This window comes from Undibacterium sp. TC9W (assembly GCF_049339865.1).
GTDB lineage: Bacteria > Pseudomonadota > Gammaproteobacteria > Burkholderiales > Burkholderiaceae_D > Undibacterium.
This window is the reverse complement of the sequence record NZ_JBMPPJ010000005.1, coordinates 1-57671: the sequence shown is the minus strand read 5'-3', so window position 1 is coordinate 57671 and position 57671 is coordinate 1. Positions and strand designations below refer to the sequence as shown.

Here is a 57671-nt window from a genome sequence, read left to right as displayed (position 1 = left end):
GGTTCTGGCCCATTCCCGTCTGAATTGCCAACTGATGCCGGCGTAGGTAAGCACCTGGCCAGCGTTGGCCATGAATTTGGTACGGTGACTGGCCGTGCCCGTCGTTGCGGCTGGTTCGATGCAGCTCTGTTGAAGCGTTCCGTGCAAATTAATGGCGTGTCTGGCATGTGCTTGACCAAGCTGGACGTGCTGGATGGTCTGGAAACATTGAAGCTGTGTACTGGTTACAAAATCGATGGCAAAGTCGTTGATATCTTCCCAGTTGGCGCTGAAGAAGCGGCACGCTGCGAAGCCATTTATGAGGAAATGCCGGGTTGGTCTGAAACGACAGTTGGCGCGCAAAGCATGGATGCTCTGCCAGTCAATGCCCGCAATTACATCATGCGTATTCAGGAGCTGGTTGGTGTTCCTGTCGATATGGTCTCTACCGGACCAGATCGCGAAGAAACCATCGTGTTAAGGCACCCGTTTATTTAAGAAGGAAAAATAAAAATATGAATATGCCTGCATCTACAGACAAGGACTTATGGGTTTCCTGGGAAGCCTATCATCGTTCCATCGAGCAGCTTGCATTGAAAGTGCATGAGTCTGGCTGGAAGTTTGATCAAGTCCTGTGTCTCGCCCGTGGTGGCTTGCGTCCTGGTGATATTTTCTCCAGGATATTTGACGTGCCTCTGGCAATTCTATCTACCAGTTCTTATCGTGAAGAGTCAGGCACAGTGCAGGGCACTCTGGATATAGGAAAGTATATTTCCATGACCAAGGGTGCGTTGCAGGGTAAAGTTTTGGTCGTCGATGATCTGGTCGATTCCGGCGTTACCCTGGAAAAAGTGCTCGTGCATTTGCGCGAGAATTTCCCGGCTGTAACAGAAGTAAAATCAGCCGTGATCTGGTACAAGGCATGTTCATCAGTGGCGCCGGATTATTATCTGGACTATCTGGCGAACAATCCATGGATACATCAGCCTTTTGAAGAGTATGACAGTATCAGGCCTCATCAGTTGAATGCCTGGTTGAAAAAGGGCGCAGCTTAATTGGCAGTCATGAAAACGGAAGCAATTTGCTTCCGTTTTTTTTGATGGCGACACTATGCGATTATCTGGTGCTTTATTTTGATGTGTGTCTTGTGCTCCACGGATGGATGGGGGCTTGTTTGCTCCCGCCAGACTTCGTTTGATTTGAATAATGTAGATATGACTCAGCTTGCGCTAATGACAAAAACAAATGAGGCAAAAGAGGTAAATATGGAATTGAAAAAGCCCGCTGATTTTCATCAGCGGGCTCTCAAATTTGTGGTGCCCACGGAGGGACTCGAACCCCCACATCCGAAGACACATGGACCTGAACCATGCGCGTCTACCAATTCCGCCACGTGGGCAACGGAAGGCGTAATTATAGAGTATTTGACTGGCCTTGGGGAAATATTTCGGAGGAATTTTTGCATTATGATGCAGGAAGGTAGAAAATCGTCGGCAGCTTGGGTGGGAAATGCAGGGCTGATGGATTTCTTGCTTATACTTGCAAAACTGAATGTGTGGAATGTGCCGAATGTAAAATTCGAAGTGGAATTGAAAAAGCCCGCTGATTTTCATCAGCGGGCTCTCAAATTTTGGTGCCCACGGAGGGACTCGAACCCCCACACCCGAAGGCACATGGACCTGAACCATGCGCGTCTACCAATTCCGCCACGTGGGCAACGGAGAACAACATTATAGATTAATTGAAGCATTTGTCAAGGTGAGTCACCTTGCGGATACAAGAATTGTTAGGCGAAAGAGGTTTGCTACAGTAAACTATGGCCTGATAAGATTTTGGCGTGACCCAAATTAACTTTTTTAAGAAAAAATACAAAATTTGAACAAGCATTTATACCCCATCCCCAGTCGCGAAGAGATACTGGGTGTTCTACGTACTAACACGGCAAAAATGACTGCGACTGCAATAGCAGATGCATTGTCAGTAAAACCTGAGGAGTTAGATGGCATGACACGACGATTAAACGCGATGGAAAGAGATGGGCAAGTCAAAGTAGATAAAGGTGGAAATTATTCCATCGCCAATCAAGACAATTTCATCAGCGGCAAAGTCAGCAGTCATCGCGAAGGCTATGGTTTTCTGATCCCGGATGATGGCAGTGAAGACCTGTTTTTGCCTGAGCGCGAAATGCAAAAAGTCTTGCATGGTGACCGCGTCATGGCGCGTGTTGTTGGCACAGACAGGCGTGGCCGCCTTGAAGGGGGCATACTTGAGATACTCGACAGAGCCAATACTCATGTTATAGGCCGCCTCCTCAATGAAAATGGCGTCTGGATAGTCGCGCCTGAAGACAAGCGCTTCAGTCAGGATATTTTATTGACTGGCGCACCAGGCAAAGCCAAGGCTGGTCAGGTCGTCAGCGTCGAGTTGACTGAGCAACCGACCCGTTACGCACAGCCAGTTGGCAAGATCGTTGAAATACTGGGTGATGTCGATGATCCTGGTATGGAAATCGAAATTGCCGTCCGCAAATTTGGTGTACCACATGAGTTTTCTGAAGCGGTAAAAAAAGCCGCTGCCAAATTGCCGTCAGAAGTCAGGGACAGTGATCTCACAGACCGCGTGGATCTGCGTGACATTCCATTGGTGACTATCGATGGCGAAGACGCTCGCGATTTTGATGATGCAGTGTACTGTGAGCCAGTCAAGATAGGCCGCAGCAAAGGTCACAGGCTGATCGTCGCCATAGCCGATGTGAGTCACTACGTCAATCCAAATGATGTGCTTGATGAAGAGGCGCTGTTGCGCAGTACGTCGGTGTATTTCCCGCGCAGGGTTATACCGATGTTGCCAGAGCGCCTGTCGAATGGCCTGTGCTCGCTTAATCCTGATGTCGATCGTTTGACGCTGGTGTGCGATATGGTGATTACGCAAGACGGTGAAGTCACGGCTTACCAGTTTTATCCGGCGGTCATCCATTCTGCCGCGCGCTTTACCTACACTGAAGTGGCAGCTATACTTGGTAATACCAAAGGTCCGGAAGCAGCCAAACGCTTGACCCTGGTACCGCATCTCTTGCATCTGTATGAAGTCTTCCAGTCTTTATTGAAAGCCCGTCAGGTGCGTGGTGCTATCGACTTTGAAACGACTGAGACCTATATCGTTTGCAATCCATCTGGCAAGATAGAAAAGATATTGCCACGCACGCGTAATGATGCGCACAAGCTGATTGAAGAATGCATGCTGGCAGCCAATGTCTGCGCCGCGAATTTGCTGGAAACTTACAAACATCCAGGCACTTATCGTATCCATGCCGGGCCGACCAAAGAGAAACTGACCCAGGTCAGAAATTTCCTGAAGCAAGTTGGTCTGTTCCTTGGTGGTGGCGACAAGCCGGCAGCATCGGACTATGCCGAGTTGATGAAAAAAGTCAAAGGCAGGCCAGACGCAACGCTTTTGCAAACCATGTTGCTGCGCTCCATGCAGCAAGCGGTTTACAGCCCGGACAATATCGGCCATTTTGGTTTGTCTTATGATGCTTATGCCCATTTCACCAGCCCGATACGCCGTTACCCTGACTTGTTGACGCACAGGGCGATCAAGGCGATTTTGCAGGGTCGTAAATATGAACCCAAGGGTATAGACCTGACGCTGTTGAATACTTCTGTATCGAATGCCACCAGAAAACAGCAAATTGCTGACAAGGCAGCCGGCAAGAAGAAGGAAGAAAAAGAACAGACTATCTGGGATGCGTTAGGTGTCCACTGTTCTGCCAATGAACGCCGTGCTGATGAAGCTTCACGTGACGTCGAAGCCTGGCTCAAGTGCTATTTCATACGCAACAAGGTTGGTGAAGAATTCACCGGCATGATCACCGGGGTGACACAGTTTGGTATCTTTGTTCAGCTGGATGAAATTTTTATCGAAGGTCTGGTACATGTCACTGAACTGGGTGCTGATTACTTTCAGTATGACGAGGCGCGCCATGAGTTGCGCGGCGAACGTACCGGCAAACGCTATCAGTTGACAGACAAAGTCACGGTGCAAGTCAGCCGGGTTGATCTGGATGCGCGCAAGATAGACTTGGCCATAGTCCAGCCTGTATCACCACGCTCAGCTGGGCTGGTGGATACACGAGGCACAGCAACGAATGAAAAAAATCGCAAAGGCGCTGCCAGTGCCAAGAAAGCCTTGCTGGTACCTGAAGAAAAAGCCGTGGCAAATTATGGCAGAGGCGGTAAAGCTGCTCCAGCCAAAAAAGTAAAAGAAGAAAGTTTTTCTGGTGGGCGTCGCCAGAAATCTTCACCTGTTGCTGCAAGTGCAAAGAAAAAAGCACCAGCCGCCGCCGGTAAGTCAGCGAAGAAAAGACGTTAGTACCTCAAAGTACCTCAAAGAAATGCATGTAAAGAAAAGAATGAAATGAAAAGTAAAATGATTTTTGGTTTCCATGCGGTGACCTCCCGGATCCGCCATGAAGCCTCTTCCGTCGAAGAAATCTATGTAGATTCTTCTCGCGTTGATGGTCGTATGAAAGACCTCTTGCAAGCAGCAAAATCTGCTGGTGTGCGCATCATCCCGGCAGATGATCAGCGCCTCAGCAATATCGTCGGTACACGCCGCCATCAAGGCGTAGTAGCGAAGGCCAGTGAATTGTCACTGGCACGTAACCTCGATGAATTGCTTGACGCGATTGATGGGCCACCATTGTTGCTGGTGCTGGATGGCATCACGGACCCACATAACCTGGGTGCCTGCCTGCGCGTGGCTGACGGCGCGGGTGCGCATGCAGTTATCGCTCCCAAGGACAGGGCGGTGGGCTTGAATGCCACTGCAGCCAAGGTTGCCAGCGGCGCTGCTGAAACAGTGCCGTACATTACCGTCACTAATCTGGCACGCACCCTGCGTGAATTGAAAGACCGTGATATCTGGCTGGTTGGTACCTCAGATGAAGTCGAAAAAAATATCTACGATGTCGATTTCAAGGTTGGTTGCGCCATCGTCATGGGTTCTGAAGGTGAGGGCATGCGCCGCCTGACGCGCGAAACCTGCGATATGCTGGTCAGTGTCCCCATGTTCGGTTCTGTAGAAAGCCTGAATGTCTCCGTGGCTTCAGGTGTTTGTCTGTACGAAGCCCGCCGTCAGCGTCTGTAAGCCATAGTTTCTGTAAACCTGTACGTCTGGTGCCCATTGATTTAGGTAGCGGACGCAGCTTTTTCAGAAATACGCTACTATCTTATTCCCCTCCGTCATAACCATATAAATTCCATGTTTGACCGCCTGAGAGAAGATATAGCCAGTATTATCAAGAAAGATCCTGCCGCTCGTAATGCCTGGGAGGTGATCACTTGTTATCCTGGCTTTCAGGCCATACTCATGCATGGCTGGGCACAATGGTGCTGGAAGCGTGGCCTGAAATGGCTGGGTCGTTTCATCTCTCATATTGCTCGTGTATTGACAGGTATAGAAATCCACCCTGGTGCGACCATAGGCCGCAGGGTATTCATTGACCATGGTTTTGGTGTGGTCATTGGTGAAACGGCAGAAATCGGTGATGACTGTACTATTTATCAGGGTGTGACTCTGGGCGGTACATCCTTGTCGCGTGGCGCAAAACGTCATCCTACGCTGGAGGCAGGCGTTATCGTCGGTGCCGGTGCCAAAGTGCTGGGTGGTTTTACTATTGGAGCAGGTGCCAAGATAGGGTCTAACTCCGTAGTGCTCAAACCTGTGCCTGCTGGTGGTACTGCTGTGGGTAACCCTGCTCATGTCATCAAAAGAGAAGTCGCCTCGGCAGATTCAGAAACTGCACATTTGTTCACCGCTTATGGCGTGACTCAAAACAGTGACGACCCGATTTCCAAAGTCTTGCACAAGTTGATTGATCATGCTGCTGCACAGCAAGAGCAGATAGAAAAATTGTCCGCTGCCTTGGCGCAATCTGGTATTGCCTGTGATGCCCGCTCTGAAGTGGGCAAACTGATACCGGAACAGATTAATAGCCTGGTTGACTGATTCCTGATCCAGTAGGGAAATGGTGGATAATTTTAGGTTGCAGCGTGATAAGCTAATTGATTGATATGAAGCCTAATCTCTGGCAATAACTCGCTGGCCGTCAAGCCTATAGGCCCAGTTCCATTTTTTACCAGTTCATCGGCTGCATGACCGTGCACCCAGGTAGCCATTCTTGCTGTATCCACGCTATTGCCAAGCTGTGCCAGTAAGGCACCTGCCAAACCTGCCAGTACATCACCAGTGCCACCACTGGCCAGGGCAGGGTTGCCAGTCGTATTGGTAAACAGCTTGCCATCAGGGCCGCAAATAATACTGCCGGAGCCCTTGAGTATCACTACTGCATTGAATCGGCTTGCCAGCTCTTGTGAGGCAGACAGGCGATTATTCTGTATCTCAGCGACGCTCCTGTTCAGCAATCTCGCTGCTTCCAGTGGATGTGGCGTGAGGATGCATGGAGTATTTCTATCGCGTAATAAGGCCTGCAATTTGCTGTCTGCAGCAATCAGGTTCAAGGCGTCTGCATCAATGACCAGTGCTTGCGCGCTTTGAATGGCACTGCTGAGTAAGGTATGTGCAGCATTTGACGTGCCCAGCCCTGGGCCTACGACCACAGTTGCCTCTTCCAGACTGATGTCCCCAGCATGGCGGAACATGATTTCTGGGTGCAGACTATCGTAAGCGGGTGCTTCTGCCAGTATGCTGCAGTAAATCCTCCCGGCACCTGCATACTGTGCAGCCCTGGACGCAAGGATGGCAGCACCGGCCATGCTCCTTGCACCGCCAAGTACGACGACATCACCAAAACTGCCTTTGTGACTGTTTTGTTTGCGAGGCTTTAGAATTTGCAGCAGGGACGTACGTTCATTCAGATAGCTACGGCATGCAGGAAAAAAATCTTCAGAAATATTGAGTTGATTGACAATGACATGACCCGCATAGTCTTTGCCTGATCCTGTATGCAAGCCAGGTTTGTTGGCAATAAAAGTAATAGTATGGCTGGCCTGAATAAGCACGCTGTCTTGACTCACTGGCTGCCCGGTATCGGCATTCAAACCACTGGGGACATCAATCGCTAGTACCGGGATAGTCTTTTCAGACGCGAGTTGGTTGATGAAGTTGATCAGCCTTGCAATGTCAGCTTCCGGTGCCCGTTTCAGACCTATGCCGAATAAACCGTCAATAATCAGCCCCCAGTTTTGTGACGGCGTATCGTGTAATGTGCGAACCTCAGCAAACTCCAGTCCCAAGCCCCGCGCTCTTTGCAGCGCAGCCTGCGCATCTGGAGAGTATTTCTCAAATGCTCCGCACATGAGACAAACAACTCTAAAGCCCTGTCTGGATAAGTGATATCCGGCCTCATAAGCATCTCCCCCGTTATTGCCCGGTCCTGCCAGTATCAATATGGGATATTGCTTGTTCACGCAAATTTTTTCTGCCAGTTCTGCCGTCACCAGCCCGGCTTTTTGCATGAGCGTGATCTCGCCCTGGCCCTCGCCCTGATGTGCGAGTGCACGGGCCTCGATTTCACGTATCTGTTCTACGTTATATAGTCTGGCGTCGCCGGTAAATACCCCGCATGACATGATTTACCTCTTTATCGGGAGCGGCGTACTCTGGCCTAAGGACTGTATCATTTCCAGGCCGCTCTGGAACAGGTTTTGCAGTGGCAGGAGCAGATAAGGCATGATCAGGGCGACCATCAAAAAACCTACACCTATGGTGATAGGAAAGCCTATACCAAACAAATTCAATTGAGGCGCAGCGCGCGTCAATATGCCGAGGGCGACGTTGGTCACCAGCAGGGCAGCAACAATGGGTAGCGAGAGATGCATGCCCACGCTAAAAATTTGCTCCCCCCAGATTGCCAGCTTTTGATAATTGAGACCAGATTGATAGGTGGTTGCAATAGGCATGGTATGAAAGCTCTCAACCAACGCCGCCAGCATGGAGAGATGCACATTCAGCGTCAGCATTAACAAAGTCGATGTCAACACCAGAAATTGCGCAATCGCTGACGATCGTCCCTGGGTCTGTGGATCAAAAAAGGTCGCAAAGCCCAGCCCCATGGTCAAGCCAGAAACCTCACCAGCCATCTCTATGGCAGAAAAGACGATGCGCATGACAAAGCCCATTGCAAATCCTATGATGAGCTGCTGCGCGAGTACCAAAATACCATTCAGTGAAACTGGATCAAGATTAGAAATGGCTGGCAGGGTAGGGGCGACGATCAGCGATAAAACCACACCCAGCGAGATCTTGATTTGAACCGGGACAGTGTTATTGCCAAACGGCGGGGCAACCGCAATCAACCCCAGTATCCTGGTCAGAGGCCAGATAAAGGAATTAATCAGTGCAATCAGTTCATTGCTGGAAAAAGAGATCATGGAATTGCGATGGTACGCAAATCAGGCTGCCATGGTGGCGATGCTGGAAAACATTTGGCGCATGTAATCCATCAGGATGGAAAGCATCCAGGGTCCTGAAATAATGAGCGTGACAAAGATACCTATCAGCTTGGGAATAAAAGACAGGGTGGTTTCATTGATTTGCGTGGCTGCCTGGAAAATACTGACGATCAGACCTATGCCCAGCGCCACCAGTAGCAAGGGGGCAGACACCATTAAGGTGACTTCCATAGCCTGGCGGCCTAATGTCATTACGCTATCGGGTGTCATGGTGAACCTCAGTAAAAACTTTGTGCGAGTGAACCTATCAACAACTGCCAGCCATCAACAAGCACAAAGAGCATGAGCTTGAAAGGTAGCGATACGATGGCAGGTGAAACCATCATCATACCCATGGACATCAGCACACTGGCAACCACCATGTCGATGATGAGGAAGGGGATGAAGATGGCAAAACTGATTTGAAAAGCAGTTTTCAGTTCACTGGTAATAAAGGCGGGGATTAAAATTCGCAAAGGCACGTCTTCCGGCCCTTGCAGCTCGGGAGTATTGGATAATTTCACATACAGGGCAAGGTCAGTCTGCCTGGTTTGCTTCATCATGAATTGTTTCAGCGGGGTTGCTCCCTTATCCAGGGCAACCTGCATGGTGATCTTGTTTTCAGTAAATGGCTGATAAGCTTCAGCATAGATTTTGTCAAACACCGGTCCCATGACGAACAGAGTCAGGAACAAGGATAAGCCCACCATCACCTGATTCGGTGGCGCAGACTGGGTACCCAGCGCTTGCCTGAGTAAAGACAAGACGATGATGATGCGGGTAAAACTGGTCATCATCAGCAAGGCCGCCGGCAAAAAGCTGAGTGCCGTCAGGAATAGCAGCGTCTGTATGCTGAGTGAATAGTTTTGCCCGCCACCAGGTGCGGGCGTGCTGGTGATTGCTTGCAGGCCACCATTGACCTGTGCCACGGCGGCTTCTGGCAGAGCAAGTCCGCACAGCAAAAGTGCCAGCCAGATGAGCGGCAGATGAGCGCGCAAAGTTTTCATGCGATGTAATTACCTGTTCTCAGACTGCTCTGCAGATCGTTCGGTAGTCCGTTTTTCCAGTGTGCGCCTGAGCCATGCAGAAAAAGGATCATTGGCAGTTGTTTGCGCTGACTGATTCAGCAGTTCTTCCTGTTTGGGCATGCTGGCTAGCGTGTTGATATTGCTGGCAGTGACGCCAAGGACCAGCCATTGATCTGCAATCTCGACTACCATTACCCGTTCGCGGTTACCAACATTGATGCCACCAATGATCTTGACGGGGATCTTATTTCCCACGCTCATCATGGGCCCCAGGCGACGCATCAGCCAGGCGGCCATGACAACCAGGCCCAGTACCAGGAGTAATGCTGTGGCAATTTGTATAACGCCGCCACCAGTTGAAACAGGCGCATTCTCGGCAGCGAATACAGTATTGCTCAGGCTTGCCAATGCTGCCAGTGTTACCGCCGCAAAATAAACTGAAGTAGTCCTCATTTGTTGAGCTTGCGTATGCGTTCTGCAGGCGTCACGATATCGGTCAGGCGAATACCAAACTTATCGTTGACTACAACTACCTCACCCTGGGCAATCAGGCAGCCATTGACCAGCACATCCATAGGCTCACCCGCCAGACCATCAAGCTCTACGACAGAACCCTGCGCCAGTTGCAGCAGGTTTTTGATGGCAATCTTGGTTCTGCCCAACTCTACCGTCAGTTGAACCGGGATATCCAGAATAAAGTCGATGTCATTATGGGTTTCAGGTGCGTTACTGCTCTTGCCGCTGAACTCTTTAAAAATGGCAGCACTGGCCGGTGGTGCTTCAGCCTTTTCGGCTGCCGCAGCTTCTGCTCTTTCCTGCTCTGCAATTGCAGCGCCCCAATCATCTTCACTGATGGGTGAATCGCCGTTGTCATCCATGATTTTCTCCTTGTGCTACTTCCTGTACGCTGGAGCTGATCAACTTCTCCACACGCAAGGCATATTGCCCGTTAAACACGCCGTATTTACACTCCATGACTGGAGTGCCATCGACTTTTGCTGAAATAATTTCTGGTACTGAAAGCGGAATGATATCGCCTTCCTTCATATTCAGTATATCGCCCAGAGTGACGCGCGTGGTGCCCAGATCTGCAACTATTTCAACTTCTGCTATCTGTATCTGTTGCGTCATCAGACGTACCCAGCGTTTATCCACCTCCAGGGTTTCGCCTTGCAGGCTACTGGTCAGAATGTCGCGTATGGGCTCTATGGTGGAATATGGCATGCATAAATGCATTTCACCACTGACTGGCCCCAGTTCTATTGTGAAGGTGGTGGATACCACAACTTCATTCGGAGTCGCAATATTGGCAAACTGGGTATTCATTTCTGAGCGTATATATTCAAATTCTATGGGATAGACAGGTTCCCAGGATTTGGAATAGGTTTCAAAAATGATTTCCAGGATGCGGTGAATGATACGTTGCTCAGTCTGGGTAAAATCGCGGCCTTCAACACGGGTGTGGAAGCGGCCATCACCACCAAACAGATTATCCACCAACAAAAACACCAGACCAGGATCAAGCACGATCAGGGAAGTGCCTCGCAAGGGCTTCATGTGCACCAGATTCAGGTTCGTCGGCACCACCAGGTTACGGATGAATTCACTGTACTTTGATACCCTGACGGTACCGACGGAGACCTCTGCACTGCGGCGCAGAAAATTGAACAAACCTATGCGCAACAAGCGGGCAAAACGTTCATTGATAATTTCCAGCGTTGGCATACGGCCGCGGACGATACGCTCTTGCGTGGCAAGATTGTAGGGCCGGACACCTGAGGTATCCTCCAGGGATTGCGAGTCGTCCTGATCTCCCGTGACGCCCTTCAAAAGGGCATCAACTTCTTCCTGGGAGAGAAAATTATCTGACATGATTTTATTGGACTACAAAAGACGTAAAGAAAACACCACTGACTTTTTGTGGCTCTCCCTTGGCGGTAAAAGGCTGGGCAACTTTTTCGATAATGTCATTAACCAGTTTTTCCTTGCCTTCGGACGATAAAATTTCAGACGCATCCTTGCTTGACAGCAGGAGCAATAAGCGGCTGCGCACTTGTGGCATATTTTCCTTGATCAGATTGACCTGTTCTTCATCCTGCACTTGCAGTGTCATGCTGATTTGCAGGTATTTGTCGCCATCGCTTGATTGCAGATTGACTGTAAATGGTTCGAGAGCAAGAAATACCGGGGCTTTGGCTGGTTCTGCCTTATGTTCTTTTTCTTTGTTGGCCGGGGCTTTTTTAGTCAGAAAAAAAGCTGCGCCGCCACCTGCTGCGACCAGTAAGACGACAACCGCGGCGATGATGATCAGGAGCTTTTTTTTCGACTTTCCTGCTGGAGCATCACTTGCTTCCGCTGCTTTGGCTGGTGCTTTCGCCATGGTTTTCCTCTCTGTAGGCAATAAATGCCATGATTTTTACGTATTATGCTTGATGGCAGGCATTTAAGATCCGAGAAAAGAGGGCGTATTTCAGCTTATCTCTGATGTTTGCAAATGAGTGAACTCACTTCATTGCCTGGATCAGCCTGCTCATGACCATTCTACATGTATGTACAAGTTTTTTTCCAGAGAGTAGAAGCTGATCTTGCTGCGTATGAGCAATACTTTTGTGTCAGAGAGTGAAATAAGGGCTGCAACAATGGGCCGGTGTGCAAATCCGGCGACACATTGCAAGGTGTCAGCTCAAGAAATGGTAGTCATGCCAAAAGACTCAGGCAAAGGTATCCACCAAGCCGTTATTTGTCTGTATCCTGGCCGGCGCTGTGCTTGTTGCACTGATCGTATTGTCTGGTAAGTCAACGCCAGTTCTTGTTGAGCCCAGACTGCGTGGCTGTTGTTGTGCGAAATTTTGTCCCTGGCCTGCAGCCTGTGAATTAACAGAGAAACCTGTCAACTGTACACCCGCATCGCTGAGCATTTGTTTTAAGCGCGGCAAGGCCGCTTCCAGTGCTTCCCTGACTTCTGGCTGGGCGGAAGAGAAACTGGCGCTGGCTTGTTCATTACTGACCTTCAGCACGACCTGCAAGGGGCCGAGGTCCGGCGGGTTCAATGTCAGCTCTGCCGATTGCAAGCCTTCACCCACCATCCAGACAACTTTTTGGCCTACTGCTTTATCCCAGCCATTGCTGCCTACACGTGGTGCAATTTGCTCTGCCGCCAGCACTGCGGCATTGAATTGCGTACTACTGACCGCATTGGCTGCCATCGCAGGTGGTGCCATGACTTGCTGGCTGTCTTTGGCAGTTGCACCCGTTTTGACTTCAGATATACGTTCTGCCATTGCATCTTTTGCCTGCGCAATATCAGTGGCAAACGATTTTGGTGTGTCCGCCGCACTTACTACATTGCGGGCATCCCCGGTCTTGTCGTTGGTGGCTTTAGCCAAACTCAGTTCGCTGATCTTGGTATCACTAACAGTTGTTTCGGAAGGCGTGTCTGCGCTGACTGTAGTTGCCCCTTTGCTTGTTTGTGCATCTTTCAGTGCGGGAGAGGTGAGTTCAGCCGCGCGGTTAATGGCATCCGTCAATTTGCCAGCCTCTTTATCAAGAGGTGAAGCTACCGCATTTTGACCATTCTCTGCGAGTCTGGCTGTAGTTTTGCCATCAGCCTTGCTGGCAATCATTTGCGCGGCAATTGCTGCCACATCAGCTTTGCCGACAGGGTCTTCAGGCTTGATTTGTTCCTTGCCCGTTGACTTGCCATCAAGCTGGGTAGCAGCCAAATCCCGATTTTCTGCGCCTGACTTTGTCAGGTTAGCGACCGTATTACTGTCGATCAGATCGCTTGCTGTTGCCGCTGAGTCTGCGCTGGCTATGGCTGCAAGACTATCTTTCTTACCGGTATCAACATCGCTGGCAACGGGCTTTTTGGCTATATCTGCAGCTACAGGTGCAGGGTTGAGGTTGCCTACCAAGGCCAGAATTTGTTCGCTGATGCTGAGTTCATCTTCTTTTTTGACATCAGTCTCGTCTTCTTTGCTGACTGAGCCATCAGTACTTGCCGCGTCTGTTTTTACTGCACCGGCATTGGCAGGTACATTATCGTCATTCTTCGCCAGCTTATTGCCAGCATTGGCCTGGTTATTGGCGTTGCCGTTGTTGTTAACGTTATTGTTGGTGTTGTTATTTGTCGCATTATTGTTGTTCTTGTTGGCCTGGGGAGGCTTGTTAGCGCTGTTGGCACTGGCAAGGCGCGGCGCTTCCATCTCTGGCCTTTTTGATCCTGAGATTTCTTTATTCAGCATTTGATTGAAGCTGTTTTCGGTATTTCCAGACGAGTTGTTTCTGCTCGTTTTAGTGGCCGCAGCAGTTTTGTCTGTCGCTGTCAGTAGTGGATTAGCTTGCATTTGCGGTACCTGTAGATAAATTAGCGCTTATAAAAGAGGGCGCGCGCGGCCATTTCATCGGTTTGCTTCTGATCTCTTTTCGCTTCTTTCTTTTGTTGCACCGTTTGTGCCCGGTTTTGCAAAGTGTCATAAGAAAGGCGTTTTTTTTCGCTTGCCTGCCATTCTGTTTTTGCCATGACGATGCGATGCTCTGCATCCATGACAACTTTCTTTTGTCCTTCTATTGCGGAGTCTAGCTTGGCCAGGAAGGATAAAAAATTCGTATATTGCGACACTGTCAAGCCTTTTGCTGCACCATCCTGCAATCTTTGTGCGTAATCATCGCGGTATTGCTGCAGCAAACTCAGTTTTTTCTCAGTATCTTCATGCGCGCGAATGGCCTTACCCAGAAGTTTGGCGGCATCGTCAACTTCTCTTTCTGTAATTTCTATCAGTGTGCTAATTGGTGATTTCAACGCCATGGTGATTTAAGTATAGTCGCTGGCAGGATTTTCTATCCGTTGAATAGAGCCTGAAGTTGGCTCAAGCTTTCTGGAATGCTGCATTTTTCGGTGATATCTTGTTGTAAAAAGGCAACTATTCGTCCATTCAGGCGAATTGCCTCATCCAGTAAAGGGTCAGAGCCTGGAGAATATGCGCCGACGCTGATCAAATCCCGGCTACGTTCATAGCGTGAATACAATTGTTTCAGCCTTCTGGCCAGAGCCTGATGTTCAGGCGTGGTAATGCCATGCATGGCACGGCTGATCGATTGCTCAATATCAATGGCAGGGTAGTGCCCGCTCTCCGCCAGGGTGCGGTTCAGAACGATATGGCCATCCAGGATAGCCCTGGCAGAATCGGCAATAGGATCTTGCTGGTCATCACCCTCGGTCAGGACCGTGTAAAAGGCAGTAATTGAGCCACCGCCAGATTTGCCGTTACCGGCACGTTCTACCAACACGGGCAATTTGGCAAATACAGACGGTGGGTAACCTTTGGTTGCCGGCGGTTCACCGATTGCCAGGGCAATTTCCCTTTGGGCCATCGCATAACGGGTCAGGGAATCCATGATCAGCAGTACGCTGCGTCCCTGATCGCGGAAATACTCGGCAATGGTGGTTGCATAGGCCGCTCCTTGCAGACGCATGAGGGGAGGAGCATCAGCAGGTGCTGCCACCACGACAGAGCGGGCCAGGCCTTCAGTGCCGAGAATTTGCTCAATAAATTCTTTAACTTCACGTCCCCGCTCACCTATCAGGCCGACGACGATAATGTCGGCGGCAGTATAGCGCGCCATCATGCCCAGCAAGACACTCTTACCGACGCCTGAGCCGGCAAACAGGCCCAGCCTTTGTCCCTTGCCCACGCTCAGCATGCTGTTGATGGCCCGCACACCCACGTCCAGAGTATCGACGATAGGCGCGCGTTCAAGCGGGTTATAGATGCGTGCGCCCAATGGGGCGGATTCATGGGTGCCGAGCGGCCCCAGGGTATCGAGAGGGCGGCCATTACCGTCCAGGACGCGACCCAGTAACTCATAGCCTACTGGCAGATGCCGACTTCTGTCACTGGGACGGCGGCGTGGGTGATTGGCAATTTCATGTGCTTCGGGCTCTGCCGGGAAAACCGGCGAACCAGGCGTCACGCCGTCAAGATCACTGTGCGGCATTAAAAACAGCCTGTCGCCATCAAAGCCGACCACCTCGGCTTCTATTTTTGCACCACTTTGCAGATGAATGCTGCAGGCACTGCCGACTGGCAGGCGCAAGCCTACTGCCTCCATCACCAGGCCAGTGACGCGGGTAACTCTGCCTGACATGGACGTTGTCTGCACATGAGAAACCTGCTCACGACCGAGATTGAGCTTGGATTTCCAGTCGTTGATGAAGGTATCAGACATGTGCTTCAGCCTTCTTTATGATCACTGATTTGCATGCTGTCAAGCAGTTTTTGCCAGCGGCTTGGGTAACTGGCATCGACGAGATTATGCTGGGTTTCCAGTTTGCAGCCACCGCGTGCCATACTGGGATCGACGATGATGCGCCAGCCACCTTCACTCAGTGTTTCACCGAGCTGGTTTTTAACCATGGCTGCGTCTTCAGGGTTCAATAAAATATGGGCTGGTTGTTGTACATTCGCCAGTTGTGCAATAGCATCTTCAACGATAGGTAATATGACGGTCGGGTCGCTATCAAGTTTGGCTTTGAGCATGGTTTTTGCCATGTCCAGCGCAAGATACATTAATTCACTGCCCATTTGCTGGGATGCTGAATGCAATTGCTCGGAGAATGCCTGTGCCAAAAGTTGCAAAGAGTGGATTTCAGTTTGCACTTGCTCCATCGTTTCAGCATACGCGGTTTCCTGGCCATCTTTAAGGCCACGCTCATACGCTTCTTTGTAACCCGCCGCAAAACCTTCCTGCTTCGCTGCTTCCTTTGCTCTGTCGGCTTCCAGCCGGCTTTGGGCAGCCAGATTTGCATTGGCTACCCTGACTTCTTCTACGTGGGCTGGCCGGTTGTCCCCAAAAGATGCCATTTCCCAGCGCTGGAATGCTGTCATGTCAGCTTTGCGGGGCGTATTATTAGACATAGGCATCTTCACCTTTTGCACCTAACATGATCTGGCCTTCGTCGGCCAGGCGCCTGACAATCAGCAGGATTTGTTTTTGTTGCGCTTCCACTTCAGACAGGCGTACCGGACCTTTGGATTCCAGATCCTCGCGCATCATTTCTGCAGCGCGCTGCGACATATTCTTGAAGATTTTTTCGCGCATATCCTGATTTGCACCTTTCAGGGCGACAATCAGCGAATCAGACTGTACTTCGCGCAACAGCAACTGTATGCCCTTGTCATCAATCTCAAGGATGTTATCAAAGACAAACATCTCGTCCATGATTTTTTCTGCCATGTCGCCATCGTATTTGCGCAGGTTATCCATGACTGAAGCTTCATTCTCGCCACTCATGAAGTTCAGAATTTCTGCAGCAGCACGCACACCACCGATGGATTTTTTCTTCAGGCTTTCGTTACCTGTCAGCAGCTTGGTCAGCACATCATTCAGTTCACGCAGGGCGGTAGGCTGGATACCATCAAGCGTCGCGATACGCAGCACGATGTCATTGCGCAGGCGTTCAGTAAACTGGTTCAGGATTTCGCAAGCCTGATCACTTTCCAGATGAACCAGGATGGTGGCGATAATCTGTGGATGCTCATTCTTGATCAGCTCTGCAACGGAGGGCGAATCCATCCATTTCAGGCTTTCTATCCCACTGGCATCTTTGCCACCAAGGATACGGTTCAATAAAGACGCGGCCTTGTCGTCTCCCAGGGCTTTGGTCAGGACATTGCGGATATATTCATCCGAATCCAGACCCACCGATGAACTGAGGTCGGCCGCTGATTTAAATTCTTCCAGAACCTTGGCGATGGCCTCATGCGGGATGGCACCGATGGCAGCCATGGCTGCACCGATTTTTTGTACTTCGCGCGGGCCAAGATATTTCATGACCTCGGCAGCACCATCTTCACCCAGTGCCAACATCAGGGTGGCGGCTTTTTGGACTCCATCTTCACTCATTGCTGACCCATGCCTTTACTACGTTAGCTACAATACGGGGATCGTCTTTTGCCAGTTGTTTTGCCATTTCCAGATTCATTTCATAGCTGGAACCATGTCTGGTATTTTGTAATTCTGCTTCTTTTGACAAATTCACAATGGCAGCTTCTTCTTCCTCTTTTTCTGCTTCTTCCTGAGCGCGTTTCTCTGCTTCGATGGCTTCCAGGGTTTCTTTGTCTTTACCCATCATCTTGAGTAACATGGGTTTCAGAAAGCCAAAAAACAAATATGCAAGGACGATGGCAACGCCTATGTATTTTGCGATTTCCTTAGCCATTTGCAATACATCGGGTTGCTTCCACAGTGGTAAATCTACTATAGGCTCTTTTTCAGGGCTGGCAAAGGGGCTATTGACCACATTCAAGGTATCGCCACGGTCTTTGTTGAAGCCCATGGCTTCTCTGGTCAGATCAGTAATCTGGGTTTTTTCTATATCAGTCAGAGGGCGTGTCGTGGTTTTGCCATTTTTATCTGTTTCTGTTTTGTAATTGATGACTACCGCGACAGACAGACGCTTCACGCCGCCCATAGGTTGCTGCGTATAGCGTATGGTCTTATCGACTTCAAAGTTCATCGTGGAGTCTTTTTGCATCAGGCCAGCGCTGGATGCCGCACTCTGCGTATTGGCTGCACCGCTAGCGACGATAGGTGCTGTTGCCGGAACAGGTGGCTGATTGCTCAATGCCCCGGGGATGCCAGACGGATTGCCAGCTTTATTGTACGACTCGCTGGTTTGCTGGCTGCGTATGGCAGAAGCTTCTGGCGGTGAATTGGGTTTGTACGTTTCAGCAGCCTGTTCTGAGCGTGAGAAGTCGATGTCTGCAGTTGCTTCAGCGCGTACATTATTGGCACCAACGATAGGTGAAATAATCGACTCTATGCGTTTGATAATGTTTTGCTGATATTCCTGTACGTATTTAAGTTGCGAGGGATCAAGACTGTTGTTCGCCATCTGCTTGGTCGGATCTGACAGCAGATTGCCATTTTGATCGACGATAGTGACATTCTTGGCAGATAACTCAGGCACGCTGCTGGCAACCAGATGAATGATGGCACTGACTTGCTGTTGATCCAGCACACGGCTGGGATAAAGATTCAATAAGACCGAGGCAGTCGGTTTTTGCTGGTCGCGGATGAACACCTGTGATTTGGGGATGGCCAGATGTACACGCGCAGTCTGGACTGCGGAGACCGCCTGGATGGAGCGCGCCAGTTCGCCTTCCAGTGCGCGTTGAAAATTCACTTGTTCCAGAAACTGCGAGATGCCCAGCTTCTGGTTTTCCATCAATTCAAAACCGACATTGCCGCCCTTGGGCAGGCCCTGTGAGGCCAGTTTCAGGCGTGCATCATGCACCTGGTTGGCAGGAACGAGAATGGCATTGCCGCCTTCAGAATATTTGTAAGGAATGTTTAACTGTTGCAACGAGGCAACAATGGCCCCGCCATCCCTGTCATTAAAGTTGGAAAACAAGACTTTGTAATCAGGTTGCTGGCTCCATAGCCACACACCCACCATGATGGCAATCGTAATTGCAGCGCCGACTGACAGCATGATGTTGCGCATGGCTGGCGTCTGCGGCAAGCCAAATATGCCCGGCAGGGCCGGTCCAGGCGGGGCAATTGCTATATTTTCTGCGGTTGCCATAGTTCACCTTGTGCTAAGTAATGTGTCAGTGGATTGCATGCTTGCTGTTCCAGATATGGTTTTTTCCTTGATAGCGATTTTCCACTTAATTACCAAAATCAAACGCAGGAAAAACGATGCCTTTACAGTTCTTTTCCAAGCTCCCGTTTGCCATCTGGCTGTTAATGTAGCAAATGTGAAAGTCCACAAAATAGGTGATCAAATGAAAATGGGGGGCATAGACGCAAGCCGCATAGAAGCCATGGTTGCACAGTTAAAAGCCACTGCGGCCAGGATGGAGGCAAGTTCAGGCCTGGGAGTAAGCCAGGCAGATAGCGCAGCACCGCCTGGCAGGCTGGATTTTGCAGAGGCATTAAAGGCGTCACTGGAAAGCGTGAATCAGTCGCAGGTCAGTTCGCAGCAGCTAGGGCAAAAGTTCGCCATGGGCGATGATAAAGTCAGTTTGTCCGATGTCATGATTTCCATGCAAAAAGCCAATATCTCATTCCAGACTACCGTACAGGTCAGGAATAAGCTGGTATCGGCGTATCATGACATCATGAATATGCAGATATAGCTTCCCGGTAAGACTTGCAGCAGACTAGCCCCCTGGCACCTGTATCCCGCCTGGGTTTGAAAAAAATAAAGCCCGATTGATGGAAATCGGGCCTTGTCTTTGGAATTGACTGTTTAGCTTATTTTTTAGCGTATGCCAGTTAACTTGGCATTGCGTTCCCGTTCCAGTTTCATGATATAGCGCTGTATGCTAGCCAGGACGCTATTTGACATGTTAATGAACTGACAGCCGAGGCGACGGTTTGACTTGCCATTTAACAGGACCAGATCCTGAGAATTGCGGATTTGCAGTATCACATCCACCAGGCCTATGGTTGGTAAATCCAGTTTGCAATGCTCATAAATGGTGCCTATGGTGCTATCGAGGACTTTTCTTTCATCCAGTATGGCTATGCCACCACAGCTGATATCCACCAGCGAGAGCTTCAATGTTTCCTGTCTGTTTTCCAGATGTACGGGTATCAGCGCACGGATAGGATTGGATAGAGGGGTATTAATACGATAATATTCACGCCTTTGCAGGCGTATCATATTCGTTGGCATCTCAAACTGCAGTGCAGGGCGATCTTCAAAATCTATGCGTTCAAGATTCGATGCAGAAAACTGTATGCTGATTCTGTCTAGCAGGCCTTCAAACGACACCCTGGGTGCTTCGATGATGCGTTGATTGGCCAATTGACCAGGAGCGCTGTCTATGATCACCAGATTGCTGCTGTCATCGACTTCAAGTATGGAGGTAATGAATACTTCCGAGCCACTATTGATCAACATGCTGATCAATTGCTTGCTTTCTTTCAGGCCGCGCAACAGACCAATGATTTCCCGGCGGGAATCAACTTGAAACGGGCTTTGATTTTCTGTACCCAGACTCGGAGGTGTCGATGGCATATTTTTATAGTGGTATTTAAAATTGGGGCTGCTATTTTATTGTCGCCCTGAAGTCTCCGAAATTGTCTCAGACTTTTCCGTATCAATATGGTAAAGCCAAGCGAGCAGTTCTGCAACTGCCCGATACAGGGCTGGTGGAATATCTCTGTCAAGATCGACCTTCATGAGCAAAGAAACCAGCTCTTTGGACTGATGTACATGGACCCCATGCTCTTTTGCCCTGGCAATGATTTCTTCGGCAATTAATCCTTTGCCCTTGGCAACTACCTTAGGTGCTGAATCACCATTCTGGTAAGCCAGCGCAACGGCATTTTGTACTGGTTTGACAGGTGGATCAGCTGCGCTCATTTTTATTCACCACAAAAGACATCAGTGGTGAACCGGCCACCTGCATCGCAGTTGCCAGTTCACTTGCATGATCCTTCAGGGCGGAGACAGTGCTACTTTGCTCAGCCCGTAAGGACAGGCCCAGATTACTTGACTGCAGATTGATAATGGCCGTGACTGGCCCCAGATTGGGCAAATCAAAGCGAACCACCGATTGCCAGTTTACATTCTCAATTTCCTGCTGATGCTGATTGCCCTGGCTTTCTTTTTTTATTTCCCATTCGATTTTTTGCCCGGGGAAAAGCTCTCCTTGCCATCGTACGACATTTTGCTCCAGAACATTTAATTGCTGGTGAATTATTTGGCCCATTTCTTTATTGACCGGGCCTGAAGCTGTAGCTGAGTTGCCGGCAGTGACGTCTGTAGAGCCAATTTGCGCCTGGGGCTCTGCCTTGATGTCATTAATGAGGCGTTTGCCCTGTGCCCATTCTGCAACATGGGATTCATAAAAAAGTCCGCTGGCGTTGATCTGATGTTGAAGCTTGGTGGCTGTAGCAGCGGTGTCTTTTAAGTCTGCTGGTGCTGCAAGCACAGGTGTCTGGCTTGCAATGCTCAGTTTCTCACCCTGATTTGGGGCGGTTTGCAAAATTTGTGTAATGAATTTGCCTGTGCTGCTTAATGATGTCGGTGCGCTGCTCAGGTGATCAGGTGTCGTATCAATGACATTATTGTTATTGATAATGGACTTGGAATTGACTTCAGCCGATTTGGCTGTGGCTACGTCCTGGATACCGATTTTGGGCGCACTGACACCTGTATCGTTGGTGATTTTCTTGCCTGCATCATTGACTGATAAACTGACTATGCTGGCCGTATCGGCTTTGCTACCGGGTTCGGTGAGGATCGTTCTGTTGGCGGTTTGGGGTGTTGGTGTCTTAACTTCGTCCGTTGCAGCGCCCAGATAATTGTTTGCCGGCAGTTGGGGACGTTTTTCTGTGCCTGCCGCGTAATTTTGCGGGAGAGGTGCAGGGAAGTGGGGATCTGCATCACGTTCCAGAAGGAAGGTCGGACGAGGTTCGGTGGCTATGAGACGCAAAGGAATCTGATCGCCCGTCTTGCTTCCTTCAGGCAGCATCATTTTGGCAGTAATTCCTGCTACCCGCACAGTAAAGCTGCCATCCATCAACTTCGAGAGAATTTCACCCTTAAGTAGCTGCCCCGTGACTAGCTGCGCAAGCTTGGGAGTGATGTCCTGTTTGGTTTCACTAATTGAAAGTGCAGCGGTAGGTGCCTCGATATTGGCGGCTTGTTTTGAAAGACTATCGAGTGGGGTAGCCATAAAAATCAGGCTGAACTACCTGCACCATACGCATTGGATAATTTTCTGTTGGTACTGGAGTTTTTCATCAAATCTGACAACTGCGCCATCCATGGCTCGGTAATGTCGCGAATTTCCTTGTCGTCGGCAAGAATTTTCTTGATGATGCGGACTTTTTTGTCACGCATGTCTGCGGGCAAATCAAAAGGGATTTCGCTTTCACGTATGGTTTGTACGCGGCTGGAGCAGTCATTTTCCAGTTGTTCCAGCAATTCCCAATTTCCTGAGCGCGCAGCTTCCAGCATATTGCCTGTAATTACGGCAACATTTTCATACAATGAGATCAGTTCCAGACTATTCATCTTGATTCAAGCCTCAACAAAGTTGGCAGGACGAGGGGACAATGGGTCGATATTCATTTTGGGTGCTTCCGCAGCAGGCTCGTTGCTGGGGGCAATTGCTTCCCATGAAGATTTTAAATCCCTTAATAGATTTTTTACTTCATTGAGCATCTCATCGTTATTGTCCAGATTGGCGCGAATCAAGCGGGCACTCATATATTCGTAAAGGGCATCAAGATTATTGGCTATTTCACCACCGGCCTTCTTGTCCAGGCTGGCGCGCAGTCCGTTTTCGATAATGGCGATAGCTTTCGAAATTGACTGACCTTTAGAGGCTATTTCACCATTGCTTAAGTGCTGCGATGCATTGGAGATCGCTACGATTGCTCCTTCAAAAAGCATCACGATCAATTTATGGGGGCTGGCAGCAATCACGCCAGTCTCTATGCCTACTTTTGCGTAGGCATTTGCACCACGTACTTGAGATGAGCCAAACATAGCGATTAATCCTCTCTGATATTATTGATACTGTTAACTACATTCACTTCGTACTTGACGTCAGTGCTGCCAGTTGTTGTGTAAGAAATGAACTTGTATTATTCAAACTGCTTACAATAGAGTCCAGGGCTGTAAATTGCGCCCGGTAGCGTGCTTCTGTATCGAACAAGCGGCTATTCAAAATATCTCTTTGTTTGCCTATGTCCTTGATACTGCGGTTGATACCATCTGTAGCACTCGATATCGAGCCGGAAGTGCCAACCACAGTAGATAGCAAAGACGATACCTGTGACGCATAACCCCTGGAAAAATTCACTGTTCCGCGGGCTCCCAGTGAGCCGCCACTGACCAATATTTTCAAGCCCTCGGTATCAGAGCCAGTGGCGCCTGTCAGGAATTGCCCACTGCCAGCCGCTGTAATGCCATTCAGTTTGCCTGCCACATCCACGCCTGCAGTGCCGTTGAGGACGGTGCCGGTAAAACTGGCTGCACCAGTACCGGTGCCATCTGCCAGGCTCACATTCGAAGCACTACCATACTTGGTCGATTGCAATTGCAACTTGCCGCCGCTGTTAATGGTGGCAGTGACAGTTGAGCCATTGTCTTTGAAAGTGGAATTCCCGTTGATCGAGGTTTGCAGCAAGGTTGCCAGTGAAGACGCCGTGTAAGTGCCGGCGGCCAGTGACACTAGGGATGTTTTCCCATCCAGGGTGACATTGATGGCAGTGCTGGCTGCAATGGTGGTGTTGCCAGTGCTCAGGTCCAGATCGCCTTGCAAGCCACCTTGCGTAGCAATGGCAGTGATTTCAAGGCCGTAAGCGCCTTGCTTGGTCGCACTGGTGGAGCTGCTGTAACTGACCAGACTGTCCGTCGCTTTACCAACGGAGGCAAACAAACCGCTGATCTCATTGTAGTTCGTCGATAAGGCAGCACTGAGTTTCGTCGAATCGACCGAAAGTGTGCCATCTTTTTGAAAATTGATACCTATGCTGGCAAGGCTGGTGATATTCCCGCCCAGGCCGTTGACAGCTGTACTGAGTGTCGATCTGACCTGGCTTTGTACGTTCCTGGCGGTAGAATCGCCAATCAGGATGCCACCTTTTTTGGTGCTGGCATCGTAACCGGTCAAGGTTTTTAACGTTGCCTGAAAGTCATTGTAACCTTTGACAAAACCATTAATGGCAGACTGTATGCCACTGGTGTTGGCACTCAGGCCAAGGCTGGTCGTGCCTACTTTACTCAGGTTCAGAGTGGTACCCTGTATGGCACCCGTTACTGCGTTGGACGTACTGGAAATTGCAATACCATTGACTGTCAGTGCCGCATTCTGTGCCGTGGTGGTTTCAGTAAAGTTTTGTGTGCCGGCAGGATCATAATTGACCAGGCTTTGGATGGCGGCATCGCCCGTTGCAGAAATCTTAAGACTAGAGGTCGCTCCAGTTTTGGCAGAAGTGAGCACCAGATGGTAAGGTGTGGCACTACCGTCGCCAACAATGGCGGCAGTCGCACCTACCTTCGCGGCATTAATTGCATCACGGATGCCTTGCAGAGAATTATTGGCACCATCAATAGTGACTGTGCCTATCGATTGCGCGGCATCCTGGGTAAAGGTAGAGCCCGTATAAACGCCATTTGCAGAAGTGCCACCAGTAATAGTGCCAAACTCAAAGGTGATGGTCGTGCTGGTGCCGCTGCCGATACTTGCTGTAGAACTGACTTGACCAGCGCTGGAAATCGTCTGTGCCTGTGCCAGTTTTGTGACATTGACGTTATAGTTGCCTTGGGTAGAAACGCTGGTGGTAGTGGCGGACAGGATGGAGCTGTCGCCTGCCGTAGCAGTTAGCGACTGAAAAGTGCCCAGATTGCTGAGGCCGGTAACATTGGACTGAAAAACGCTGAGCGCGCTGTTAAGCGTGCCATAGGCAGACAGCTTCGCCTGAAAACTGGCTTCTTTCTTCGCCAGCGTAGTCAAAGGCTGACTCTCCACCTGCATTAATTTGGTAATGAGACCGTTGACGTCCAGATTGGCGCCTAAGCCTGTCGATTGTATGCCCACATTGTTCCCCTTGTCAGACCGTACTGTACTAAATTATCGGCAAAGACAAACCAGACTTTAGAGGGGAATTTACATGCCAATTTAAAACTTAGATGCAGGACTGACTATATGATTAGCTAATTACGCTTGTTGTTTGATCAGTAAACCCTGTAGTTTATCCAGAGAACGCGAGATTTCAAGGGCTTCCTCGGACGGGATCTGGCGCAAAACTTCTTTGGTTTGCAGATCAACCACCTTTACGACTACTTTATTACTATGTTCTTCCACACTGAATTCGAGTGATTGTGACAGAGACTGGATTGTCTTGTTGATATCATCGACAGCTTTAGTCACTTTATCGAATTCTGGCGGTGCGGATGCAGAAGGGGCTGCCTTGACGGCATCAATGGTTTGCGTTGACGCTGCTGCAGACCTTGAAACGGGGGCGCTGGTATCGGGGCCTGTTGCACGGTCACTGATCAGTTGTCCTGATGGAGATGTGCTCCCTATCGATCGGATGTCCATGATCTTTTCCTTCAAGAAAAATACCCCTGGTCAAAATCTTGACCAGGGGGACATGCTTTATGCTTTAAGTATAGACCTAATTTACATAAGCCTACTGCTATTAGCCACGCAACAGGGCCAGAACGCCGTTTGGCAAGCCGTTAGCCTGAGCCAAAATCGCTGTACCAGCTTGTTGCAAGACCTGGCCACGTGTCAGAGACGCTGTTTCTTGAGCGAAATCTGCATCACGGATACGGCTGCGGGATGCTGTCAAGTTTTCAGAGTTAGTCTGCAAGCTTTCGATCGCGGAAGAGAAGCGGTTTTGATACGCACCCAGAGAAGCGCGGGAACTATTGATCGATTGCAGGGCCGCATCAATTGTCGTCAACGCGGCGGTGGCCCCGGCAGCGGTACCCAGATTCAGTGAAGATACACCTGCACCGACTGTTACGCTGGCGGAAGTGAAACCACCTGTCAGGTTGGCAGCTGTCAAACCAGTACCAGTACCGTTAGCCAGAGTGATACCTGCAGAGCTGGTCGAAGTCAGGGACAGTGTCGATGTTGCAATGTCAGTTGCACCAGTTGCGGATACAGTGATACCTGTATTGGCAGCAGCACCGGCAGCGTTTGTGCTGGCTGTTACAGTGATGTTACGGCCATCGGCAGCAGCCAGTGCAACTGCACCAGTTGTTGTATTGAATGTTGCAGTAACGCCTGTTTGTGTACTGATTGCATTTACAGCAGCTGCAACTTGAGCACCACGTTGTGCGCCGGAAGTCGAAGCACTCAAGGCACCCAGATTCACGCCGTTAATAGTGATGTCGCCGGAGGCAATCGCTGTTGCGGATGTGCTGGCTGTACCTGCAACTGTAGTGGAACCTACAGTTGCAGTAACGCCTGTGCTACCGCTGATCGCATTGATCGCTGCTGCTTTAGCGATACCGCTGCCTGTGGAATTGGAGAAGGATACGCCGTCAGCTGCAGATGCGCCAACCTGGAAGCCATTGATGGACAAGTCACCAGCAGCCAGGGCTGTAGTAGTAACTGCACCGGCACCGGCTACTGTCGTAGCGTAGCTGGAAGATGCTCCAACACCCAGGGCGCTAGATTTTGCGCTGGAGATGGAAGCGATATTGATTTGATCGTTTGCTGTACCGTTTGCGCCAACTTGGAAAGTCTGTGCGGAGAAGCTACCGTCGAGCAGGTTCACGCCGTTGAAGTTGGTGCTGCTGGCAACGCGGTTGATCTCAGAAATCAGCTGACTTGCTTCGTTGTTCAGAGCGGCACGATCAGAAACGCTGTTGGAGCCGTTGGCAGATTGTACGGCCAGATCACGGATACGTTGCAAGTTGGAACCGATTTGTTGTAATGCGCCCTCAGCGGTTTGCGCCAGAGAGATACCGTCGTTCGCATTACGTGCAGCTTGATTCAAGCCGCCGATTTGAGAAGACAGACGTTCGGAAATAGCCAGACCAGCAGCATCATCTTTAGCGCTATTAATACGCAGACCGGAAGACAGACGTTGCAGGGAAGTGTTCAGAGCAGATTGGGATGTGCTCAGGTTACGTTGTGCATTCAGCGATGCAATATTGGTATTAATAACAGCCATGGTAATTCTCCCTAAGTTATTCAAATTGGCGTAGTAGCCTGAAACTTTGGTCTTTCGTGCTGACTATTGGACCGCCGTTGTAAAGGGTATCGGTAGAGACTAAAAAAGTTTTAGCGTGTTTCTGAAAATAAATCTTATTTTTTTTGCTCAAGTTTTTTAACTCTTTCCGCTTGTCGACGCTTTTTTAAAATACTTTAGGGTCAAATTTGATTTAGTTTTCAGGCTTTATTTAACACATGGAAACAAAATCATTGGCTATAAAATAAGCCTGAGCATGGTGGTTTCTGGTATTTTCCAGTCTGGACATGCAGTTTTAATCATTTTGCTTACTTAATTTGTAAGTCAGATGAGGCAATTGTAAAAAAGTTTAATGAGAAAAAGCTGACCTGGGGACTGGACATGGCAAAAACGAGTTTTGATGCGCGAAAAGCAATGCGCGATGTTCATCGACTTTTCGATGCTGGTTCTATATCCGATGCCAGGCAAGGCTGCCTGACTATCATCAGGCATTTTCCGCGCCACGCGGAAGCTTTATATGCCCTGGCCAGGATGGCTGGTGACGCGGATGAGAGTGACGAAGCCATGGGATATCTGAAATTGGCTTTTGACGTCATGCCTCACTTTCCTGACAACAGGAACATTGCTTTCGGCATATTCAATAAATACTTGCTGGCGAAGCAGTACCCCCAATTGGAAGAGGCCGGCCTCTGGCTATCAACTTATTTGCCACGGGACGGTATCGTTTGGGACTATATAGGTGTAGCCAGGATAGAGCAGGCCAAGTTTCCGCAAGCACTTGAAGTATTAAGCAAGGCTATTACCTTGTTGCCAAATAACCCACACATACTTGCCAATATGGGCAACGTGCTGATTTCTCTAGAGCGTTGTTCTGATGCCATCGTGTATCTGGAAAAAGCACTGGCAATTCAGCCAGAGATGGTTGTTGGCCTCAATAATCTGGGAAATGCACTGCGTTTCATAGGCAAGACAGAGGAGGCGATAGCGAGTATATCGAAGGCAGTTCAATTAGACCCAGGTTTGCCCTATCTGTACAATAATCTCGGCCTCGCTTATCGCGAGCACGGTATGTATAGCGTCGCCATCGCACAATACCGGCACGCGTTACAACTGCAGCCAGAGCTGGTGCAGGTCTATCCTAATCTGATTGATGCACTGCGTCAGAACGGGCAAGTGCAGGAGTCCATAGAGTGCGGGCAGCACGCGCTGACGCTGACCCACGATATTCCTGAAATCTGGGGGGCTTATGGGGACACCTTGCGCGAGGCGAATCACTTGGATGCGGCGATCGAAGCTTATATCAAAGCCCTGTCTTTCAAGCAGGATAGCCTGTCTTCTTTCAACCGGAAAATTTACACGAACCTGTTATTTTGTCTGAATTACCATCCGGATTTAACGCCTGAGGTGATTTATAACGCCTATCATGAATTTGATTTGCGTTTTACTGCGCCGCTCAAGGCAACATGGAAGAAATTTGAAAATGCCCGAGTGCCAGGTAGGCGTCTCAAGGTAGGTTATGTGACGCAAGCTTTTTATAATCATGTTTGCAAGTATTTCCTGCTGCCCCTGATAGAAGCGCATGACAAGGATCAGGTTGAGGTCTATGCCTATGCAAATCCGCCTTTCGAGGATGAGGTGACTGATTATTATAAGAAGCAGGTAGATCACTGGGTGCCAACGCGGGATCTGACGGATGAGGCGCTGGCCGAGCGTATTCGTGCCGACGGCATTGATGTCCTGGTGGATGTAGCAGGCCATACCAATGGCAATCGTTTACCGGTCTTTGCGCGCAAACCAGCCCCTGTTTCCTTGCACTGGCTGGAATATGGTTACACGACGGGTTTAAGTGCCATTGATTATTACTTGACTGACAAGCCCACAATTACGGACAATTGCGCACATTTATTTTCTGAGAAGGTCTGGTGCCTGGATGGCCCTGCCTATGTTTACAGACCGGATACGCGCAGGGCAGAGTTGACACCCTCACCTTTTGAAAAAACGGGTCTGATTACCTTTGGCAGTTTATCGCGTTCAACCAGGATAAATCATAGGGTAGTGCGTGTCTGGGCAACGATACTGGACGCAATGCCAGATTCGCAATTAATAATCAATAGTGGTGACTTTAAAGACCCACAAGTACAGGAAGAAATGGCATCACGCTTCATGCGCTATGGTATAGAACGCTCACGATTACACATAGGATTCAGCACGCCTTCCTGGGAAGTGTTGAAACATATCGATATCAGCCTGGATTGCTTCCCCCATAATTCGGGAACGACTCTGCTGGAATCCTTATATATGGGCATACCATTTATCTCGCTGGCAGACCGACCTTCAGTCGGCCGTATCGGTGCCAGCATATTGACAGCAATCGGGCATGAAGAGTGGCAGGCTTATACAGAAGATGAATATGCGCAAAAAGCGATCATCCTGGCACATGATCTGGATGGTTTGCGTAGCCTGCGGGCTGGTTTGCGTCAGGAAATGGAGCAATCCTTGCTCATGAATGAACCTGCATTCGCACGTTCAGTCGAAAAAGCTTATCGCCAGATGTGGCAAATTTATTGTGAAGGACAGGAAGAGTGAAGGCCGTTATCTTAGCTGGTGGTCTGGGTACCCGTATTTCTGAAGAGACCCACCTTAAGCCCAAACCCATGATAGAGATAGGCGGGCACCCCATACTCTGGCACATCATGAAGTCGTACTCGGCGCATGGTGTGAATGAATTCGTAATCTGCTGTGGCTACAAGGGTTATCTGATCAAGGAATATTTCGCCAATTATTTCCTGCACATGTCAGATGTCACCTTCGATCTGCAGAATAATAGTATGGAGGTGCACGAGCACCATGCCGAACCCTGGAAGGTAACCCTGGTCGATACTGGGGAAGACACCATGACCGGTGGCCGTCTCAAGCGCGTCGCACGTTATTTGCAGGGCGAGGAAGCTTTTTGCTTTACCTACGGTGATGGCGTTGCAGATCTGGATATTGCTGCTTCCATCGCATTCCATAAGCAGCATGGCAAGCTGGCTACGGTTACCGCGGTTCTTCCACCCGGACGATATGGCGCACTGGAACGTGACGGTAATCAGGTCGCCGGTTTTATCGAAAAGCCCCGTGGTGATGGCGGCTGGATCAACGGTGGATATTTCGTGCTGTCTCCTAAAGTACTCGATTTTATCGAAAATGATGGTGTTAGCTGGGAAGCCGCACCACTTGCCGAATTGGCAAAACGCCAGGAATTAATGGCCTTCGAGCACAGTGGATTCTGGCAGCCCATGGATACGCTGCGTGAAAAAAATCTGCTGGAAGATTTGTGGCAATCCGGCAAGGCACCGTGGCGAGTATGGTAAATCACGCCACAAAAACAAGCATCGTTGATCCCACCTTCTGGCGCGGGCGGCGTGTTTTGCTGACCGGGCATACTGGTTTCAAAGGCGCCTGGTTGGCACACTGGCTGTCTGACATGGGTGCCGTAGTACATGGCCTGGCTCTGGCTCCGGTAACCGAGCCTAATTTGTTCGATTTGCTGAAGATTGAAGACAAGGTCAGCAGTCACATTGGCGACATACGCGATATCCATGCCGTGACTGCCGCGATGGATGACTGTCAGCCAGAGTTTGTATTTCATCTGGCGGCGCAGGCCCTGGTGCGCGCGAGTTATCGTGAGCCTCTGTTGACTTTTGCCAGCAATATCATGGGCACGGCCAATTTGCTGGAGGCAATCAGGGGACGCAGCGATGTAAAACTTGCGCTGATCGTGACGACAGATAAAGTTTATCGCAATCTCGAGCAGATCAACCCCTATCCAGAAACCGCCGAATTAGGTGGCCATGATCCGTATAGCGCGAGCAAAGCTGCCGCAGAACTGGTGTTGGCAAGCTATCGCGCTTCATTTCTGGCCGGGCAGGGCACCGGCGTGTTGTCAGCCAGGGCCGGGAATGTGATAGGTGGGGGCGACTGGTCTGAAGACAGATTGTTGCCAGATGCCGTAAGAGCATGGCAAAGCGGCCAGACTTTGCAGATTCGCCGCCCCGACTCAGTTAGACCTTGGCAGCATGTACTGGAACCGCTGTCAGCATATCTGTGTCTTGCCCAATATGCCCATGCAAATTCACAGGCTAGCCATGCCTGGAATATAGGCCCTGATGATGCAGCAAGTGTCAGGACAGTGGTGGAGCTTGCGCAGGCTGCTTACGGCAGTGGGCAGACAGAATTTGCGACTGATATTGTTGGTCCGCATGAAGCGGGCTTATTGGCATTGGATGCCAGCAAATTGAGGCAGACCCTGGGAATTGTCCCGCGCTGGAATCTTGAGCAGGCGGTCAGCCGCAGCATGCACTGGTACCGTGATTTTGCGCGAGGCCAGCCTGCGGCAGAATTGTGTGACCGTGACATTGCTGCTTTCATGGCAGGTAATGCATGATGAAAATCTCAGCCTCAGGCCGCTTTGAAATATTATCGACGCCTTTGGATAGCCTGTACCTGCTGCAAAGAAAAGTGCTGGGTGATCAGCGCGGTTATTTTCAGCGCATGTTTTGTGCGACAGATTTGGCCGGTTTGGGCTGGCATGAACCTATAGCGCAGGTAAATCATACCTATACTTCAGTAAAGGGAACGATACGCGGCATGCACCTGCAATTGCCCCCCAGTGCAGAAATGAAATTAATTACCTGCATGAAAGGTGAGGTCTTGGATGTCGCTGTAGATTTGCGCGCTGACTCAGCCACTTTCTTGCAATGGCATGCTGTCTTGCTGTCACAAGCGAATCAGCGTTCGTTTTTAATACCTGCCGGTTTCGCCCATGGTTTTCAAACCCTGTCGGATGAGGTTGAAATGCTATATTGTCATAGCAAGCCTTATGTACCGGCAGATGAAATGGGATTAAATCCATTTGATGCCCGGTTGGCAATAGAATGGCCTTTGGGGGCAACCGAAATGTCGGATAAGGACCGCAACTGGCCCATGTTAAGCAAAGAATTTCAAGGAGTGATTGTATGAAGTGCCGGCATTGCGCACATGAGTTGACGCAAACCTTTCTCGATCTTGGTTCAGCACCACCATCGAATGCCTATTTAAAACCAGAAGCCCTGAGCCAGGCAGAAATCTGGCTGCCTTTGAAAGTAATGGTTTGTGATGCTTGCTTGCTGGCACAAACCCTGGATTTTACCGGGCGTGAAAATTTATTCGACGCCGACTACGCTTATTTCAGTTCATTTTCTTCCAGCTGGCTGGCTCATGCGAAGAAATTTGTTGAAACGATGCACCGGGATTTGGGCTTGAATTCGCAAAGCCTGGTGATGGAAGTTGCGGCAAATGACGGGTATTTGCTGCAATATGTGCAGGAAGCAGGCATCCCCTGTTTTGGTGTGGAGCCAACTACCAGCACCGCGGCGGCGGCCAGGGAAAAAGGCATCAATGTCATAGAGCGCTTCTTTGGTGTGGAGTTGGCGAAGGAGATACTGGCACGTGGTCAGCGCGTTGATTTGTCGGTGGCAAATAATGTATTGGCGCATGTACCTGACATCAATGATTTTGTCGCTGGCTTTAGCCTGGTCTTAAGCGAGCAAGGTGTCGCCAGTTTTGAATTCCCGCATTTGTTGAATATGGTGGAGCAAAACCAGTTTGATACTGCTTACCATGAACATTATTCTTATCTGTCACTGCATGCTGTAAGGACAGTGTTTGCAAAAAATGGTTTGCATGTATTTGATGTGCAGGAGTGGCCAACGCATGGTGGCAGCCTGCGTGTGCTTGCGCAGAGAATGGATATCAGATATCGCGAAGAAAAAGCCAGTGTCGCGCAAATACTGCAAGCAGAGCAGGAAGCGGGTATTCTCAGTGCAGCCTTTTATGAGGCAGCGCAGGAAAAGGCAGAATCTGCCAAGTTTGCATTGCTGGAGTTTTTGCTCAATGCAAAGCGCAATGGCAAGCGTGTAGCCGCCTACGGCGCTGCCGCCAAGGGCAATACCTTGTTGAACTTTTCTGGAGTCAGGCCTGATCTCTTGCCGTATGTCGTAGATATCAACACCCATAAGCAAGGTAAATTCATGCCTGGCAGCCATATACCTATTGTTGATATTCATCATTTGCTGGCAGATAAGCCGGATTTCATCCTTATTTTGCCCTGGAATTTGCAGGCGGAAATCATGCGGGACCTTGCGCAGACAAAAAACTGGGGCGCGCAATTCGTCGTTGCGATTCCTCAATTAACGGTGTTGTAAGAGTTCAGCATGATAGAGATACATCCAGATGCGCGAATTTCCAAACTGGCTGATATTGAAGATTCAGTCAGAGGGACGCGCATTATCATAGGTGCTTTTTCCAGCATAGACAGCTTTGTCAAATTCAAGCCTGCCGGTGGCGTGGCCGATGTTGTGATTGGTGAACGCAGTGTCATCAATTCTGGTTGCGTCCTGTATACGGGAAACGGCATCGTGATAGGAAATGACGTCGCGATTGCCGCCAATTGTACTTTTGCGCCAGTCAATCATGCCTATCACGACAAAAGCCGGCGCATCAATCAACAAGGGTTCTTGCCTGGCAAAGGTGGCATAGTCATTGAAGACGATGTCTGGATAGGGGCAAATTGCGTGATACTTGATGGTGCCATCTTGAGGCAGGGCTGCGTCATAGGTGCAGGTTCTATCGTCCGCGCTGAGGTTGCTGCGTACTCCATTAATGTTGGCAACCCCTTGCAACAAATTGGGATGCGCAAATGAGCGAGGCTTTGCGCGCAACCCTGATAGGTGGCAAGGGTTTTGTCGGGCGGCATCTGCACCAGGCTTTGCAAGCAAAGGGGTGGGACAGTTATGTCGCAGAACGTGATGATCCGCGGCTGACGACGGATGACCTGGGCCATGTTTTTTATTGCGCTGGCCTGACGGCCGATTTCCGGCAACGCCCCTATGCCACAGTAGATGCTCATGTGCACTTGCTATCAAGTATTTTGCAACAAGCCAAGTTTGCCAGTCTGACTTACTTGTCGAGTACCCGTGTTTATGCTGGTGCTATGAATACGCAAGAAGACGCCGCATTGACCGTCCGCTCTCACTTTTCTGGTGATTTATACAATATTTCCAAGCTTATGGGTGAATGCCTGTGCCTGCATGGTGGTCGCAATGTGCGCGTAGTTCGTTTATCTAATGTGTATGGAGCAGGGATGCCAGAGCAGAATTTCCTGGCAGATATCTTGAGTACCGCAACAAAAACGAAAAGGGTGGTATTTCGCAGCAGCCCTGATTCAGAAAAAGATTACATTTCCATCACAGATGTCGTGCGTTTTTTACCCATAATTGCCACACAAGGTGAGATTGGCATATACAATTTAGCCAGGGGCAGGAATACTACGCATGCCAGAATCGCAGCATTGCTGGAGCAATTAGGTGTCAGTTGTGAATTCGAAAATCATGCGCCTTGCATCAGTTTTCCGCTTATTTCTACATTAAAGCTGGAGTCTTTGTCCGGGCAGCCGGAATTGGATATAACAAGTGAATTACCAGCGCTTTTTAATCATTACACAAAAAAACCATGAATCCGATTAAACAATTTGAAGCAGAACGCGATGCCCGCATAGAGCAATTGGGCAAAGACCTTGAGTTCCAGGCGCAGTCCCGCGATTGGCTGGAACAAAGCATGCGTCGTCAGTATGTGTATAATTTTTCATGGTTGGGGCGACCCATCATACAAAACCCGATAGACATGATGGCGATGCAAGAACTGATCTGGACGGTGCAGCCTGATCTCATCATAGAAACTGGTATTGCTCATGGCGGTTCTATTATTTACTCCGCTTCCTTGCTGGAGTTAAATGCTGCTTGCGGCGGTAATCCTGACGCTAAAGTTATTGGCATCGATATTGATATTCGAGAGCACAATAAGGAAGCAATTCTGCAACACCCTATGTCCAGGCGTATACAGATGCTGCAAGGGTCAAGTGTCGCTACTGAGATTGTGGATCAGGTGAAGGCAATTGCACAAGGCAAGCAAAAAGTCCTGGTATTCCTGGATTCCAACCACACCCACGAACATGTATTGGCTGAGCTGCAGGCTTACGCACCACTGGTAACGAAAGACAGTTATTGCGTCGTATTTGATACTTTTGTAGAAGATGTGCCGGCAGACGTCTTTGATAACCGCCCGTGGCAGCCAGGCAATAGCCCAAAGACTGCTGTTTTCGAATATCTGAAAACCCATCCAGAATTTGTGATAGACAAGGCCATGGATTATAAATTGCAGATTACCGTGGCGCCTGATGGCTTCCTGAAGCGGGTCAGCTAGAAAAAAGCTCAAAAAAAACACGGAGGACATCATTTTGTCCTCCGTGTTTTTTGTATCCGCTTTTACTTTTTAACTGATACTGATCAGCGCTATATTTCTCCTGATCTGCTTATTGCGGATATCTCGATATCAGTCCGCCTTGATGACGCGGTTTTTACCAGACTGTTTTGCCTCGTACATCGCCTTGTCGGCACGCTTGATGGTTTCTTCTTGCAGCTCACGTGGATTGCGCAAGGCAACACCCGCACTGAAAGTAATGAACAAGCGCTGATCATTGGCCGTGAAGAAGTGCTTGGTCAGTTCTCTCTGTACGCGCATCATGGCCTGGGCAGCTTCTTCCAACTGCGTTTCTGGCATGATGATGACAAATTCCTCGCCACCATATCGCGCTACCACGTCTATGGATCTCAGGGTTTGCTTGACGATACGTACCAGGTGAACCAGCGCCTCATCACCGGCGGCGTGGCCGTGGGTGTCGTTGAGCTTTTTGAAGTTATCAAGATCCAGCAGGGCTATGCAAAGTGGGGTGTTGCGACGGTCAGACCTGTCGGCTTCACGTTCAAATACATCGTCCATACCCCTGCGGTTCAGGCTGCCTGTCAGTTGGTCTTCCCTGACCAGTTCGCTCATGTGGGCAAGTTTGTTTTCCAGGTCCTTGATGCGTGCTTCTGCTTCGCTGACCTCTTTTTGGGCGGCGACTATCATGTCACGCGAACGCAGGGTTTCGCTCTGGACTTCCTTGGTTTCGTTGAGGATATTCCTGATCAGATCGCTAACCTCGGCAACATTCTTGGCTGAACTCAGTTGTTGTGAGTAGGTGCCCATTTTGTGCTGATAAGCCCCAGTGCTGTCTGCCATGGCATTCAATCTGTCGATAAATGCCGTCATCATGTTCTTGACTGAGGTTTTTGACTCGTCAATACTGGTTTTCAGCACACCCTGCTTATAGATGACATCTTTCAGGCTGCGCGTGGCTTCTTGCAGGGCGCGGTGATCAATCGGGCCAGCGATGAGATTTTGTACTACCTCGATCTGGCCACGTAACCAATTATCGTTGTCGAGCAGATCGTGGATATTGGTCAGCAGCAGATCAAACAGACGCAGCAGCAATTCCTGTTGTTCAGCGCTGTCACCACTTTGCAGTTCAATCTGGAAGCACAATTGCTTGAGCCTGCCAGCAATCAGGTTCAGCTCACCTTCATTGCCAGCAACCTTGACTGCCGTTCCCAGGCTTTCCGACTCTTCGGCAAGTTGCGGGTTAGGTTTCAACAGCGAGGTGAGGGCAAGTGTTAGGGTGCGGTAGAGCAAGTCCTTAAGTATGCGCAATCTGCCATCTTCAACCGGGCCATCATCAACCAGGGAGATGCTTTTGCTGGCAACAGGCGGTGGGAGCGGATCGACGAGACTGATGTTATTGGACGACGCTGACGGTGGTGCCGTAATACGTTCAGCCAGTTGGGTCAGGCCACGGCCATAATCTTGCCAGTTGCCAGTTTTGATAGCCCGGCTGAAGCGTTGCCCAAAAGTTGACATCTCACCTGTCGAAATCTGCAGGCTGTTGGCAAAATTGGCCAGTAAAATCTCGGCTGGCGGAATGACTGGCGTTGCCTGCACTTCAGGCGGGGCTTCTACCGGAGTATCTGGAATGCCAGCAATGTCGTTGTATAGCTTGCGGTAGGCTTCAGGTGTCGGCGCAATACGCTGTATCGCCAATTGTTTGAATGTCTCGCGTGCAATATCTGTGGGACTTTTAAACTGCGAATTATTTGGAGTTTTCGACATTTTGTTTTGCCAATGACCTTGCTAACAAGAGTATTGCCTACGACATTAATATTGCCGTTTAATCTACAAGCTGATTTTTTATTGCATAGTGCGTTAATTCAGCATTGTGCCGCAATTTCATCTTCAATAGAATTCTCGACCTGTATTCGCTAATGGTTTTTACAGAAAGTGACAATTCTTTTGCGATGTCGCTAACTGACTTGCCTGAGGCGATCAAAGTCATGGTTTGGAATTCACGGTCAGACAGGGTTTTGTGCAGGGCATCTTCATGTTCCTGGTTCAGGTTGTTTGCCAGTTCCTGGGCAAGTTGCGTGCTGATGTATTTCAAGCCACGGGCGACTTGTCGTATGGCTTCCAGGATTTGCACGCTGCTGCATTGCTTGTTCAGAAAACCAGAGGCGCCGGCTTTCAAGGCCCTGACTGCATACTGATCTTCTCTGTGGATGGAGAACATCAGGACTGCGATATGTGGTTTTTCGGACTTGATTTGCTTTAAAACCTCGATGCCATTTCTGTCTGGCAGGGCAATGTCCATCAACAAGACCTCAAAATCTAGCTGACGGCTCAGACGTATCGCCTCCAGGCCTGTTTCTGCCTCTGCGATGATTGCCATATCTGTTGTGGTTGAGATAATGCTCTTTATCCCTTCCCTGACCACGGCATGATCATCGACGACGAGTACATTGATTGCTGCTTTTTCTGTCATGCAAAATCCATTTTCTTATTCAGGCAACCCGGCATTAGCAAACATCCTATCAGTACTGATATTGAATGGTAACGGCAAGCAAACTATTCTTCTATTTTATAAGCTAAGTGTGGGCTTTCGGTGGCACAAAAGAAATTATTTTGATCAACTCCATTACAATGCAGACATGAGCAAAGCATTTATGAAAGAAGCAGACCCTGACGACGAAGAGGAATTCGGTGCGCCAGCTATTCCTGCGGGTGTAAAAAACTATATGACGCCTCAGGGGCATCAGCGTATGAAGGACGAGTTTTTACATCTCATGGACGTGGAGCGGCCCGAGATAGTCAATATCGTGCACTGGGCAGCCTCCAATGGTGACCGGTCTGAGAATGGCGACTACATCTATGGCAAAAAGCGCTTGCGTGAGATAGACAGGCGCATACGGTTTTTAACCAAGCGCCTCGATATTGCAGAAGTCTTCGATCCGCGTATTCATCATGGTTCTGATCAAATCTATTTTGGTGCCACCGTCACCTATGAAAACCAGCATGGTGAAGCGCATACTGTGACGATAGTCGGTGTTGATGAATTTGATCCCCTGCAAGGCAAGATCAGCTGGATTTCCCCTGTGGCCAGAGCACTTATCAAGGCAAGGGTAGATGATACGGTGACATTGCGTACGCCAGGAGGGGTAGAGGAGTTGACCATACTTGAGGTTAATTACCCGGCGTAAGATTTTTAATTTCCCTGTGAATTCACATGTCCCTTGCTTATTCCAAACTCAACCATCCCTTGCGTGTACCGTTGGCAGCGGAGGTACATTCCAGGCCTTCATTACGCTTGCATGCCCCGGAGACGCTGACCCATCTGGCGATTTTTGCCAGGAATGATGCCCATCTGGGTGGTGACAACCTGCTGACGCAACAAGTCATACTGGGTGATTTTTGCCGTCATTTTGCGGTGGCTAGCCCCTCGGGTGATGCCAAGTATTTCTTCCATGATTTTGGCCGTTTCCGCCTTAAATGGGAATGCCATACAGAATTTGCTACCTATACCTTTGTCGAAAGCCAGGCTGAGCCGCAGGACAGCGCTCCGCATAAAACCGAATTGACACAGGTATTTGCCAATGCACCCATCCGCCATTTGCCTCAGCAATGGCTGTTTGAGTTACAAGAGAAGGTCATGGTCGCCACCCACGTGGCCCTTATCCCTGCAACCCAGGAGTTTCATCCACCTTTGCCGGTAAAGCAGATATTTGAGGGTGGGGTGGCGGTAGGTAGTGAAGTCTTGAGTCGCGGTGAGGTGTGGACAGATTTTCTGATACAGGCAGATGGTTTTAGCCGCTTCGTCGTCAAGGATAATGGTTTTCTGGATCAGCAGGCAGGGCGCACGGTACAGCGGCTGCTGGAGATTGAGACCTACAGGATGATGGCACTGCTGGGTTTGCCGCATGCGCAAAATGCTTCTATTGTGTTGAATGATATAGAGAGGGAACTGGTGACCCTGACAGCAGCGATGACCATGGCGGGCAATGGCCAAGGTGAAGCAAATTCGACAGACGCTGAACAAAGCTTGCTGCGGCAAATTATCGACCTGGCTGCCTGCACTGAAAAACTGGCACTGGAAAACAGTTATCGCTTCGCGGCTTCCAAGGCTTATTTTAAGCTGGTGCAGTCGCGTATCGCCGAATTGCGCGAGTTCAGGATAGAGGGGGTGCCAACCATAGGAGAATTCATGGACAGACGTCTGGCACCAGCCATGAACACCTGTGAAGCTATCGTAAGACGGCAGGAAACTTTGGCAGAACGTATCGCCAATACCAATGATCTGTTGCGCACCCGGGTAGGCATCGTACAGGAGCAGCAAAACCGCAAGATATTGCAAAGCATGAATGCCAGGGCGGGCCAGCAATTACGTTTGCAACAAGCTGTCGAGGGTTTGTCAGTCGTGGCAATCAGCTATTACATGACAGGCCTGGTCTATTATGCGGGCAAGGGTCTGAAGGCTATGGGTTTGCCGATTAATCCAGATATGCTGGCTGGCTTATCGCTGCCTGTGATTGCAGGCGTGGTCTGGTGGGGTTTGCGCAATATGCACAAGACCATACATTGACCACTGACAAAGGGTGTTATCCGTGTTCTCTGGTAATGCGGGTAACACCAGTCAAATGCTTGATGTTACGCATGATTTTTGCGAGGTGGGTGCGGTCTTCGATTTGTATCGTGAAGTGAATATTGGTCATGTCATTGGCATCGCCATCTTCCATATTGACATGGCTGATATTCGCATCTGATTCGCCTATCTCTGCGGCGATGCGGGCGAGGGCACCGCGTTCATTGGTCACCGTCACGGCGATGCGGCAGTCAAAGCGGCGGTTCAGGTCTTCACCCCAGTTCACGTCTATCCAGCGGTCAGGCTCCTTGATATGCAGGCGCTTGGCGTGTTCGCAATCGTCTGTATGCACAACCAGGCCCTGGTCGCGCTTGAGCTGACCAACTATGCCATCACCAGGTATGGGCAGGCAACACGGTGCCAATTGCACCGACAAACCTTCACTGCCATAAATAATGACGGGGTCGCGCTTGTTGTTGATCTTGTCGCCAAATTGCTGGAAGGGGATGGACGGTGAATCATCTTCCACCAGGTCCAGTATATGCCTTGCCACCAACGCAGCCATGCGCTTGCCTATGCCAATATCGGTATGAATTTCATCCAGTGATTTGGCGCTGGATTCATTGAGCAATTTATCGACCAGGCTGTCTGGCAGGTCAGGGTTCAGGTTGACTGACACCAGGGCTTGCGCCAACAATTGTTTGCCCAGTTCTGTCGATTCATTCAGGTTGATTGTGCGCAGGTAATGGCGTATTGCTGACCTGGCCTTGCCAGTGCGTACATAAGTCAGCCAGTTTGGCGTAGGGCGCGAATTGGGTGAAGTGATGATTTCGACGATATCACCATTCTTCAATTCAGAACGCAGTGGCACTGGCTCGTGATTAATGCGTGTAGCAATCGCCTGGTCACCAATATCGGTGTGGATGGTGTAAGCAAAGTCCAAAGCTGTTGCTCCGCGGGGCAGGGCAATAATTTTGGATTTTGGCGTGAACACATAAACGGAGTCGGGGAACAAGTCAATTTTGACATGTTCCAAAAATTCCGCAGAGTCACCGGTCTGTTTTTGTATATCCAGCAAAGACTGCAGCCAGGCGTGCGTGCGCTGTTGCAAGTCAGTCAGGCTGCCTTCTTCGTTCTTATATAACCAGTGCGCCGCAACACCAGATTCAGCAACATGATGCATGTCACGCGTGCGTATCTGGAATTCCACCGGCGTACCGTAAGGGCCAATCAGCGTGGTGTGCAGGGATTGATAGCCATTCGTTTTGGGAATGGCAATATAGTCCTTGAACTTGCCCGGCATGGGCTTGTACAGAGCATGCAAACTGCCCAGCGCATAATAACTATCACGGAAATCGCTGACCACGATACGGAAACCATATACATCCAGCACCTGGGAAAAACTCAGGTGTTTGTCGTGCATCTTGCGGTAAATACCGTACAGGGTTTTTTCGCGGCCATACACTTCGGCCTTGAGGCCAGCTTCGGACAGGGCCGTCTTTACCGCATCCATGATCTTGTTGACGACTTCCCGGCGGTTGCCACGCGCTGCCTTGACCGCTTTTGAGAGCGTGCGGTAGCGCATAGGGTAGAGATGCGAAAACGCTAAATCCTGCAACTCGCGATAAATATTATTCAGGCCAAGTCTGTGCGCGATAGGTACATACACATCCATGGTCTCGCGCGAGATACGGCGTTTCTTTTCCGCCGACATGAAGTCCAGGGTGCGCATATTGTGCAGGCGGTCAGCCAGTTTGACCAGAATCACGCGCACGTCTCTTGCCATGGCGAGCAACATCTTGCGGAAGTTTTCTGCCTGTGCCTCGATCTGGCTCTGGAATTCTATTTTTTCCAGCTTGGAGAGGCCATCAACCAAGGTCGCGACTGGAGCACCAAAGCGCTCGATCAACTCGTCTTTTTTAACATCCTGATCTTCCATGACGTCATGCAAGAGTGCAGCCATGATGGCTTGCACATCGAGCTTCCATTCTGCGCAGATTTCTGCAACTGCAATGGGGTGGGAGATATAGGGTTCGCCAGACTTGCGCACCTGTCCCAGATGCATTTCATCAGAAAAGCGATAGGCTTCCTTGACCAGCTTCAATTCGCTGGCCGACATGTATTCGCTGATGCGGTTGGTTAATGCAGTAATGGAGGCGACACCGGTATTCGTTGATGAAGCACGAATGTGGTCTATTTCATCCAGATGGGAGGTATGTTTGTTGATGGTGTTAATGCTGCCAGGGGTATTAACCATAGTCGCAGGGCTGCGTACAGCAGCCAGCGCGACTGAGCTGGAATCGGCCGGTTTGTTTTCCAGAGATGAATGACTATCATTGAGGTTCATTCTGTGATTCCCGGCCGGATAAGGCGTGAAGAAGGAGCGGCTAAGAATGCAGATGCGGCGGTTTACACCGGCACTTTTTTCAACATTTCTATACCGATTTTACCTTCAGCGATTTCACGCAGGGCGATTACCGTAGGCTTATCCTTGGAATCTACCTTAGGCGTGTGACCTTGCAGCAATTGGCGCGCGCGGTAAGTGGCGCACAGTGTCAATTGAAAGCGATTAGGGATTTGTTTCAATGCATCTTCAATGGTAATACGTGCCATATTTTTTCCTTAATACTAAATTTCACTAAATTGGGTTTGCGAATTAATTCGCATTGGCGTGAATGCCAAGTTGGGTGAACAGCTCGTAGTGGCGTGTTGCCTGTTGTGCAAATCGGCAGCGCGTGGCTTTCACAATTGCATTCAATTCTGACAAGGCTGTTGCAAAGTCTTGATTAATAATAACATATTCGAACTCTGGAGAGTGCGCCATTTCACCACCAGCAGCCAAAATGCGCTTGGTAATGACATGGGGTTCATCCTGGCCGCGCTTCTTCAGGCGTTCTTCCAGTGCAGGTATCGATGGCGGCAAGATAAAAATGCCAACAGCGCCAGGAAACTGCTTTCTGACTTGCTGCGCACCTTGCCAGTCTATTTCCAGCAAAACATCTGTACCCGAGCGCATCTGGTCTTCTATGGTGATGCGTGAAGTGCCATAGTAATTACCGAATACTTCTGCGGACTCCAGAAATTCACCCTGCGCTTTACGTGCCAGAAAATCATCTGGCGTCGTGAAGTGGTATTCCCGCCCATCTTGTTCCCCCGGGCGCGGTGCGCGAGTTGTGTAGGAGATTGACAATTTGATGGCGGGTTCCTGCGCCAGCAGGGCGTTTACCAAAGAAGACTTACCCGCACCAGAGGGGGCAGCGACCACAAAAAGACTGCCAGCAGTCGTATTATTGGTATTCATGGTGTTCCTCCGGTAAGGTTAATCAGGGCCTACAACAAGGTAAAGCCAGGCCAGTTACTTTAGCCTACCTTCATCTTGAAACATTTCCCAAGAAAAAGAGTGCGCGAGTATAAGCAAATGCGTCTGTTTATTCAAGGTTTTGCACTTGTTCGCGCATTTGCTCTATGAATAACTTCAATTCCATGGATGCATCCGACAACTCTTTGGATGCTGCTTTAGAGCCCAAAGTATTCGCTTCGCGGTTCAATTCCTGCATCATGAAATCCAGACGTTTGCCAACCTGACCGCCTTTTTTCAAGATATGCCTGGTTTCTGTCAGGTGGGCTGACAGGCGCGCCAGCTCTTCTGCCACATCCACACGTATGCCGTACATGGTCACTTCCTGACGGATACGGTCCAGCGCTTCTTCGCGCGTAATCGTCTGGCCGGCATTGGAACCGCTGGACTGCAAAGCCAGGCCCAAAGCTTCTTCCAGCCGGGTCGTGGCCTTTTGCTGGAATTGCTGAACGATTTGCGGCATCAGTGGCGTGATGCGGGTGACAATTTCTTCCATTGCAGCGATGCGGCTCAGCAGTACCTGTTCCAGTGCCGCACCTTCACGTTCACGGCTGACGATGAATGCATCCAGTGTCTTGTTGATGGTGTCATTGATAGCAGCCTGTAAAGACTCGGCATTGATTTCGCTCTCTTCTATGACGCCTGGCCAGCGTAGAATTTCATTGGTGCTCAGTGCTGCCGCGTCAGGAAACTGCTGTTTCAGATTGACCTGGAAACTGGCGAGCTGCTCAAGCAAGCTGGTGTTGAGGCTTTTATTATGCGTTTCTGTCAGTTTTTTACCAAAGCTGAAGCGGCACTCCACTTTGCCGCGTGCCAGCTTGCGCGTTAATGCTTCGCGAAATTGTGATTCGACTGAGCGAAACTCATCATTAATACGAAATTGCAGGTCCAAAAAGCGGGAATTGACGCTTTTGATCTCTATGGTAATGGTGCCAGCATCTGTTTCATTGGTGCTGCTGGCATAACCTGTCATGCTGAAAATGCTCAAGGTAATTCCTTAAAAAGGCGTGAACTGTGTATTACTGTGCATTGGATTGGCTAAATTGTGCATTAGACACTAGGATATTCTTTACAAATACCGCAATAATCAACACAATCCGTTTTGTATAGTGAATTGGACGATTGATGGCCGCACAAAATAACGCACCTCTGCCAGATGGACTGGAAATTGCCGGATACCGCATTGTAAAGAAAATTGCGTCCGGTGGCTTTAGTATTGTATATCTGGCTTCTGACGAAGATGGCAACGCAGTTGCAATTAAAGAGTATTTACCCAGCTCCCTGGCTTTACGCCAGCAAGGCGAGCTGGTGCCGGCAATCTCGAATGAGAATTTGCCGATTTACCGCATAGGATTGAAGTGCTTTTTTGAAGAGGGTCGCGCCCTGGCGCGCATCTCTCACCCCAATGTGGTCAGCGTTATCAATTTCTTCCGCGCCAATGAGACTGTGTATATGGTCATGGCCTATGAATCTGGCCGCTCGTTGCAAGAACATATATTGCGCCGTCGTGATAAGGGTGAAAAGCCGCTGGTATCAGAGCGCTTCATCCGTCGTATGTTCAACCAGGTCATGAATGGCTTGCGCGAAGTGCATACCAATAAGCTGCTGCATCTGGATTTGAAGCCAGCCAATATCTACCTTCGTTTAGATGGTACGCCTATCTTGCTGGACTTTGGTGCAGCCCGCCAAACCCTCAAAACTGACATACCCAAGCTCTACCCAATGTATACTCCGGGTTTTGCTGCACCAGAGTTGTATTTGAAGAATGGCAATCTGGGGCCATGGACTGACATTTACAGCATCGGCGCCTCGATTTTTGCCTGTATGGTAGGCGCACCGCCGCAGCCGTCAGATCAGCGCAAGACCAGTGACAAGATGGAAGGGCACTACCGCAAGCTGGAGGGTTTATACTCTTCAGAATTGATAGAGGTAGTGCGGTGGTGTCTGCAACTAGATCCGCTGGAGCGGCCACAAAGTGTGTTCGCCCTGCAAAAAGCCCTGGCGATTCAGGCTCAACCGCAGCGCGAACTGACTTTTATGGAAAAAATGACATTGAAGTTCAAGACGCTGATTGCTGGAAGAAGAAAAAAAGTCGAAAGCGACCATACGACCATACAGGAAAGTACCCTGAATTAAGGCTGCATTCAGTTGGTAAGGCTGCATTAAGCTGGTAAGGCTGTTTTGGCTGTGCATGTTCGTCGCTGGCCACGCTCTGGAGCAAATGTATGCGCTCCAGACCTGTTTGTGTTAATAACCATTATAAAGTTTTAAAAATCTCATGCGTTTTTCCGTTTATCAAGAAAGTCATATTGGTGGCCGCAAGGTCAACCAGGATCGTATGGGTTACAGCTTTACCCGCGATTCGATTTTGCTTTTGCTGGCGGACGGCATGGGTGGTCACATCATGGGCGAAATGGCCGCAGCCATAGCCATGCAAACCATAGGTAACCTGTTCCAGCAACAGGCTCACCCTATGATAGGGCGACCTGAACGCTTCATGGAAGACAGCTTCCTGGCGGCCCATCAAGAGATACATCGTTACCGCGCCATTAATAATTTGCCAGAAACACCACGTACGACCATCGTTGCCTGCCTGATACAAAACGGCTATGCCTATTGGGCTCACTGCGGTGATTCACGTTTGTACTGGATGCGTCAGGGGCAGATTTTGTTGCGCACCAAAGATCACTCCCGTCTGGAAACCCTGATTGCCCAGGGCAAGGTCGATCCGGCAGAAAGACATACTCATCCTGACCGCAACAAGCTATTCAACTGCCTGGGCGCACCCAATGCACCTATCGTTGAACTGTCACGCCGTGCGGTGTTGCAGCCTGGCGATTTGCTGTTACTGTGTTCTGATGGCCTGTGGTCTGTCTTGCCCGATCATATGCTGGCGCAGCGCCTGCACGATCACACCATCGTGCGTGCCGTGCCTGAGTTGATACGCTCGGCTGTCGATATCGCTGGCAAGCAAAGTGACAATGTCACGGCGCTGGCCATGATGTGGGAAGGCGATGACCGTATGGATAACTCCACCATCATCTCGACCAATACCTTGCCTATAGGCTCTGTCACGACCACCATACAGGCCCCAGTCGATGCAGAAATTGAAACTACCGATGGCGATGTGTTCAATGACGCTGAAATTGAAAAAGCCATAGCAGAAATTCGCAACGCGATACACAAATCATCACGCATTACTTCTAAGAACTAAATTATGTCAAACTCATTTCGCCCTAGCGGGCGTTCACCGGACGCATTGCGTCCGGTGGTTATCAGCCGCCATTTCACCAAGCATGCAGAAGGTTCTGTCCTCATCGAATTTGGTGATACCCGCGTTATCTGTACTGCCAGCATAGAAGATAAAGTCCCTGGTTTTTTAAAAGGCAAAGGGCAGGGCTGGATGACTGCCGAATATGGCATGTTGCCACGCTCCACCCATAGCCGTATGGACAGGGAAGCCGCCAAGGGCAAGCAATCTGGCCGCACTCAGGAAATCCAGCGCCTCATAGGCCGTTCCCTGCGCTCTGCCTTTGACCTGGAAGCCTTTGGTGAACGTACCCTGCATATCGATTGCGACGTGATCCAGGCGGATGGTGGTACCCGTACCGCTTCCATTACCGGTGCTATGGTCGCTGCTTATGATGCATTTACCAAGCTGGTAGAGCGTGAAGTCATTCCCGCCGTACCACTCCGTCATTTTGTGGCAGCTATCTCGGTTGGTGTGTATCAGTCCCAGCCCGTGCTGGATCTGGATTATCCAGAAGATTCTCAATGCGACACTGACATGAATGTCGTCATGACAGAACATGGGCACTTTGTTGAAGTGCAGGGCACAGCAGAAGGTGAAGCATTTGACCGCATGACCATGAATGCCTTGCTGAATCTGGCACATGACGGTATTGCCGATCTGATCGCCTTGCAAAAAGAAGTATTGGGTTTGCAGATCAGTTGATTGGAAGTATGAGTATGAGCAAAAACCAGAAAATAGTCCTGGCCTCGAATAATCAGGGCAAGCTCAAAGAGTTTTACCAGATACTGTCACCGCTGGGCATAGACCTCAGGGCACAATCTGAATTTGACGTGCCTGAAGCGGAGGAGCCTTATCCCAGCTTCGTCGAAAATGCCCTGACCAAGGCTAGACATGCATCGCGCATGACGGGTTTGCCAGCGCTGGCCGATGATTCCGGTATCTGCGTCAACGCCTTGCAAGGCGCGCCAGGCGTACTGTCGGCCCGTTTTGCAGGTGAGCCCAAGTCTGATGCGCGCAACAACCAAAAACTCATCGCAGATTTGGCTGGCATAGCAGACAAGTCGGCCTATTATTACTGTGTGCTGGTTTTTGTGCGCTCGGAATTTGATCCCCAGCCCGTGATTGCTGACGGTGTCTGGGCAGGGGAAATCATTGCCGATGCCCGTGGTGAAAACGGTTTTGGCTATGACCCGCATTTCTTCATCCACAGTTTGAATAAGACCGTGGCTGAACTTGCAGCAGCAGAAAAGAATCAATTGTCGCACCGTGGGCAAGCCTTGCGCGCCCTTGTAGAAAAACTGAAATGATACCCATCAAGCCCATAGCGGCAAGCCAGCCTGTACAAAAAAAATCACCGGATTTATCGAATATACCCGGTGACGTGGCCAGCCAGTATCTTGCACCAGGCAGCCTCAATCTGACGCAATTACCGCCGCTATCGCTGTACATCCATTTCCCATGGTGCGTACGTAAATGCCCTTATTGCGATTTCAATTCGCATGAAGTCAAAGGCAGCTTTGATGAGTCCGCCTATCTGGATGCCATGCGCGCTGATCTGGAAGCAGCATTGCCACTGATCTGGGGTCGCAAGATATACACCATCTTCATAGGTGGCGGCACACCCAGCCTGATGTCGGCGGCTGGCCTGGACAGATTGCTTTCTGACGTGCGTACGCTGTTGCCACTGGATGGCAATGCAGAAATCACCATGGAAGCCAATCCCGGTACTTTTGAAGCAGAAAAATTTCGCTCTTATCGCCAAAGCGGCATCAACCGCTTGTCGATAGGCATACAAAGTTTCAACTCCAGACACCTGGCAGCCTTGGGCCGTATCCATGATGGTGACGAGGCACGCAGGGCCATAGAGATCGCGCAGGCGAATTTTGATAACTTCAATCTTGACCTGATGTTTGCCTTGCCAGGCCAGACCATGGATGAAGTCAGAGAAGATGTGGAAACAGCCATTTCTTTCGCACTACCACATCTGTCGCTATACCACCTGACGCTGGAACCCAATACCTATTTCGCCAAATTCCCGCCAGCCATACCCGATGACGACCTCAGCGCAGAAATGCAAGACCTTATCCATGGCCGCATGGCGGCAGCAGGCTACGGCAATTATGAAGTCTCGGCCTATGCGCAAGCGGGCAGGGCATCAAAGCACAATCTCAATTACTGGAACTTTGGTGACTATCTCGGCATAGGTGCCGGTGCACATTCAAAAATATCTTTCCCGCACCGGGTAGTACGCCAGGCACGCTACAAGCAACCCAAGGCTTACATGGACGCCATGGCTGCTGGTAATTGCGTGCAAGAGTCGCATGAAATTCCTGTGGACGAAATGGGTTTTGAATTCATGTTGAATGCACTGCGCTTGCAGCAAGGGTTCAAGGTTAATTTGTTCCAGGAGCGCACTGGCATGCTGCTCAACAGTATAGAAAAAGAATTGCTGATTGCTGAGAACAAAGGTCTGCTTTACCGCGACCATGAAATCATTTGCCCCACACCCCTGGGCAAGCAATTTTTGAATGACCTGCAACAGATTTTCCTTGGTGGTGAATAATTTATTTGCCTGATGCGAGTCTGATACGGGCCTGATGTGAACCCAGCAAAGCATGGCATTTTTACCACATACTTTATTGGTGAAATCTAAAATATCTCCTATCCTGATAGCTGAGTATCAGCATCCATATGCCTGTTGAAAAATCAACAGCCAGGCAGTTTTAAGCTGGAATTCTGGTAATTGTGTCAGATTGCACTCATCAAGTATCAAAATACCTCACCTGTTGCTTTAAATTCTGTTGCAATTGGTTAAGTCCCAAACTAATATCTCTACCAATTTTTGTAACATTTGACGTCCTTCTTTATGACTCTGGCTCGTGGAATAGGCACTTTATTGCCCGTGATGAATAGCAAGCAACAGTTGCTTGCACTTCAAGCTGATTTTGGTGCTTTGCCAATCGGCGATGTCATTGCTTTGCTCCAGTTTTTGCATGAAAAGGAAATCTTTTCCAGGCTCTCTGGTATTTCTGTTCTGGTCAAGATTGCAGACCCTCTGCTTGTCCCGGCAGACATCGATACACGCTTGCCACTGGCGCGTATAGTCCTTGGTGTGCCTGCAAAATCTGCAGAAGACAAAGAAGTGCAAACCAGGCTCAAGTATTTCAACTCGCATGGCGCACGCATCATCATTGATGATTTGCAGGCGCACGATAATGCGATATGGGAAGGTGCAAAGAAAATCAGTGTTGATTGCAGCAAGGGTATTCCTTCCCACATCAAACCCTTGTTGTTGCGCCTGCATGGCGGAGATCACCTGGCGCAACAGCTGCCTCATGCAGCCTTGCAAGAGCAGGCACATGAAGCTGGTTTTAAATGGTTCTCTGGTGATTATGCATTTCACCCACCCGTCAGCAACAAGGCAGCGGATGCCACTGCCAGAACGCGCTTGTTGAAATTGCTGGGCCTGGTCGCCCGCGATGCAGAATCGCGCGAACTGGAAGAATTGTTCAAACAAGATGCAACCCTGTCCTTCATGCTGTTCAAGCTCGTCAGTTCTGCCGCCTTTGCGCAAACCGTACGGGTATCCAGCTTTGGTCAGGCCATTAATCTGCTGGGCCGCAGGCAGTTGCAAAGATGGCTGCAATTATTACTGTATGCACGCCAGCAAGATCATAGCGGCAGCTTGAACCCCTTGATGCCGCGCGCCGCATTTCGCGCTAGCTTGATGGAAGCAATTTGCCTCAAGCGTGGCGGCAACAAGGATGAACTGGATTGTGCCTTCATGGTCGGCATGTTTTCTTTGCTCGACAAACTGTTCGGCAATCCCCTGGCGGAGGTGCTGCAACCTTTAAACTTGAATACAGACGTGCTCGATGCCTTGCTGCACAAATCAGGTGCGCTAGGTAAAAGCCTGGATCTGGTAGAAAGGGCAGACCGTCCTCTCAAAGACTTTGATGCTGGCCTGATAGGCGAACTGGGCTTGAGTGCCGACGATTATTACGACTGCATGATCACTGCATATACATGGGTGAATCAGGTTTGCCAGGATATGTAGCCAATGACCAGGCATGTTGCGGTAGACGAACTCGAAGTCGGTGCCAGTCTCGGAGAGGCTGTCTTGTGCCTGCAAGGCCAGGAGCTTGATGCCGCTTTGAATCGCATAGTCAAAGAGGTTTTTCGTGACGCCAATGCGGTATTTCGCCGTGGCAAACTGGATGAGCAAAAAACACAAGCTGATGTGCTCTGCATGGCATCACCAGAAACCTATTACATCCTGTCCGGTAAAAAAGGTCAGATCAACGAAGCCGACCTGGCAAAACTGAATACCCTTGCCAGCCTCACGGCCAAGCTGTTTTCCAAACGCGCAAAACTTGATGAGGAGCTGCAGGCATCTGCCCAGGCACAATGGCAACAGACCCAGATCATCGATCAGATTCATGAGTCTGTTGTTACCATGGATTTGGCAGGTTTCATCCTAAGCTGGAACCGTGGCGCAGAAAAACTCTTTGGCTACGCTGCGCAAGAAGTCATCGGTACCAATATCCTGTTCCTGTATGACGATGAAGATGAGTCAGGCGTTCATCTGTATGACAGTTTTCTGGAGCATGGCGGCCGCGAGATGGAAGTGCGCCGCAAGAAAAAATCGGGTGAAGTATTCTGGGCCAGCCTCAGCCTGTCACCATTATGTGATGCCCAGGGTCTGCCCATAGGTATCATAGGCTATCTCAGCGATATCACTGCCCGCAAGGAAGCAGAACAAAAAATCAATCACCTCGCTTACTACGATGCGCTGACCAATTTGCCCAACCGCAGCCTGTTCCGGCAACTCGTCGATAATGCACTGTTGCACTCACAAAGAAACAGCAGCAGCGCTGCGATTATCTTTCTTGATCTGAACCGTTTCAAACTCATCAATGACACGCTTGGTCACGACATAGGCAATGAGTTATTGCGCCAGGTCGCAGCCCGGTTCTTGTTAACCCTGCGCGAGAATGACATCGTGGCCCGTCTCGGCAGCGACGAATTCGCCATCGCCGTACTCGACATCAACCAGCATTTTCATGCCAGCCTGGTAGTACAAAAACTTTTACAGGCATTGAATGATGCCTTCATCGTCTCTGGTCACGAATTGCGCGTCGGTGCCAGCATAGGCATCAGCGTTTTTCCGCAAGACGGCAATGACGCCAGTGCCTTGCTGCAAAAAGCCGACATCGCCATGTACAAGGCCAAGCGCAGTGCAGGCAATGTGTCCGGCAGTTTTGTGTTTTACAGTGACAGCATGAACCAAAGCATTGCTGGCAGGCTGTATCTTGAATCCAGCATGCGCAAGGCGCTGGAAAACCAGGAATTCTATTTGCAGTACCAACCCAAGGTCGATATCAAAAGCGGCAAAATCATCGGTGCAGAAGCTTTACTACGCTGGCAACACCCAGAAAAAGGCCTGATCTCGCCGGCAGAATTCATTCCCGTCGCAGAAGAAACCGGCCTGATCCTGCAAATCGACGCCTGGGTACTCGAAACCGCCTGCGCCCAGGCCAGGGAATGGCAGGACAGCGGCATAGAGCCGTTCCGTATCGCAGTCAATGTCACAGCGAGAGAATTCACCAACAGCCTGCCACTGCGCGTTAAAGAGGCCCTGCAGCGATACCAGATTTCACCACTATGGCTGGAGCTGGAAATCACCGAGAGCATGCTCATGCACAGCACCGAGAGCGTCATCGCCATCATGGAGCAAATCACCGCCCAGGACGTCGTGCTGGCCCTCGATGATTTTGGCACCGGCTATTCCAGCCTTTCATACCTCAAACGTTTCCCTATCGATACCCTAAAGATAGACCGCTCCTTCATCCTCAACATCCCCACAGACCAGAATGACTGCGCCATCGCCAGCGCCATCATCATGATGGCCAAGCAACTCAAACACAAAGTCATCGCCGAAGGCGTAGAAACCCGCGAACAACTGGCCTTCCTCATCAACGCCGGTTGCGACGAAGTGCAAGGCTATCTCTATTCCCGCCCCATCAGCCCCCAGCAATTGCTCGCTTTGCTGGATAAAAATTTCCATTTCGAAATTTGATCCTTGCCCAAGCCCGCCACTCAGGTTATACTAAGCGGCTCGGAAGCTTGGCAGAGCGGTTGAATGCACCAGTCTTGAAAACTGGCGAGGTGTTATAGCCTTCGTGAGTTCGAATCTCACAGCTTCCGCCAATGAATACGAAAAGGCCCTTGATTAATAATCAAGGGCCTTTTTTTGTGCATTTAGATTGACTTTATTATAAGAAATAAATAAAAATAGCAAAAAACGGGCATGGTTACGAAAGTTGCGTCTGCAACTTGAAAAGCAGCACAAAACTTTGCATCAGTTTGCAGGCAAATTTGCATTTTTTATTTTAACGTGCGAATACGATGGGTTATGCGCATCTACGCGGACTAAAAATCCCATCGCAGCCCTTTATCTTGGGTAAAAATAAGGAATGGCTTCAATACGTATTCAGAATCGATTTCTATCAGCAGTTTGCTGTCGGTCTGAAAAAATGAATTTCAATATCAAGCATGTAGTTTGATTAAGGCAGGAACCGCAGGTTGGTAATGGCGCAAAAAATGAAATAAGCGGTGATGTAGGCCAGATTGTGATGGGTGATTCAAATGTCGGGCCATCTCTCAGCATTGTCATAAATTTGAACCTGAACAATGATGGAGAAAAACTTCTGACCAAAGTGCAGCGCGACGACATCACAAAAAAATAAAAGAATTGTCGGCCGTGTCAGATTTGACTGCGCTCGATATTTACCGCGAATTGCTAAATAAATTTGATACTGACAAAATGGATAATTCTCCACGCAGCAAATTTAATGAAGCTTGCGAGTACATCGACAAGAAGTATGCAGAATGTATTGATGATGATTTGCAGGCAGACACAGCACAAATAGAAGCACCAGTTCAGATCAAAGAAATTCCCTGCAAAAATTGCCAGGCAAACAGCGAACTACTCAAAAAGACTAATTTCAAATTGCATGTGCTTTTTGGCTTGATGGTGTTGATGATAATCACAGAAGCAGTGTTATTAATGTCTGCGTCACCTGCAAAAGCAAGCCAAGAGATATTAAGTAATGAAAGACCTCCAGATGAAAGCCGTCACTTTGACGGCAAGGTTCATTCTATAGGCAGTACTGTACGTATGGCCGACGGGATCATACGGCAATGCATGGATGCGCCCGGTGACGCGCCTTCTTATTGGGAAGTACCAATTAAAAATCGTCATTGATTTAGTGATAAATCAATGAAGGAAAGAAAGACAATGAAAAATTTTGACACTAGAACATAAACGAACAAGAGAAACTTAATGCTAACCATTTTTGTCCCTTCAAAATGCTGGCAGATAATATTGCACACCCTAATAATTCATTTTGGATAGTCATAAAGACGTTATCAGATGCAGAATATCAATGTGTCACTCAACAGTTCTCAGCGAGGTTTCTTTCAAGAAATAGAGTCACTGCGTGGGCTAGCTGCACTAGCGGTTGTAATTGAACATTGCTTTTGGTTTTTCTTTGAAGCCAAGCCAGGCATATTCAATACGTACCCGGGCGTCCAACCAATTACACACTGGCTGATTCATACGGTGTTTAATGGGCGTGCGTCGGTCCTTCTCTTTTTCATCATGAGCGGCTTCGTCCTGGGGCTGCAACTCAAGAACGAGACCGCATCACTCCTGATTGGCTGGCCAGCCTATGTCGTCCGGCGAGTCCTTCGAATCGTACCGGCAATGTGGGTTAGTGTTTTTGTTTCCTATGGCGTTGCTTTGCTAACAGGCAGTCCGTCCAATGCAGACATTGCCATGCTGGTGAGGACACTTTTTTTCTGGGATTTTTTCCTGCAGGCTCCACTGTGGTCCATCAATATCGAGATGGGATGTAGCTTGGTCTTCCCACTGCTTTATTTCATTTCCACTCGAACGGGAAAAATCACCAATCTCGCTATTTTTGTTTTGTTGATGGCGATGATCTTTATCGTGCCCATGCCACCTTGGGACCTGCGCGTCGAGTTCATGCGCTCCCTAGTCTTGTTCCATGCAGGACTAATCGTTGGCGAATATGGAACAACATGGATGACAGCGCTGGGGCGACTGCGGCGGCCGTTGTTCTGGGGCGCGCTATTAGGATTCGGCCTCATTCCCCAGCTGTGGATATTCCAGTCAACATTTATGTTCTATGATGATAGAAGGTGGACACTGCTTGCAGAAATTCCCTTTTGTTTCTTCATTCTTTCGTACGTGGTCCATGAACGCGGCCAACCTGGTACTGCGCTGCTGAGACAAGCCTGGGCCAGATATTTAGGAAAGGTTTCGTATAGCCTTTTCCTGTTCCATTGGCCAGTCTTGGTAATTGTCCAGTTTTACCTGCTCAATGATATGAGTCCTGCACTGTCGGCGATTGTCCAGCGATATCCACTGGCAGTCCAAGGCGTGCTGTTTGCTGTCGTCCTCAGTATTTCGCTTGTAGTTGCGTCTGCAAGCTATCGATGGGTAGAAAAACCATTCATTGAGTTAGGAAGAATATTTGATCGATTCGTGAAAGCGAAAAGTCGTAAAAACCTTATGCCAACTGATGCAGGAATATCGCTTGTAAAAGCGGACTGAAAAGATGCTTAATAGCAAAAACGATGCTGGGCGCTTTGTTTCGAACAACAACTCCATCAGCATCTCACCAAACTTCTTGTATCAGTACCGGCAAGGGGTCTAACATTCATACATTTTCTAAGGGCGCGTGGTCAGGTCTTGCATTCATACATTTTCTTTTGTCTGGAGTTGTCGTAATGTCAGAACCTAACGAAATGCTATGAAATGGAATGATGTGTTTGATTTAAATTGTTTGTAAATCGAAGATTCAGGGAGTAATTCATGTATGTAAAATCCTTAAAACTTGAAAATGTACGTTCATTTAGAAGTTTGAATTTTAACTTTGAACGACCTGATAAATCATTAGCAGGATGGACAGTTTTTTTAGGAGGAAATTCTTCTGGAAAATCAACGCTTTTGAAAGCGATAGCAATTTCTTTAATGGGGCCAGATTCTGGTCGCCAGTTGATTGGTAACAACTTAGGATGGATAAGTCATGGCGAGAAAAAAGCTGAGGCGGAAATATCTATTGCATGGGAGTCTGGTCAAGATTTGGTTAAATCTACCGGGAAACTCCCTCAGGATTCATTTGACGCTGGTGTGAAATGGACGATTGATACAGTTGAATCAAATTCTTCTCCGACTTTTAAACCAATTGAAAGACGTTCAGCGAAAGGTACAAGGCTTCAACCTGCAGAACGTGGTCCTTGGAACCCGAAGGCATATGGGTGGTTTTCGGCAGGATATGGTCCCATGCGTAGGCTATCTGGAAGCTCTTCTGAATCAATGCGATATGCAACTGAAGGGGGATCTGTTGGACGATACGTTACTTTATTCCGGGAAGACGCCGCCTTAAGTGAAAGTGAAGAATGGTTAAGAAAAAATTACTCAAGAACACTTGAGAAGAAAATACCGGACCTCGCTATGCTGCTTGACTCAATTACGGCGCTTCTTGGCGATGGACTGCTTCCATACAATATGAAAATCAGTCGCCTTTCAGTAGACCATGTGTATGTTACTGACACTAGGGGAATTGAATTGCCTATGAGAGATATTAGCGATGGATGCCGTAGTATCTACGCTACTATTTTAGATATCATTCATGGACTTTATGAGGTTTACGGGTATCCCAACCTTTTTAAGACAAATTCAACCGGTGAAATAATTGTCGACCGCCCTGGCGTTGTATTAATTGACGAAATAGAAGCTCATCTACATCCATCCTGGCAAAAAGATATACCAATTTGGTTAAAGAAGCATTTTCCGAAAATTCAATTCTTGGTAACGACACATAGCCCTTTGGTTGCTCAAGCAGCAGATCCAAATGGAATATTCGTACTTCCTTCACTTTTCGATACAGAACGTGAACCCCGTTTATTGAATGAAGATGAATACGAGAAGATTCGTTGGGGGCGAGCAGAAAAGACACTTCTTGGTTCTGCTTTTGGTCTCGATACTACAAGATCAAAATGGGCAAACGATCAAATTGAACGATGGAAAAGATTGACTGCAAAAAAGAAAGCCGTTGGTACACTTCCCAAAACGGAAGAGGAAGAACTCCATAGTCTAAAAGCGCAACTTGAAATTGCGCTGGAGCCTGTATCTGAGTTGGAGGGATAATGCGAAATTTTTTATCTCGACCGACTCTTTCCGATAAGGCATTGACTAAATTGAGTGAAAAAACAACCGAAATTAGTTCGTCTCCCGATCCTAAGAAAAGGGCTGAAGACGTCTACAAAGCGTCTCGCACTACTGTATGGTTTGAGAGGTCGGTGTTGGTTTCTTTAAGGACACTCGCTGGCCCAGGTGAGCGCTGTATGTTTTGCGGTAGCAGTGAAGCTTCACAGGTTGATCACTTTAAGCCAAAGGCAGATTTTCCACATCTTGCAATGGAGTGGGAGAATTATATTTGGATCTGTGGCGTTTGCAATCTGAACAAAGGTGACAATTTCCCAATAGGATCTGGTGGAACGCAACTGCTTATAAACCCTATTGATGAAGACGTTTGGCAGTACTTCTCAATTGATGACACCGGTTACATAATGTGTAATTGGGATGTCGCCAATGATGACTTTGATGCAAGAGCGAAAACCTCGGAAGATATATACAAATTTAATAGACAAGCAATTCAAGAAGCCAGGCAAAAACAAATCAATTCTTTAAAGGAGCAAGTATTAGATTGCATTACTTTGGAGAAATATGGACACATTACCAAAATTCAATTGAAAGAGAAACTACAGCGTTGGATTGAGTTTCCTTTTCACCCCGAAGTTAGTCAGTATTATTTGAAAGGTGCTGGTAAGGTTGAGGGAGCCTGTAAAAAAATCTGTGTAAGTTCTCCCGGAACTATTGGTGAGCGTTGATGCGCTCCCCAAATTCTATATCAAAGCGATTCAATGCCTGTCGCCAGTGTTGTATAGGCATGGTCCATTTCTT

Annotated in this window: 55 protein-coding genes and 3 tRNA genes (1 of these 58 running past the window's edge); 28 read left to right on the top strand and 30 right to left on the bottom strand. The window is 49.2% G+C overall.

The annotated features are described in order from the left end of the window. Positions 1-477, top strand: partial view of an adenylosuccinate synthase gene (locus ACO0LN_RS08055; protein WP_110253174.1) — the 3' portion only. The gene continues 837 nt to the left of window position 1, outside the view; only the last 477 of its 1314 coding nucleotides appear in the window; its start codon lies off the left edge, out of view; its stop codon occupies positions 475-477. A 23-nt stretch (positions 478-500) separates the two neighbouring features. After that, positions 501-1034, top strand: coding sequence for a phosphoribosyltransferase (locus ACO0LN_RS08050; protein WP_110254186.1), 534 nt, complete (start codon positions 501-503; stop codon positions 1032-1034). Positions 1035-1293: 259 nt separating this feature from the next. Here ACO0LN_RS08050 and ACO0LN_RS08045 read toward each other — a convergent pair. Together ACO0LN_RS08045 and ACO0LN_RS08040 are read right to left on the bottom strand one after the other, a co-directional pair. Then, positions 1294-1378 (bottom strand) — tRNA-Leu (locus ACO0LN_RS08045). Positions 1379-1610: 232 nt separating this feature from the next. Beyond that, a tRNA-Leu gene (locus tag ACO0LN_RS08040) sits at positions 1611-1695 on the bottom strand. Between the two features lie 159 nt (positions 1696-1854). Here ACO0LN_RS08040 and rnr point away from each other — a divergent pair. The 3 genes from rnr (at position 1855) to cysE (ending at position 5988) form a co-directional block, all read left to right on the top strand. Next, entirely contained in the window at positions 1855-4350 is a 2496-nt protein-coding gene (rnr, locus tag ACO0LN_RS08035) for a ribonuclease R (RefSeq protein WP_422972612.1), read from the top strand. Positions 4351-4395: 45 nt separating this feature from the next. Beyond that, entirely contained in the window at positions 4396-5127 is a 732-nt protein-coding gene (gene rlmB / locus ACO0LN_RS08030) for a 23S rRNA (guanosine(2251)-2'-O)-methyltransferase RlmB (RefSeq protein WP_422972610.1), read from the top strand. Positions 5128-5241: 114 nt separating this feature from the next. Continuing rightward, a complete protein-coding gene (cysE, locus tag ACO0LN_RS08025; RefSeq protein ID WP_422972608.1) occupies positions 5242-5988 on the top strand; it encodes a serine O-acetyltransferase in 747 nt (248 codons plus the stop codon). Positions 5989-6020: 32 nt separating this feature from the next. Here cysE and ACO0LN_RS08020 read toward each other — a convergent pair whose 3' ends face one another. The 14 genes from ACO0LN_RS08020 to fliF form a co-directional block, all read right to left on the bottom strand. Then, entirely contained in the window at positions 6021-7571 is a 1551-nt protein-coding gene (locus tag ACO0LN_RS08020; protein ID WP_422972607.1) for an NAD(P)H-hydrate dehydratase, read from the bottom strand. 3 nt (positions 7572-7574) lie between these two features. Further along, entirely contained in the window at positions 7575-8372 is a 798-nt protein-coding gene (gene fliR, locus ACO0LN_RS08015; protein WP_422972605.1) for a flagellar biosynthetic protein FliR, read from the bottom strand. 21 nt (positions 8373-8393) lie between these two features. Further along, positions 8394-8663 (bottom strand): flagellar biosynthesis protein FliQ, encoded by a 270-nt coding sequence (gene fliQ, locus ACO0LN_RS08010; protein WP_422972603.1) that lies wholly within the window; start codon positions 8661-8663, stop codon positions 8394-8396. Between the two features lie 8 nt (positions 8664-8671). Then, positions 8672-9439 carry a flagellar type III secretion system pore protein FliP gene (fliP, locus tag ACO0LN_RS08005; RefSeq protein ID WP_422972601.1) on the bottom strand — a complete coding sequence of 256 codons (768 nt, stop codon included), beginning with the start codon at positions 9437-9439 and terminating at the stop codon, positions 8672-8674. A 9-nt stretch (positions 9440-9448) separates the two neighbouring features. Next, complete coding sequence (gene fliO, locus ACO0LN_RS08000; RefSeq protein ID WP_422972599.1) at positions 9449-9913, bottom strand: flagellar biosynthetic protein FliO; 465 nt, start codon at positions 9911-9913, stop codon at positions 9449-9451. Next, the gene (gene fliN, locus ACO0LN_RS07995; RefSeq protein ID WP_162041089.1) at positions 9910-10338 is read right to left on the bottom strand and encodes a flagellar motor switch protein FliN; all 429 of its coding nucleotides are present in this window, start codon (positions 10336-10338) and stop codon (positions 9910-9912) included. Before fliN ends, fliO begins: the two co-directional genes overlap by 4 nt. Continuing rightward, a complete protein-coding gene (gene fliM, locus ACO0LN_RS07990) occupies positions 10331-11332 on the bottom strand; it encodes a flagellar motor switch protein FliM (RefSeq protein WP_162041090.1) in 1002 nt (333 codons plus the stop codon). Before fliM ends, fliN begins: the two co-directional genes overlap by 8 nt. A 4-nt stretch (positions 11333-11336) precedes the next feature. Next, entirely contained in the window at positions 11337-11840 is a 504-nt protein-coding gene (gene fliL, locus ACO0LN_RS07985; RefSeq protein WP_422972597.1) for a flagellar basal body-associated protein FliL, read from the bottom strand. Positions 11841-12171: 331 nt separating this feature from the next. Then, positions 12172-13806, bottom strand: coding sequence for a flagellar hook-length control protein FliK (locus ACO0LN_RS07980; RefSeq protein WP_422972595.1), 1635 nt, complete (start codon positions 13804-13806; stop codon positions 12172-12174). 20 nt (positions 13807-13826) lie between these two features. Beyond that, positions 13827-14267, bottom strand: coding sequence for a flagellar export protein FliJ (fliJ, locus tag ACO0LN_RS07975; protein WP_422972593.1), 441 nt, complete (start codon positions 14265-14267; stop codon positions 13827-13829). Between the two features lie 32 nt (positions 14268-14299). Further along, a complete protein-coding gene (fliI, locus tag ACO0LN_RS07970) occupies positions 14300-15688 on the bottom strand; it encodes a flagellar protein export ATPase FliI (RefSeq protein ID WP_422972591.1) in 1389 nt (462 codons plus the stop codon). A 5-nt stretch (positions 15689-15693) separates the two neighbouring features. Then, positions 15694-16377 (bottom strand): flagellar assembly protein FliH, encoded by a 684-nt coding sequence (locus ACO0LN_RS07965; protein WP_422972589.1) that lies wholly within the window; start codon positions 16375-16377, stop codon positions 15694-15696. After that, entirely contained in the window at positions 16370-17365 is a 996-nt protein-coding gene (gene fliG, locus ACO0LN_RS07960) for a flagellar motor switch protein FliG (protein WP_110253190.1), read from the bottom strand. The genes ACO0LN_RS07965 and fliG overlap by 8 nt, the downstream gene beginning before the upstream one ends. Next, complete coding sequence (gene fliF / locus ACO0LN_RS07955) at positions 17358-19049, bottom strand: flagellar basal-body MS-ring/collar protein FliF (RefSeq protein ID WP_422972587.1); 1692 nt, start codon at positions 19047-19049, stop codon at positions 17358-17360. The genes fliG and fliF overlap by 8 nt, the downstream gene beginning before the upstream one ends. Positions 19050-19251: 202 nt before the next feature. Between fliF and fliE the strand changes: the two genes are divergently transcribed. Beyond that, positions 19252-19605, top strand: coding sequence for a flagellar hook-basal body complex protein FliE (fliE, locus tag ACO0LN_RS07950; protein ID WP_422973100.1), 354 nt, complete (start codon positions 19252-19254; stop codon positions 19603-19605). 125 nt (positions 19606-19730) lie between these two features. Here the strand turns inward: fliE and ACO0LN_RS07945 are convergent, their stop codons facing one another. The 8 genes from ACO0LN_RS07945 to ACO0LN_RS07910 all read right to left on the bottom strand — a co-directional run bounded on the left by ACO0LN_RS07945 (position 19731) and on the right by ACO0LN_RS07910 (position 27124). Then, positions 19731-20492 (bottom strand): flagellar brake protein, encoded by a 762-nt coding sequence (locus ACO0LN_RS07945; protein WP_422972585.1) that lies wholly within the window; start codon positions 20490-20492, stop codon positions 19731-19733. 36 nt (positions 20493-20528) lie between these two features. After that, entirely contained in the window at positions 20529-20840 is a 312-nt protein-coding gene (locus ACO0LN_RS07940; protein ID WP_422972583.1) for an EscU/YscU/HrcU family type III secretion system export apparatus switch protein, read from the bottom strand. Further along, positions 20827-22158 carry a flagellar hook-length control protein FliK gene (locus tag ACO0LN_RS07935; RefSeq protein WP_422972582.1) on the bottom strand — a complete coding sequence of 444 codons (1332 nt, stop codon included), beginning with the start codon at positions 22156-22158 and terminating at the stop codon, positions 20827-20829. Before ACO0LN_RS07935 ends, ACO0LN_RS07940 begins: the two co-directional genes overlap by 14 nt. Before the next feature lie 5 nt (positions 22159-22163). Further along, complete coding sequence (locus tag ACO0LN_RS07930) at positions 22164-22499, bottom strand: flagellar protein FliT (protein ID WP_162041099.1); 336 nt, start codon at positions 22497-22499, stop codon at positions 22164-22166. A gap of 6 nt (positions 22500-22505) precedes the next feature. After that, complete coding sequence (fliS, locus tag ACO0LN_RS07925; RefSeq protein WP_422972579.1) at positions 22506-22976, bottom strand: flagellar export chaperone FliS; 471 nt, start codon at positions 22974-22976, stop codon at positions 22506-22508. Positions 22977-23019: 43 nt separating this feature from the next. After that, a complete protein-coding gene (gene fliD / locus ACO0LN_RS07920) occupies positions 23020-25032 on the bottom strand; it encodes a flagellar filament capping protein FliD (protein ID WP_422972577.1) in 2013 nt (670 codons plus the stop codon). A 120-nt stretch (positions 25033-25152) separates the two neighbouring features. Beyond that, on the bottom strand, positions 25153-25536 hold the full coding sequence (locus ACO0LN_RS07915) for a flagellar protein FlaG (protein WP_422972575.1): 384 nt from the start codon (positions 25534-25536) through the stop codon (positions 25153-25155). A 100-nt stretch (positions 25537-25636) separates the two neighbouring features. Further along, entirely contained in the window at positions 25637-27124 is a 1488-nt protein-coding gene (locus tag ACO0LN_RS07910) for a flagellin (RefSeq protein ID WP_422972573.1), read from the bottom strand. Positions 27125-27523: 399 nt separating this feature from the next. Here ACO0LN_RS07910 and ACO0LN_RS07905 point away from each other — a divergent pair, with 399 nt between their 5' ends. Genes ACO0LN_RS07905 through ACO0LN_RS07870 form a run of 8 tightly spaced genes read left to right on the top strand, consistent with a single transcriptional unit; the run spans position 27524 to position 35422 of the window. Next, entirely contained in the window at positions 27524-29728 is a 2205-nt protein-coding gene (locus ACO0LN_RS07905) for a tetratricopeptide repeat protein (RefSeq protein ID WP_422972571.1), read from the top strand. Next, positions 29725-30495, top strand: a complete 771-nt coding sequence (gene rfbF, locus ACO0LN_RS07900; protein WP_422972569.1) for a glucose-1-phosphate cytidylyltransferase — start codon at positions 29725-29727, stop codon at positions 30493-30495. Before ACO0LN_RS07905 ends, rfbF begins: the two co-directional genes overlap by 4 nt. Next, on the top strand, positions 30489-31568 hold the full coding sequence (gene rfbG, locus ACO0LN_RS07895) for a CDP-glucose 4,6-dehydratase (RefSeq protein ID WP_422972567.1): 1080 nt from the start codon (positions 30489-30491) through the stop codon (positions 31566-31568). Before rfbF ends, rfbG begins: the two co-directional genes overlap by 7 nt. Then, the gene (locus ACO0LN_RS07890; protein WP_422972565.1) at positions 31565-32143 is read left to right on the top strand and encodes a dTDP-4-dehydrorhamnose 3,5-epimerase family protein; all 579 of its coding nucleotides are present in this window, start codon (positions 31565-31567) and stop codon (positions 32141-32143) included. The genes rfbG and ACO0LN_RS07890 overlap by 4 nt, the downstream gene beginning before the upstream one ends. Then, on the top strand, positions 32140-33366 hold the full coding sequence (locus tag ACO0LN_RS07885) for a methyltransferase domain-containing protein (RefSeq protein WP_422972563.1): 1227 nt from the start codon (positions 32140-32142) through the stop codon (positions 33364-33366). The genes ACO0LN_RS07890 and ACO0LN_RS07885 overlap by 4 nt, the downstream gene beginning before the upstream one ends. 9 nt (positions 33367-33375) lie before the next feature. Then, positions 33376-33864 carry an acyltransferase gene (locus ACO0LN_RS07880; RefSeq protein WP_422972561.1) on the top strand — a complete coding sequence of 163 codons (489 nt, stop codon included), beginning with the start codon at positions 33376-33378 and terminating at the stop codon, positions 33862-33864. After that, a complete protein-coding gene (locus tag ACO0LN_RS07875; RefSeq protein WP_422972559.1) occupies positions 33861-34676 on the top strand; it encodes an NAD-dependent epimerase/dehydratase family protein in 816 nt (271 codons plus the stop codon). Before ACO0LN_RS07880 ends, ACO0LN_RS07875 begins: the two co-directional genes overlap by 4 nt. After that, positions 34673-35422, top strand: coding sequence for a cephalosporin hydroxylase family protein (locus tag ACO0LN_RS07870; RefSeq protein WP_422951355.1), 750 nt, complete (start codon positions 34673-34675; stop codon positions 35420-35422). The genes ACO0LN_RS07875 and ACO0LN_RS07870 overlap by 4 nt, the downstream gene beginning before the upstream one ends. Before the next feature lie 129 nt (positions 35423-35551). Here the strand turns inward: ACO0LN_RS07870 and ACO0LN_RS07865 are convergent, their stop codons facing one another. Then, positions 35552-37204 carry a GGDEF domain-containing protein gene (locus tag ACO0LN_RS07865; RefSeq protein WP_422972557.1) on the bottom strand — a complete coding sequence of 551 codons (1653 nt, stop codon included), beginning with the start codon at positions 37202-37204 and terminating at the stop codon, positions 35552-35554. Positions 37205-37262: 58 nt separating this feature from the next. After that, positions 37263-37910, bottom strand: coding sequence for a response regulator (locus ACO0LN_RS07860; RefSeq protein ID WP_422972555.1), 648 nt, complete (start codon positions 37908-37910; stop codon positions 37263-37265). Between the two features lie 166 nt (positions 37911-38076). On the opposite strand from ACO0LN_RS07860, the gene greB reads away from it, so the two are divergent. Both greB and ACO0LN_RS07850 read left to right on the top strand, forming a co-directional pair. Continuing rightward, the gene (gene greB / locus ACO0LN_RS07855) at positions 38077-38625 is read left to right on the top strand and encodes a transcription elongation factor GreB (protein ID WP_422951358.1); all 549 of its coding nucleotides are present in this window, start codon (positions 38077-38079) and stop codon (positions 38623-38625) included. A gap of 26 nt (positions 38626-38651) precedes the next feature. Next, positions 38652-40004: a DUF3422 family protein gene (locus tag ACO0LN_RS07850; protein WP_422972553.1), complete on the top strand. Its 1353-nt coding sequence runs from the start codon at positions 38652-38654 to the stop codon at positions 40002-40004. A 16-nt stretch (positions 40005-40020) separates the two neighbouring features. Here ACO0LN_RS07850 and ACO0LN_RS07845 read toward each other — a convergent pair whose 3' ends face one another. The 4 genes from ACO0LN_RS07845 to ACO0LN_RS07830 form a co-directional block, all read right to left on the bottom strand. Further along, entirely contained in the window at positions 40021-42123 is a 2103-nt protein-coding gene (locus ACO0LN_RS07845; protein ID WP_422973098.1) for a RelA/SpoT family protein, read from the bottom strand. Positions 42124-42413: 290 nt separating this feature from the next. After that, a complete protein-coding gene (rpoZ, locus tag ACO0LN_RS07840) occupies positions 42414-42617 on the bottom strand; it encodes a DNA-directed RNA polymerase subunit omega (protein ID WP_186946559.1) in 204 nt (67 codons plus the stop codon). A 43-nt stretch (positions 42618-42660) separates the two neighbouring features. Next, positions 42661-43305 (bottom strand): guanylate kinase, encoded by a 645-nt coding sequence (gene gmk / locus ACO0LN_RS07835; protein ID WP_422972551.1) that lies wholly within the window; start codon positions 43303-43305, stop codon positions 42661-42663. Positions 43306-43432: 127 nt separating this feature from the next. Continuing rightward, positions 43433-44350 carry a YicC/YloC family endoribonuclease gene (locus ACO0LN_RS07830; protein WP_422972549.1) on the bottom strand — a complete coding sequence of 306 codons (918 nt, stop codon included), beginning with the start codon at positions 44348-44350 and terminating at the stop codon, positions 43433-43435. A 137-nt stretch (positions 44351-44487) separates the two neighbouring features. Between ACO0LN_RS07830 and ACO0LN_RS07825 the strand changes: the two genes are divergently transcribed. The 12 genes from ACO0LN_RS07825 (at position 44488) to ACO0LN_RS07770 (ending at position 57598) form a co-directional block, all read left to right on the top strand. Then, positions 44488-45498, top strand: a complete 1011-nt coding sequence (locus tag ACO0LN_RS07825) for a serine/threonine protein kinase (protein WP_422951362.1) — start codon at positions 44488-44490, stop codon at positions 45496-45498. A gap of 142 nt (positions 45499-45640) precedes the next feature. Further along, positions 45641-46576, top strand: coding sequence for a PP2C family protein-serine/threonine phosphatase (locus tag ACO0LN_RS07820; RefSeq protein WP_162041117.1), 936 nt, complete (start codon positions 45641-45643; stop codon positions 46574-46576). A gap of 3 nt (positions 46577-46579) precedes the next feature. Further along, a complete protein-coding gene (gene rph / locus ACO0LN_RS07815; RefSeq protein WP_422972547.1) occupies positions 46580-47317 on the top strand; it encodes a ribonuclease PH in 738 nt (245 codons plus the stop codon). Positions 47318-47331: 14 nt separating this feature from the next. After that, complete coding sequence (gene rdgB / locus ACO0LN_RS07810; protein WP_422972545.1) at positions 47332-47922, top strand: RdgB/HAM1 family non-canonical purine NTP pyrophosphatase; 591 nt, start codon at positions 47332-47334, stop codon at positions 47920-47922. Next, the gene (gene hemW / locus ACO0LN_RS07805) at positions 47919-49178 is read left to right on the top strand and encodes a radical SAM family heme chaperone HemW (RefSeq protein WP_422972543.1); all 1260 of its coding nucleotides are present in this window, start codon (positions 47919-47921) and stop codon (positions 49176-49178) included. Before rdgB ends, hemW begins: the two co-directional genes overlap by 4 nt. A gap of 303 nt (positions 49179-49481) precedes the next feature. Beyond that, positions 49482-50672, top strand: a complete 1191-nt coding sequence (locus tag ACO0LN_RS07800) for an EAL and HDOD domain-containing protein (RefSeq protein WP_422972541.1) — start codon at positions 49482-49484, stop codon at positions 50670-50672. A 3-nt stretch (positions 50673-50675) separates the two neighbouring features. Continuing rightward, positions 50676-52694 carry a putative bifunctional diguanylate cyclase/phosphodiesterase gene (locus ACO0LN_RS07795; RefSeq protein ID WP_422972539.1) on the top strand — a complete coding sequence of 673 codons (2019 nt, stop codon included), beginning with the start codon at positions 50676-50678 and terminating at the stop codon, positions 52692-52694. A gap of 41 nt (positions 52695-52735) precedes the next feature. Then, positions 52736-52825 (top strand) — tRNA-Ser (locus ACO0LN_RS07790). Between the two features lie 553 nt (positions 52826-53378). Beyond that, positions 53379-53882, top strand: a complete 504-nt coding sequence (locus ACO0LN_RS07785) for a hypothetical protein (protein WP_422972537.1) — start codon at positions 53379-53381, stop codon at positions 53880-53882. Positions 53883-54050: 168 nt separating this feature from the next. After that, positions 54051-55256, top strand: coding sequence for an acyltransferase family protein (locus ACO0LN_RS07780; protein WP_422972535.1), 1206 nt, complete (start codon positions 54051-54053; stop codon positions 55254-55256). Between the two features lie 261 nt (positions 55257-55517). Next, complete coding sequence (locus ACO0LN_RS07775; protein ID WP_422972533.1) at positions 55518-56855, top strand: AAA family ATPase; 1338 nt, start codon at positions 55518-55520, stop codon at positions 56853-56855. Then, positions 56855-57598: an HNH endonuclease gene (locus ACO0LN_RS07770; RefSeq protein WP_422972531.1), complete on the top strand. Its 744-nt coding sequence runs from the start codon at positions 56855-56857 to the stop codon at positions 57596-57598. Before ACO0LN_RS07775 ends, ACO0LN_RS07770 begins: the two co-directional genes overlap by 1 nt. The last annotated feature ends 73 nt before the right edge of the window (positions 57599-57671 follow it).

Coding starts and splice junctions, on each gene's coding strand:
- ACO0LN_RS08050 (WP_110254186.1), top strand. CDS start 501: ATGCCTGCATCTACAGACAAGGACTTATGGGTTTCCTGGGAAGCCTAT.
- rlmB (WP_422972610.1), top strand. CDS start 4,396: ATGAAAAGTAAAATGATTTTTGGTTTCCATGCGGTGACCTCCCGGATC.
- cysE (WP_422972608.1), top strand. CDS start 5,242: ATGTTTGACCGCCTGAGAGAAGATATAGCCAGTATTATCAAGAAAGAT.
- ACO0LN_RS08020 (WP_422972607.1), bottom strand. CDS start 7,571: ATGTCATGCGGGGTATTTACCGGCGACGCCAGACTATATAACGTAGAA.
- fliR (WP_422972605.1), bottom strand. CDS start 8,372: ATGATCTCTTTTTCCAGCAATGAACTGATTGCACTGATTAATTCCTTT.
- fliQ (WP_422972603.1), bottom strand. CDS start 8,663: ATGACACCCGATAGCGTAATGACATTAGGCCGCCAGGCTATGGAAGTC.
- fliP (WP_422972601.1), bottom strand. CDS start 9,439: ATGAAAACTTTGCGCGCTCATCTGCCGCTCATCTGGCTGGCACTTTTG.
- fliO (WP_422972599.1), bottom strand. CDS start 9,913: ATGAGGACTACTTCAGTTTATTTTGCGGCGGTAACACTGGCAGCATTG.
- fliN (WP_162041089.1), bottom strand. CDS start 10,338: ATGGATGACAACGGCGATTCACCCATCAGTGAAGATGATTGGGGCGCT.
- fliM (WP_162041090.1), bottom strand. CDS start 11,332: ATGTCAGATAATTTTCTCTCCCAGGAAGAAGTTGATGCCCTTTTGAAG.
- fliL (WP_422972597.1), bottom strand. CDS start 11,840: ATGGCGAAAGCACCAGCCAAAGCAGCGGAAGCAAGTGATGCTCCAGCA.
- ACO0LN_RS07980 (WP_422972595.1), bottom strand. CDS start 13,806: ATGCAAGCTAATCCACTACTGACAGCGACAGACAAAACTGCTGCGGCC.
- fliJ (WP_422972593.1), bottom strand. CDS start 14,267: ATGGCGTTGAAATCACCAATTAGCACACTGATAGAAATTACAGAAAGA.
- fliI (WP_422972591.1), bottom strand. CDS start 15,688: ATGTCTGATACCTTCATCAACGACTGGAAATCCAAGCTCAATCTCGGT.
- ACO0LN_RS07965 (WP_422972589.1), bottom strand. CDS start 16,377: ATGTCTAATAATACGCCCCGCAAAGCTGACATGACAGCATTCCAGCGC.
- fliG (WP_110253190.1), bottom strand. CDS start 17,365: ATGAGTGAAGATGGAGTCCAAAAAGCCGCCACCCTGATGTTGGCACTG.
- fliF (WP_422972587.1), bottom strand. CDS start 19,049: ATGGCAACCGCAGAAAATATAGCAATTGCCCCGCCTGGACCGGCCCTG.
- fliE (WP_422973100.1), top strand. CDS start 19,252: ATGAAAATGGGGGGCATAGACGCAAGCCGCATAGAAGCCATGGTTGCA.
- ACO0LN_RS07945 (WP_422972585.1), bottom strand. CDS start 20,492: ATGCCATCGACACCTCCGAGTCTGGGTACAGAAAATCAAAGCCCGTTT.
- ACO0LN_RS07940 (WP_422972583.1), bottom strand. CDS start 20,840: ATGAGCGCAGCTGATCCACCTGTCAAACCAGTACAAAATGCCGTTGCG.
- ACO0LN_RS07935 (WP_422972582.1), bottom strand. CDS start 22,158: ATGGCTACCCCACTCGATAGTCTTTCAAAACAAGCCGCCAATATCGAG.
- ACO0LN_RS07930 (WP_162041099.1), bottom strand. CDS start 22,499: ATGAATAGTCTGGAACTGATCTCATTGTATGAAAATGTTGCCGTAATT.
- fliS (WP_422972579.1), bottom strand. CDS start 22,976: ATGTTTGGCTCATCTCAAGTACGTGGTGCAAATGCCTACGCAAAAGTA.
- ACO0LN_RS07915 (WP_422972575.1), bottom strand. CDS start 25,536: ATGGACATCCGATCGATAGGGAGCACATCTCCATCAGGACAACTGATC.
- ACO0LN_RS07910 (WP_422972573.1), bottom strand. CDS start 27,124: ATGGCTGTTATTAATACCAATATTGCATCGCTGAATGCACAACGTAAC.
- ACO0LN_RS07905 (WP_422972571.1), top strand. CDS start 27,524: ATGGCAAAAACGAGTTTTGATGCGCGAAAAGCAATGCGCGATGTTCAT.
- rfbG (WP_422972567.1), top strand. CDS start 30,489: ATGGTAAATCACGCCACAAAAACAAGCATCGTTGATCCCACCTTCTGG.
- ACO0LN_RS07890 (WP_422972565.1), top strand. CDS start 31,565: ATGATGAAAATCTCAGCCTCAGGCCGCTTTGAAATATTATCGACGCCT.
- ACO0LN_RS07885 (WP_422972563.1), top strand. CDS start 32,140: ATGAAGTGCCGGCATTGCGCACATGAGTTGACGCAAACCTTTCTCGAT.
- ACO0LN_RS07880 (WP_422972561.1), top strand. CDS start 33,376: ATGATAGAGATACATCCAGATGCGCGAATTTCCAAACTGGCTGATATT.
- ACO0LN_RS07875 (WP_422972559.1), top strand. CDS start 33,861: ATGAGCGAGGCTTTGCGCGCAACCCTGATAGGTGGCAAGGGTTTTGTC.
- ACO0LN_RS07870 (WP_422951355.1), top strand. CDS start 34,673: ATGAATCCGATTAAACAATTTGAAGCAGAACGCGATGCCCGCATAGAG.
- ACO0LN_RS07865 (WP_422972557.1), bottom strand. CDS start 37,204: ATGTCGAAAACTCCAAATAATTCGCAGTTTAAAAGTCCCACAGATATT.
- ACO0LN_RS07860 (WP_422972555.1), bottom strand. CDS start 37,910: ATGACAGAAAAAGCAGCAATCAATGTACTCGTCGTCGATGATCATGCC.
- greB (WP_422951358.1), top strand. CDS start 38,077: ATGAGCAAAGCATTTATGAAAGAAGCAGACCCTGACGACGAAGAGGAA.
- ACO0LN_RS07850 (WP_422972553.1), top strand. CDS start 38,652: ATGTCCCTTGCTTATTCCAAACTCAACCATCCCTTGCGTGTACCGTTG.
- ACO0LN_RS07845 (WP_422973098.1), bottom strand. CDS start 42,123: ATGTCGGCCAGCGAATTGAAGCTGGTCAAGGAAGCCTATCGCTTTTCT.
- rpoZ (WP_186946559.1), bottom strand. CDS start 42,617: ATGGCACGTATTACCATTGAAGATGCATTGAAACAAATCCCTAATCGC.
- gmk (WP_422972551.1), bottom strand. CDS start 43,305: ATGAATACCAATAATACGACTGCTGGCAGTCTTTTTGTGGTCGCTGCC.
- ACO0LN_RS07825 (WP_422951362.1), top strand. CDS start 44,488: ATGGCCGCACAAAATAACGCACCTCTGCCAGATGGACTGGAAATTGCC.
- ACO0LN_RS07820 (WP_162041117.1), top strand. CDS start 45,641: ATGCGTTTTTCCGTTTATCAAGAAAGTCATATTGGTGGCCGCAAGGTC.
- rph (WP_422972547.1), top strand. CDS start 46,580: ATGTCAAACTCATTTCGCCCTAGCGGGCGTTCACCGGACGCATTGCGT.
- rdgB (WP_422972545.1), top strand. CDS start 47,332: ATGAGCAAAAACCAGAAAATAGTCCTGGCCTCGAATAATCAGGGCAAG.
- hemW (WP_422972543.1), top strand. CDS start 47,919: ATGATACCCATCAAGCCCATAGCGGCAAGCCAGCCTGTACAAAAAAAA.
- ACO0LN_RS07800 (WP_422972541.1), top strand. CDS start 49,482: ATGACTCTGGCTCGTGGAATAGGCACTTTATTGCCCGTGATGAATAGC.
- ACO0LN_RS07795 (WP_422972539.1), top strand. CDS start 50,676: ATGACCAGGCATGTTGCGGTAGACGAACTCGAAGTCGGTGCCAGTCTC.
- ACO0LN_RS07780 (WP_422972535.1), top strand. CDS start 54,051: ATGCAGAATATCAATGTGTCACTCAACAGTTCTCAGCGAGGTTTCTTT.
- ACO0LN_RS07775 (WP_422972533.1), top strand. CDS start 55,518: ATGTATGTAAAATCCTTAAAACTTGAAAATGTACGTTCATTTAGAAGT.
- ACO0LN_RS07770 (WP_422972531.1), top strand. CDS start 56,855: ATGCGAAATTTTTTATCTCGACCGACTCTTTCCGATAAGGCATTGACT.